Source organism: Janthinobacterium sp. CG3, assembly GCF_000344615.1.
In the GTDB taxonomy this organism is placed as follows: domain Bacteria; phylum Pseudomonadota; class Gammaproteobacteria; order Burkholderiales; family Burkholderiaceae_D; genus Janthinobacterium.
The window spans coordinates 785,401-843,071 of record NZ_KB467824.1 but is presented as its reverse complement, the minus strand read 5'-3'; the positions used below and the strand labels follow the sequence as shown (position 1 = coordinate 843,071).

Here is a 57,671-nt window from a genome sequence, read left to right as displayed (position 1 = left end):
ACAGCCACCTGCCCGACGTGCCCGAGCGCTTTCGCGTACACACCGACTTCGCCGGCACGCTGTGGCTCGAGCCGGACTCCGGCGTCGTCGTCGACTACCAGGAGGAAGGCATCAGCTACCTCGTCGAGCCGGCCGGCGGCGCCCGCCTCGCCGACGTCTACGCCTGGAAGGACCGCTTCACGGCGGCCGCCAAATCGGCGAAAATGCGCGTGGCCGTGGCCGAGCGGCGCCGCGGCCGGGCGCTCGAGGTGTGGGTCCCGGCGGCCCTGCTGCTGGCCGGCGCGGCGGCGGTGCTGCACGGGCTGCGGCACCGCCGGGGAACGGCCGCGCGCGCGGCGCGGGTGCGCGCATGACGCCGCGCTTCGGCGTGACGCTGCGCATTACGCTGGTGTTCGTCGCCTTCGCCGCGGCGCTGCTGGCGGTGGTCGGCACGCTGTCGTTTGGCAGCGGGCGCGACGCGCTGGAGGGCGCCGCCGTCTCGGAACTGCTGTCCTCGGCGCTGGAAAAGGAGGCGCAGATCGACCGCCTGATCGCGCTCCAGCAAGGCCGCATCGAGCTGATCGCCGCCGCCCCGGCGCTGGCCGCCGCGCTGGCCGCGCGCGGCGCCGCGCGGCCGGCGGCGATGGCGCGCGCCTCGGACGAACTGCTGCCGCACACCCGGCTGCAACCGAGCGAATTCATCATGCTGGCCATCGCCGACCCGGACAGCGGCCGCCTGCTCGCCGCCACCAGCGCCGCCGCCGTCGGCGCCGCCGCCGTCGAGCAGCCGTTTTTCCTCAACGGCAAGCACGGCTATTTTATGCAGCCGCCGCACCTGTCGCGCTTCGTCAACGCCGCCGCCATCGCCGTGAGCGCGCCCATCAAGGCCGCCGACGGCGCCCTGCTGGGGGTGCTGGCCGGCTGGATCGACCTCGACGGCCTGAACCGCATCATGCTCCAGCGCAGCGGCGTGCATTATTCCGACGAGGTTTTCCTGGTCAACCAGGCCGCGCAGTTCGTCACCCAGCCGCGCTTCCTCAAGCAGCCGGGCGCGCTGCGCCTGCAGGCGCGCAGCCGCGCCGTGCAGCTTTGCCTGGCCGGCAACAGCGGCGTGCTGTTCAGCGACGACTACCGCGGCGTGCCGTCGATCACCATCTACCGCTGGCTGCCGCGCCACAAGCTCGGCCTGATCACCAAAATCAGCCAGGCCGAGGCGTCGCTGCCGGTGCGCGACTTCGGCCAGGCCCTGCTGGCGATGGGCGCGCTGATCCTGCTGCTCGGTTCGGCCATCGCGGTCTGGCTGGCGCGCACCATCACGCGCCCGCTGCACACGCTGCGGCGCGCGGTCGCGCATTTCGGCCACGGCGAACGCGACGCCGGGCTGCCGAGCGCCGGCGCCGACGAACTGGGCGAGTTGGCGCGCGAATTCAAGCGCATGGCCGCCGCCGTCGCCGACAAGGAGGCGCAGTTGCTGTCGAACGCGGCGGAACTGGAGCGGCGCGTGCGCGAGCGCACCCAGGAGCTGCAGCGCCAGGCCGACCTGCTCGACCTGGCGCACGACGCCATCATCGTGCTCGACGCGGGCGAGCGCGTCGCCTACTGGAACCACGGCGCCCAGGAAATGTACGGCTGGAGCCGCGAGCATGCGCTCGGGCGCGAACTCGCCGCGCTGCTCGACGCCGGCGCGGCGGCGCCGGCCGGGATCGCCGCGACGCTGCGCCAGCACGGCCGCTGGGAGGGCCGGCTGATCCACGCGCGGCGCGACGGCAGCCGCGCCGTGGTCGCCTCGCGCCAGGCGCGCCACGTCGACGAGCACAGCCAGTCCACCGTGACGCTGATCATCAACAGCGACATTACCGAGCACAGCCAGGCCGAGGAGGAACTCAACAAGTTTTTCGACCTGTCGCTGGACTTGTTGTGCATCGCCTCGGTGGACGGCCACTTCAAGCGCCTCAACCCGGCCTGGGAAAAAACCCTGGGCTACAGCACGGACGAGCTCAGCGCCCGGCCCTACCTGGACTTCATCCACCCCGACGACCGCCCCGCCACCGGCCACGAGGCGCGGGAGCTGGCCGACGGCAAGCGCACCGAGCAGTTTGAAAACCGCTACCGCTGCAAGGACGGCTCCTACCGCAACCTGTCCTGGCAGGCGGTGCCGACCGCCTCCGGCCTGGTGTACGCGGTGGCGCACGACGTCACCGAACGCAACCGCGCCGAGTCGGAGTTGCGCCAGGCCAGGGACGCCGCCGAGGCGGCCAGCCGCGCCAAGAGCGCCTTCCTGGCCAATATGAGCCACGAAATCCGCACGCCGATGAACGGCGTCATCGGCTTGACGGCGCTGGTGCTGAAAACCGACTTGACGGTGCAGCAGCGCGACTACATGCAATTGATCAAAACCTCGGCCGGCTCCCTGCTGCGCCTGCTCAACGACATCCTGGATTTTTCGAAAATGGAGGAAGGCAAGCTCGAGCTCGACGCCATCGCCTTCGAACTGCGCGAATCGCTCGGCGACACCCTCAAGGCGTTCGCCGCCACCGCCAACGACAAGGGCCTGGAGCTGACCTACCAGGTGGCGCCGGACGTGCCGGCCTGGTTCGTCGGCGACCCGGGCCGGCTGGCGCAGATCGTCATCAACCTCGCCGGCAACGCCTTGAAGTTCACCCGCCAGGGCGAGGTGGTGGTCCGGGTCGCCTGCCAGGCCTTGTCCGACGGCGTCGCGCAACTGCGCTTTTGCGTCTCCGACACCGGCATCGGCATCGCCCCCGAACAGCAGCAAAACATCTTCCGCGCGTTCGCCCAGGCCGACAGTTCGACCACGCGCGAGTATGGCGGCACCGGCCTCGGCCTGACCATCGTGTCGCAACTGGTCGGGCTGATGGGCGGCAAAATCTGGGTCGACAGCGCACCGGGGCGCGGCACCGACTTCCACTTCACGCTGCGCCTGGCGCTGGCGGCCGAGGCGCCGCCGCCCGCCCAGCAGGCCGGCGCGCTCGACAACATGGCGGTGCTGGTGGTCGACGACAACCAGACCAACCGCCTGATCCTCGGCCAGACGCTGACCAACTGGAACATGCGCCCGACGCTGGCCAGCGACGCCGGGCAGGCGCTGGCGGCGCTGCGCCTGGCGAGCGCGGCCGGCACCTCCTTCCCGCTGGCCCTGCTGGACGCGCGCATGCCCGACGCCGACGGCTTCGAGCTGGCCGAGGCGATCCGCCAACTGCCCGGCGTCGACAACACCGTCATCATGATGCTCTCGTCGAGCGACGCGGCCGGCGAGGTGGCGCGCTGCGAGCAACTGGGCATCCAGCGCTTCCTGCGCAAGCCCGTCAAACAGTCGGAGCTGTTCGACGCCATCATGATGGCCGCCGGCATCGCCTCGCGCGAAGCGGCGCGCATCGCCGGCGGCGTGCTGGCGATGCCGGCCGGGCCGGCGCGCGTGCTGCGCGTGCTGGTCGCCGAGGACCACCCGATCAACCAGACGCTGGTGACGGAAATCCTGCGCGCGCGCGGCCACCTGTTCGCGCTGGCCAACAACGGCCGCGAGGCGCTCGAGCTGCTCGAGGGCGGCGCCTTCGACGCCGTGCTGATGGACGGGCAAATGCCGGAGATGGACGGCTACCAGGCCACCCGCGAGATCCGCCGGCGCGAGCGCGAACGCGGCGGCGCCGGGCGCCTGCGCATCATCGCGCTGACCGCCAACGCGATGCGCGAAGACCGCGAGTTGTGCCTGGCCGCCGGCATGGACGACTACGTCTCCAAGCCGATCGACCCGGACCAGTTGCTGGAACGGCTGGAGGCGGACTCCGGCGGCGCCGCCCCGGCGCGCGCGCCCGAGCCGGCGCCGCAGCCACAGCGGCAACGCGGCGCGGCGCGCTTCGCCACCTTCGACCTGGACGCCGCCCGCCAGCGCGCGCGCGGCAAGGAGGCGCTGCTCAAGAGCATGGCGCAGGCCTTCCTGCAGGCGCTGCCGGCGTCGCTGGCGGCGCTGGAGGACGCCGTCGGCGCGCTCGACGCGGCCGGCGTCGAGCGCGCCGCGCACCGCATCAAGGGCGCCGCCGCCACGCTCAGCGCGCAGGCGCTGGCGCAGGCGGCCGACACGCTGGAACTGCAGGCGCGCCGGCGCGAACCGGCGGCCATGCCGGCGGCGCTGGCCCTGCTGGCCGCCGAGGCGGCCGCGCTGGCCGCCGAACTGGTGTCTTATTGTGGAGATGGACTATGAAGATCTTGATCGCCGACGACGATCCGGTGTCGCTGCTGTACCTGCAGGACGCGCTGCAAGACTGGGGCTACGAGGTCGTCGCCGTGCCGGACGGGCGCAGCGCGCAGGCGATCCTGAGCGGCGCCGACGCGCCGATGCTGGCCATCCTCGACTGGATGATGCCGGGCATGGACGGCATCGACCTGTGCCGCATGATCCGCGGCAACGGCAACGACAGCTACACCTACGTGATCATGCTGACCTCGCGCACCGAAACGGCGTTTATCGTCGAGGCCATGACGGCCGGCGCGGACGACTTCGTCAGCAAGCCCTTCCACGTCGAGGAACTCGAAGTGCGGGTGCGCGCCGGCAAGCGCATCTGCGAGCTGGAGCAGCAACTGCGCCTGCGCGCCAGCCACGACGCGCTCACCGGCATCTACAACCGCGGCGCCATCATCGACCTGCTGCAAAAGGCGCTGGCGCGGCAACGGCGCGAGCGCGCCGGCATCGCCCTGGTGTTCGCCGACCTCGACCACTTCAAGCGCATCAACGACGAACACGGCCACCTGGCCGGCGACGCCGTGCTGTGCGAGGTGAGCCGGCGCATGGCGCGCATGCTGCGCCCGTACGACTCGCTGGGCCGCTACGGCGGCGAAGAGTTGATGGTGGTGCTGCCGGCCTGCGGCGACGACGGCGCGCTCGAAGTGGCCGAGCGCATCCGCAAAGCCGTCTGCGGCGCGCCCGTCGCGACCGACTTCGGCGCGCTGCCGGTATCGGTCAGCATCGGCGTGGCCGTGCTGGCGCCAGGCGCCGACGCCACCCTGAACCAGCTGATCCAGTGCGCCGACCAGGCGCTGTACGCGGCCAAGAACGGCGGGCGCAACCGGGTTGTGCTGGCGCCGTGAATCGCCCCCTGGCGGCGGCCGCGCATGCGCTCCGGTCAGCGGGCCGGCAACGCCGCAACCAAGCCGCGGCAAGGAAGCCGGGTCCGGCCCCCGCGGTCCGGCCCCGGGCTTACGCCCCGGGTTTTAAATAATTCGACGTCGAAGCCGTCCAATTGAACGGCACGGCGCCGCCGCCGATGGCGCGCAGGCACCCCTTGTCGTTTATAATTTCGGCATATCGCAGGCCGGCGCCGACTCTGAGGCGCCGATCAGCCCGCCCACCGATTCATTACGCTTTTGCTGAATGCGACCCATTATGTCCACTATCCGTATCAACACCCCCGAAGACATCGAAGGCATGCGCGTGGCCGGCAAACTCGGCGCCGAAGTGCTCGACTACATCACCCCCTTCGTCAAGGTCGGCGTCACCACGGGCGAACTGGACCGCCTGTGCCACGAGTACATGGTCAACGTCCAGGGCACCATCCCGGCGCCGCTGAACTACTGCCCGCCCGGCTACACCCCCTACCCGAAGGCGATCTGCACCTCGGTCAACGACGTCATCTGCCACGGCATCCCGGGCGACAAGGTCTTGAAGAACGGCGACGTCGTCAACCTCGACATCACCGTCATCAAGGACGGCTACCACGGCGACAACAGCCGCATGTACTTCATCGGCACGCCGTCGATCCTGGCCAAGCGCCTGTCGGAAATCACCTTCGAGTGCATGTGGCTGGGCATCGCCAAGATCAAGCCGGGCGCCCACCTGGGCGACATCGGCCACGCCATCCAGCAGCACGCCGAAAAGGCCGGCTACTCGGTGGTGCGCGAATTTTGCGGGCACGGCATCGGCAAGGTCTTCCACGAGGAGCCGCAGGTCTTGCATTACGGGCGCCCCGGCACGCTAGAGCGCCTCGAAGCGGGCATGATCTTCACGGTCGAGCCGATGATTAACGCCGGCCGCCGCGACATCCGCGAAATGGGCGACGGCTGGACCATCAAAACCAAGGACCGCAGCCTGTCGGCGCAGTGGGAACACACCGTGCTGGTCACAGAGACCGGCTACGAGGTGCTGACGGTGTCGCCGCTGATGCCGGCGCCGCCGGCGATCATCGCCGCGCCGGCCGCCGGCGACGCCGCCGCCTAAGCCGCGGATGCCCGCCGCCGCGATGAAGCAGCAACTGCGCGAACAGCTCAAGCGCCAGTTGAAAGCCGAGCGCCAACTGGTCGTCGCCGGCTTCGCCGAGGACGGCAAGCCGGAGAAGCTGCTGCGCCGGCTGCGCCAGAGCGTCGACGCGGTGCTGGCCAGCGCCTGGCACGAGGCCGGCCTGCCGGCCGACACCGCGCTGGTCGGGGTCGGCGGCTACGGCCGCGGCGAGCTGTTCCCGTATTCCGACGTCGACCTGCTGATCCTGCTGGCGCACGCGCCCGACGCCGCCGTCCAGGAGCGCCTGGAGGGCCTGGTGCAACTGCTGTGGGACCTGGGCCTGGAAATCGGCCACAGCATCCGCACCGTCGACGAGTGCATGAGCGAGTCGCGCGCCGACATCACCGTCCAGACCAGCCTGCTGGAGGCGCGCCTGGTGTGCGGCGACGCCAGCCTGTTCGCTGAAATGCAGCGGCGCTACCAGGACGCGCTCGACCCGCAGGCGTTTTTCCACGCCAAGACGGCCGAGATGCGCCAGCGCCACGCCAAGTACGAGGACACCGCCTTCAGCCTGGAGCCGAACTGCAAGGAAAGCCCGGGCGGCCTGCGCGACCTGCAGGTGATCCTGTGGGTGGCCAAGGCGGCCGGGCTGGCCAGTTCGTGGCGCACGCTGGCCACCGGCGGCCTGATCACCCAGACCGAGGCGCGCCAGTTGATGGAGAAGGAGCGCGCCTTCAAGGACATCCGCGTGCGCCTGCACCTGCACGCCGGCCGGCGCGAGGACCGCCTGGTGTTCGACGTCCAGACCGCCATCGCCGAGTCGGTCGGCCTGCAAGCCACCGGCAGCGGCGCGCACATGCGCCGCGCCAGCGAGTACCTGATGCAGCGCTACTACTGGGCCGCCAAGACGGTGACCCAGCTCAACACCATCCTGCTGCAAAACATCGAGAGCCGCCTGTTCGACCAGGGCGGCGAGGCGGTCGCCATCAACCCGCGCTTCAACGAGGTCAACGGCCTGATCGACATCGCCGCCGACGACACCTTCGTGCACAACCCGTCGGCGATGCTGGAAATCTTCCTGTTGATGACCGAGCACCCGGAACTCAAGGGCATGACCGCGCGCGCCACCCGCGCGCTGTGGCACGAGCGCTTCAAGATCGACACCGCGTTCCGCCAGAACCCGGCCAACCGCGCGCTGTTCCTGCGCATCCTGCAGGCGCCGGTGGGCATCATCCACGCGCTGCGGCGCATGAACGACCTGAGCGTGCTGGGACGCTACCTGCCGAACTTCCGCCGCATCGTCGGCCAGATGCAGCACGACCTGTTCCACGTGTACACGGTGGACCAGCACATCCTGATGGTGGTACGCAACATGCGCCGCTTCACGATGCCCGAGCACGCCCACGAATACCCGTTTTGCAGCCAGCTGATGGCCAATTTCGCCCAACCCTGGCTGCTGTACGTCGGCGCGCTGTTCCACGACATCGCCAAGGGCCGCGGCGGCGACCACTCCAAGCTCGGCACCGTCGACGCCGCCCAGTTCTGCCAGGAGCACGGCATCGACGCCGAAGACAGCGAACTGGTGGTGTTCCTGGTCGAGAACCACCTGGCCATGTCGCACGTGGCGCAAAAGCAGGACCTGTCCGACCCCGACGTCATCGCCGCCTTCGCCAAGAGCGTGCGCGACGAGCGCCACCTGACGGCGCTGTACCTGCTGACGGTGGCCGACATCCGCGGCACCAGCCCGAAGGTGTGGAACGCCTGGAAGGGCAAGCTGCTCGAAGACCTGTACCGCATCACCCTGCGCGTGCTGGGCGGCGAGCCGCACTCGGCCGACCGCGAGCTGAAGAACCGCCAGCAGGAGGCGCTGGCCACGCTGCGCCTGTACGGGCTGCCGCCGGACGCCCACGAGGCGCTGTGGCGCCAGCTCGACGTCGCCTACTTCCTGCGCCACGACGCCTCCGACATCGCCTGGCAGACGCGTTCGCTGTACGACCGCCTGAACAGCGGCAAGCCGGTCGTCAAATGCCGCCTGGCGCCGATCGGCGAGGGTTTGCAGGTGGCCGTCTACACGGCCGACCGGCCCGACCTGTTCGCGCGCATCTGCAGCTATTTCGACCGCAAGAACTTCAGCATCCTCGACGCCAAAATCCACACCACCCGGCACGGCTACGCGCTCGACACCTTCCTAGTCACCGAGCAGAGCTTCGCCAAGAGCTACCGCGACATCATCAGCCTGATCGAGCACGAGCTGGGCGAACTGCTGCAGTCGCAGGCGCCGCTGCCGCCGCCCGGCAAGGGCCGCCTGTCGCGCCTGTCGCGCACCTTCCCGATCCAACCGACGGTCGACCTGCGCCCGGACGAACGCGGCCAGTACTACCTGCTGTCGGTGGCGGCCAACGACCGCACCGGCCTGCTGTACGCGATCGCCAACGTGCTCACCAAGTACCGCATCAACCTGCACACGGCGAAGATCATGACGCTGGGCGAGCGCGTCGAGGACGTCTTCCTGGTCGACGGCGCCACGCTGAACAACGCCCGCAACCAGATTTTGCTGGAAACCGATTTACTCGACGCGCTCAAGGTTTGAGCCGCCCCGCCCTTTGCCCTATTGACTGAACTGAAACAGAACCATGACCGAAGAATTATTACGCCTCTCCAAACGCATGTCCGAACTGGGCTTGTCCTCGCGCCGCGAAGCCGACGAATGGATCGCCCGCGGCTGGGTACGGGTCGACGGCAAGGTGGTCTCCGAGCTCGGTAGCAAGGTCTACCCGAGCCAGCGCGTCACCGTCGAACGCCAGGCCGCGGCCGAGCAATCGAAGCGCGTCACCGTGTTGATCAACAAGCCGATGGGCTATGTCAGCGGCCAGGCCGAGGACGGCTACACGCCGGCCATCGCCCTGATCAACGCCGAGAACCGCTGGGCCGAATGCAAGGCCGCCGAGCAGTTCCACCCGACCCAGTTGCGCAGCCTGGTGGCCGCCGGCCGCCTCGACATCGACTCGGTCGGCCTGTTGGTGCTGACCCAGGACGGGCGCGTGGCCAAGCAATTGATCGGCCACGACACCGACATCGACAAGGAGTACCTGGTGCGGGTCGAATATCCGAAGGGCGGGCGCCTGCCCGACGCCGACCTGAAGCGCCTGAACCATGGCCTGTGGCTCGACGGCAAGGCGCTGCTGCCGGCCAAGGTGCGCTGGCAAAACGACGACCAGCTCAGCTTCACGCTGCGCGAAGGCAAGAAGCGGCAGATCCGCCGCATGTGCGAAGCGGTCGGGCTGAAGGTGGTCGGCTTGAAACGGGTGCGCATCGGCCGCGTCAAGCTGGGCGACCTGCCCACCGGCCAATGGCGCTACCTCGGCGCCGACGAGCAGTTTTAAGGGCTTATTCGCGCCGGGTTTGCGCCGCCCCCTGCCGGGACCGGCCCGGCCCGGCTTTGCCGCTGTACAATTTGACGGTTCTGCCGCATGATGTCGTACAGTTTCAAATTGCCGTACAGCAAGGAAAAAGCGCGTGTCGCCCGCACCGAAGTCTGGAATGATTAAAGAGATAAGCTGTCGTGAACGATTTAACCCCGAATCCCCTGCGCAAGGGTCCGCCGAGCCTGTCGGACGCCATCGAACCCATCGCGCCCGGCGCCAAGCCGCACCACATGACCGACCCCTGGGATATCGGCGAGACGCTGACGCGGCTGGCCGAAAGCGGCGATGCGGTGACGATCTACCCGAACGACAGCAGCGTGGCGCTGATGGCGCGCATCCTGTCGGTCGACGAGGAATTGCCGCATTTCGTGATCGAACTCAACGACGGCGCCTGCCTGCCGCCGGGCGCGGCCGTCTTTGTCGCCCTGACCCAGAGCGCCAAGCTGCAGTTCACGCTCAGCTCCGGCTGGGTCAGTCTGGCGGACCAGCCGACGCTGCTGCCGGCCGATTTCCCCGAACAATGCCTGGTGTTGGAGCGGCGCGAGTCGCCCCGGCTGGAGGCGCCGCTGGGCGCCTACCACCTGGCCGCGTTCGTGCTGGAGGGCCGGCCCTATGAATTGCAGGTGTACGACTTCTCGGTCGGCGGCGTTGGCATGCGCGCGCGCAAGCGCGACACCATCGGCCTGTACGTCGGGCGCAAGCTGTCGCGCGTGCGCCTGGAACTGGGACCGGAAAAGGTCATGATCGCCGACCTGGAAATCCGCCTGTCGCGCGGCTTCCGCTCCTTCCTGCTGGGCGAGCAGGTGCAGATCGGCTGCCGCTTCCTGAACCTGTCGGCGGCGATGCAGGACGAGCTGGCGCAGTTGCTGATCCACCTGGGCAGCGGCCGCAAGCGCGGCTAAGGCGACGCCGGCGGACCGTCAGGTCACAGCGGCGCACCCCGCGCGCGCCGTGCCGGATTGAGCATAATCAAACCTGAGCGGCCCAAGCTGGGTAATATCAAAGCAGCACCTCAGCGACAGCCGGCGGGCGCCATCCGCACCAAGGCGCTTTTCTCCATCAGGTTCAGCCCCCTCCCCTTCATGAAAACCCATTTACTCGCCTTTGCGGTTGCGGCCACGCTATCCCTCGTCGGCTTCAACGCCCGTGGCGCCGGGTTCGCACTGGCCGCAACAGGTTTCACCAGAAGTATTCCCATGCCGCGCGACAGCGCCGCCAGCAACTCCGACAACCGCCTCTACTCGCTCTACGTTCCCAGCAGTTACCGTGCGGGCGCCCGCGTGCCGCTCGTCGTCAGCCTGCACGGCTGCCGCCAGTCCGACCTGGCGATGCTGGAAAAAAGCCGCATGCATGAAGTGGCCGAGGCCGAAGGCTTCATCGTGCTGTACCCGTTCGTCAATACCAACGCCGACGGCACCGGCCCGAACGACGATGACCTGCGCAACCCGAATTGCTGGGGCTACTGGATGGCGCGCGAGCGCCAGCGCGGCAATGGCGAGGTCCACGACATCAAGCGCATGGTCGACAAGGTCGCGCGGGAATTCAGCATCGATCCCGGGCGCGTGCACATCACCGGCGTTTCCTCCGGCGCCGCGATGGCGAACATCGCGCAGGTGGCTTACCCGGACGTGTTCGCCTCCGCCGTTTTCGTCGAGGGCATTGCGTTCAATGAAACGACCCAGACTTATACCGGCCAGCAAGACTGCGCAACCGTGTTGCGCAGTCCGCAAACGTCGTGGAACCGCGACGCCGCCGCGATCGTCGCCGAGATGCGCCGGGAAATGGGCAAAAGCGTGCTGCGCCAGGCGCCGGTGATGGTGGTGCACAATGCCAAGGATTGCACCGTGCCCATCAGCGTCGGCATGAACCTGGTCAAGACCTGGGCCAATTTGCTGGCCGCCGACGGCAAGGCGATCGACACCAGCGCGCCGAACGAGGCGCCGCTGGCCTCGAACACCGACGGCTTGGCGTGGACGCACAGCAAATACGGCCGGGGCGCGAACAATCTCAGCCTGCTGGAAACCTTCCTCATCGACGCCACCAGCGAGCAGGTCGCCGCCGCCGGCGTGGTGGCGTTGGCGCACGACCCGTATGCGCCGGACAGCGACGTCGCGCTGCGGGAAGAGCGCCTGCGCGGCCACTGGTGGGCAGGCGGAGAACGCGGCCCCTGGATCATCGACAAAGGCCCGAACCTGGCGCGCGTGGCGTGGACCTTCTTCAAGACGCACCCGATGCAAGGCCAGTCCATCCCCGCCAGCGGCAGCTGGCGCCAGATCACCGACCCAAGCCTGCTAGGGATACTCACCGACACCTGGCTCTACGTGCCGACGAATGCGCCGCTCAACGCCGGCAAGCCCGCCGGCAGGCGCGCGTTGATGCTGGCCCTGCCCGGCTGCGGCCAGAGCGCGTCGGGCCACGTGATCAACAAAGGATTCAACTGGGAGGCCACGGCCGAAAAGTATGGCATGGTGGTGGTCGCGGCAACCAAGCCGAACACCCCGCGCAGCGGCAGCGGGAAGATCAGTGGGAGCGCCTGCTTCGACTGGTTCGACGAAGCGCCGCACAGCCGCGGCAACCGCGACGCCGGGCCGTTGCTGAACCTGGTCGACAAGCTGAAACAGATGCCGGAACTGGCGATCGATCCGCGCCAGGTGTATGTCAGCGGCCTGTCCGCCGGCGGCGGCGAGGCGCAATTGCTCGCCTGCCTGGCGCCGGACGTCTTCTCCGGCGTCGGTTTGGGCGAAGCGCCAACGCTGGGTTCGCCGGCAAGCCTGGCCGTGCGCACCCCGCGGCAAGTGCGCGAGCTGTGCGGTCGGCACGCGGCCTCGTTCGCCGGCGCCCTCGACAAACAGGTGGTGTCGCTGGCCTGCGGCGACAGCAGTATCCTCGTGCCCCACTGCGCCAGTACGCTGGAGGCCTACCTGCTGATGTGGAACGCCAACACGGCCGATCCAACGGTCGACGTAGCCGGCGGCGCCGGCGGCAACGGCAGGTTCACCGCCTTCCGGGATGCGGCGCACAAGGTACGCATCGGCGACCTGCGGGTGCCGGGCATGAAGCACGCGTGGCCGGCCGGCCCGGGCGGTTCCAAGCATGGCGATGCAGGCACGTGGATCGATAACACCCGCGTCAACTTCCCCGAGCATCTGACCAAGTTCCTGTTCGACAACAACCAGTGGTATATAGATACAGGCGCCCCCGGCGCGCCCACGGTCGCCTGCGCCAAGCCGGTCGCCACCGCGCTCAGTTCGCCCGTCCGGGTGGAATGCACCGGCAGCGACAACGGCAGCGTGGTATCGCTGCGGCTTGTTATCGCGAACGCGGCGGGCGGCGAAGCGGTGAACCAGCGCGTCAACGGCGCCAGCGTCGGCGCCGACTACCCCTTGGCCGACGGCGCCTATACCATCCGCGTCGACGCGACCGACAACGAAGGGCTGACGTCGGCGCCGTTCAGCAAAACGATCCAGGTCGGCGCGCTCGCCAGCGTGGAATGCAAGACCGACCGGAACAAGGACCACGTGCTCGCGGCGCGCGCCAACAACTACCTCGGCGCGGTGTTCGCGGCAGGCAGCGGCGGCTACCTGGGTTGGTACTTCAGCACCACGCCGGCGAGCTTGCAAAAAACCGCGTCCGGCGATTGGATCAAGGTGGCGACCTGTCCCGCGCCCTGACGCCGTTGCCGGGCGCCCGCCGCTCAGTTCGCACGCTTAGGCGGGACCTTCCACGCGAATGTCCCGGAAATCAACCAGAACTTCCTCGGTCCCGTTCATGTAAAGACGTTTTTTCTGGCGCGGATAGTCGCACACATCTTGCTCCAGATTGACGCGCGCGCACAGAAAAACCAAGGGATCGTCGCCATTGTTCAATATGGTGTGGGCCACGCCATTTTTCGGAAAGCCGAGAAAGTCCCCGGCGCCGAGGGCGTATGCTTTCTCATCGATTATCGCCTCGCCGCGACCGGACAGGATGTAAAAGCATTGCTCTTCGTAGAGGTGGCGATGGTATTCCGCGTATTCCCGGCCCGGCATCACGGTCATCATCTGGACACCGAGATCGGTCAGGCCGGTGGCCCCGCCCAGTGACTTGGAAACACGCACGGCGTCGGGGTTGAGCAGATGCGCTTTGGATCTGCCTGGCATGTCGGCGATGTCCGCGGCTTTCAACAGTTCGATCGGATTGTTCATGGTTTCCTTGGCATTGCGTGAGCGGGTCGCAGGTCGCAGGTCGCGGGTCGCAGGTCGCAGGTCGCAGGTTCGATTAGCATAGCGATCCTGAGGCGCACGCGCTCGGCGACCTGCGACCTTACCATGTTTAGCATGTCTTCTTTTTCTTGCTGCGACAATACATGGGAAGGTAATGACGAGTTTCGCTCCTTACCCAGGCTGATCCACATCCATGCGCGCTCGTAGTCGCGCAGCTTGTCCGGTCCGAACGTATAAATCCAGGCGAGATCAGCTTCGTGCCGCTCGCCTCTGCGGTATCCTTCGCCCCAGTCCCGGATCAACCGCGCGTAGTCGGCTTGCACGCCGGTCCCTCGGAAATGGCGCGTTTCATATTCCAGCTCGCAGGACTGTTTTCCTTCGGCCAGCCATGTGCCCGCGCACGCGCGCTGGTATGCCACTGGCTGGCGACTTCCCGCCCCCGCCGCGGCAACGCCTCAATCGTCGTCGTTCGGGTCCATCTCCGGGAACATCACCTCGGTGAAACCGAACTGGGTGAAGTCGACGATGCGCATCGGGTACAGGATGCCGTGCAGGTGGTCGACCTCGTGCTGCACCACGCGGGCGTGGAAGCCGTCGACGTCGCGGCTGATCGGGTTGCCGAACTGGTCGACGCCCTCATAACGCAAATCGGCCCAGCGCGGCACGCTGCCGCGCAAGCCCGGCACCGACAGGCAGCCTTCGAAGCCGGCTTCCTTGCGGTCCGACAGCGGCGTCAGCAGCGGGTTGATCAGCACCGTTTCCGGCACCTGCGGCGCGTCCGGGTAGCGGGTGTTTTGCTTGAAGCCGTAGATCACCACTTGCAGGTTGACGCCGATCTGCGGCGCCGCCAGGCCGGCGCCGTTGGCAGCGTACATCGTGTCGAACAGGTCGACGATCAGCGCGTCCAGTTCGGCGGTGCCGAATTCGCTCACCGGCTCGGCCATCCGCAATAAGCGCGGATCGCCCATCTTCAAAATTTCACGTACCGTCATGCCGTCCCCAATTCAATGTGTACCTGGCGCAGGAATTCGCGATAGGCCGCGCCCGTCTCCGGGTGCTTCAAGCCGATTGCCGTCATGGCCTTCAAATAGCCCAGTTTCGAGCCGCAGTCGTAGCGCTGGCCGGCGTAGCGGTAGGCCAGCACGCGCTCGGCCTGCATCAGCGCGGCGATGCCGTCGGTCAATTGGATTTCGCCGCCGGCGCCGCTGCCGAGGTGCTCCAGGTAATTGAAGATGCGGTTCGACAGCACGTAGCGGCCGACCACGGCCAAGGTCGACGGCGCCAGCCCGGGGGCCGGCTTTTCAACGATGCCGCGGACCAGCTCCAGCCCCGGCTGGTAGGCGCTGGCGCTGACGATGCCGTATTGCCCGGTCTGCGCGCGCGGCACGTCCTGCACCGCCAGCACGCTGCACTGCTCGCGCAGATACACCTCGGTCATCTGCGCCAACACCGGCCGCACGCCATCGCCGGCGTCCATGAAGTCGTCGGCCAGCATGACGGCGAACGGTTCCTCGCCGACCACCGGCCGCGCGCACAGCACCGCGTGGCCCAGGCCCAGCGGGGCCGACTGGCGGATGTAGATGCAACTGATGTGTTTCGGGATGACGTTCTGTACGATTTCCAGCAACTGCTTCTTGCCGGCCGCCTCCAGCTCCGTTTCGAGCTCGTAGGCCTTGTCGAAATGGTCTTCGATGGCGCGCTTGTTGCGCCCGGTGATGAAGATCATTTCGGTGATGCCGGCGGCGACCGCCTCCTCGACGGCGTACTGGATCAGCGGCTTGTCGACGATGGGCAGCATTTCTTTCGGCTGCGCCTTGGTCGCCGGCAAAAACCGGCTGCCCAGGCCCGCGACGGGAAATACCGCTTTTTTGATTTTTACCATGTTCTATTTTTCTTGTGTTGGGATTGAAACGGCGACCAGCAGCTCCAGCAGCGCGACCTCGTCGAGTATCGTCACGCCCAACTCCTGCGCCTTGAGCAGTTTGCTGCCGGCGTCGGCGCCGGCCACGACGTAGCCGGTTTTCTTCGACACCGAGCCGGACACCTTGCCGCCGGCAGCCTCGATCAGCGCGGCGGCCTGGTCGCGGCCCAGGGTCGGCAGCGTGCCGGTCAGCACGAAGGTCTTGCCGCTCAAGCCGCCTTCGACCTCGACCACTTCGGGCACCAGCGCCAGCAGCTCCTCGCGCAGCGCGTGCAGGCGCCGCAGCGAGGCGCGGTTGGCGGCGTCGCCCAGCCACGCGGCCAGCGCCTCGGCCACCGCCGCCGGCAGGCCGGCGTGGTAGGACGCGCCCTGCCCGGCCAGTTGCGCCAGCGTGACGCCGCGCTCGACCAGTTGCTTGCTGCGCGGTTCGGTCAGCTTGGGGATGCCGAGCGCGGCCAGCAGCTTGACCTGCTCCAGTTGACCGCGCAGTTTCGGGCTCGGCGCGTGCTCGTCGCGCGGCGCCACGCCGGCCGCCAACAAGGCGTCCAGCGCCTGCTGGTTCTTTTCTTCGGCGAAGAAGTCGGCGATCGAGTCGGCCACCGTGCCGCCGATGTCGGGCAGCACGCGCAGCAACGCCGCCGGCGCGCGCCGCACCCGGTCGAGCGTGCCGAGCCACTCGGCCAGGGTTTTCGCGGTGGACTCGCCGACGTGGCGGATGCCCAGCGCGAACAGCAGGCGTTCGAGCGGCGGCGCCTTGCTGGCGGCGATGCCGGCGAGCAAGTTTTCGGCCCACTTGGTCGGCACCTTGGCCGCCGCGGCGGCCGGCGCGGCGCTGTGCGGCGCCGCTTGCTCGGCGCCGGCGTCAAGCTCGTCGGCGTCGGCGCGCACCTTCATTTCCAGCAAATTGTCCAGGCTCAGCTTGTACAGGTCGGCGACGCCGTGCACGTAGCCCAGTTCCACCAGCGTGTCGCAGTAGCGCTCGCCCAGGCCCTCGATATCCATGGTGCGGCGGCCGGCGAAGTGGCGGATCGCCTCCTTGCGCTGGGCCGAGCAGAACAGGCCGCCGGAGCAGCGCGCGATGACCTCGCCCTCCTCGCGCACCACGTGCGAGCCGCACACCGGGCAATGGCCCGGCATGGCGAACTGCGCCGGCTCCGGCGCCGGGCGCTTCTCCAGCAACACCGCCAGCACCTCGGGAATGACGTCGCCGGCGCGGCGCACGATGACGGTGTCGCCGACGCGCACATCCTTGCGCCGCGCCTCCGACTCGTTGTGCAGGGTGGCGTTGGTGACGGTGACGCCGCCCACCGACACCGGCGCCAGCCGCGCCACCGGCGTCAACGCGCCGGTGCGCCCGACCTGGATCTCGATGTCGAGCACCAGCGTCAGCGCCTCTTCGGCGGGGAATTTGTGCGCCAGCGCGAAGCGCGGCGCGCGCGACACGAAGCCCAGCTGTCGCTGGTCTTCCAGCAGGTTGACCTTGTAGACGACGCCGTCGATGTCATACGGCAGCGTCGGCCGGCTCAGGCCGATTTGCCTGAAATAGGCCAGCAGGCCGGCGGCGTCGGCCACCACCGCGCGCTCGTTCGACACCGGCACCCCCAGCTGCTGGTACCAGTCGAGCAAGGCCGAGTGCGAGCGCGGCATCGGCGCGCCTTCCAGCGCGCCGATGCCGTAGGCGTAAAAGCGCAGCGTGCGCTGCGCCGTGACGCGCGAATCGAGTTGGCGCAGGCTGCCGGCGGCGGCGTTGCGCGGGTTGGCGAATTCCTTCAGGCCGGCGTCGCGCTGGCGCGCGTTCAGGCGGGCGAAGTCGGCCTTGAACATCATCACCTCGCCGCGCACGTCGAGCAGCGCCGGCGCGTTGGCGCCGTGCAGGCGCAGCGGAATGCCGGCGATGGTGCGGATGTTGGCGGTGACGTCCTCGCCGGTGGCGCCGTCGCCGCGGGTGGCGGCCTGCACGAACAGGCCGTGCTCGTAGCGCAGGTTGATGGCCAGGCCGTCGAACTTGACCTCGGCGGCGTATTCGACGTGGACCGCGTCGAGGCCCTCGCGCACGCGGCGGTCGAAATTGTCGACGTCCTCGTCGCAAAAGCCGTTGTTGAGCGAGAGCATCGGCAGCGTGTGCGTGACCTGGTCGAATTGCGGCAGCGGCGCCGCGCCGACGCGCAAGCTCGGCGAGTCGGGCGCCACCAGCGCCGGGTTGGCCGCCTCCAGCGCCTGCAGTTCGAGGAACAGCCGGTCGTACTCGGCGTCCGGGATGGTCGGCGCGTCCAGCACGTGGTAGGCGTGCAGGTGGCGGTTCAGTTCAACGGTCAGCTCGGCGATGCGCGCCGGCTCGGTGGTATCGGTCATCTGCTACGGAACTCAGCTAAATAAACGCAGTGCGCGGGTCGAACCGGCCGGAATGTCGGCCGCTTCCATCTCTTGGTAAAACTCCAGCACCTGGCCGGCAATTTCCGCCAGGGCCGCGTCCGACAGGGCCTGGTTGCTGTCGTCGACGATGGTGGCGTCGAGCCGGCCCACCAGCGAGCGGGCGCAGGCGACCATCGCGCCGAAGCCGTCGCGCGCCGGCGCCACGCACGGCACGTCCAGCAGCAAGGTCAGGCGGGCCGTGGTTTCCTCGGCCAGCGTGACGTTGGTCGACAGCGAGAACAGGAAGGCGCCGTCGCCGTCGGGCATCACGTAGCGGCCGTCCGGGCGCAGGTCGAAGCCCTGCTTTTCCAGCGCGCCGATGAGCGTGCTGATGGCCCACGGCGCGCCGTTGGTGTGCAGGTTCACGCCCAGCTGGGCGTCGTGGCCGGCGACGAAACGGTGCAGCGTGCGCGCCTCGGCCATGACCTCGATCATGTCCGGGATCGCCGGCTCGGCGCCGATGTCGTCGGCCACGCCGCGCAGGCGCGTCACCAGTTCCGAATACTCCAGTTCGTTCAGCGCCGTGGTGCGGCTGGCCATCTGCACGCCGCCCTGCAACTGGGTATAGACGCCGCCGTGGGTGATCGGTTCCCAGTCGCCGTTGACGTGCAGGCCGATGTAGTGCACCGGCTTGTTGCCGACCAGGCGCAGCGTTTGCAGCACCGGCAGGATCTTGTCGCCGCGCACAGGCGCCTCCAGCGCCAGCGGCAGCAGGCAGTCGATCAGCGGGTCGACCAGGCTGGTGGCCAGCTCGGCCGCCGGGCTGGCCATGTCGGCGCTGCGCGCCGGCGCGTCGAGCGGATCGGCGCACGGCTGCGCCGCCGCGCCGGCGCCAGCGCCGGCCGACGCGCCGTCGCCGGCGGCGCCGGCCTCAAAGCTCGGCTCGTGCCGCGCCGCGGCCGGCGCCGCCGGCGCGCTGGCGCCGGCGCCGGCGCCGGAGCGCATCAGCACGTCGTCGTGGTCGTTGGAAAACGCCCGTTCGACGCTTTTCTTGGCCTTGTGCTCCTGCCATTTGTTGTAGGAGAAAACGCCGGCGATGAATACGCCGCCGGCCCCGAACAGTGTCATTTGTAAGTCTGTCATGCTGCTTGCGCCTCGGATGCGAAGTTTGCGGCGGATTCCATATCCACCGCCACGATGCGCGACACGCCTTGTTCCTGCATCGTCACACCGATCAATTGATGGGCCATTTCCATCGCAATTTTATTATGCGAGATGAAAAGGAATTGGGTCTGGTCGGACATCCGTTTGACCATTCTACAAAAACGTTCCGTGTTGGCGTCGTCCAGCGGCGCGTCGACCTCGTCGAGCAGGCAGAACGGCGCCGGGTTCAGGCGGAACATCGAAAACACCAGCGCCGTCGCCGTCAGCGCCTTTTCGCCGCCGGAGAGCAGGTGGATGGTGGCGTTCTTCTTGCCCGGCGGCTGGGCCATGACTTGCACGCCGGAATCGAGGATTTCGTCGCCGGTCATCGTCAGCCTGGCCTGGCCGCCGCCGAACAGGATGGGGAACAGCTCGGAAAAGTGGAAATTGACCTTGTCGAAGGTGTCCTGCAACAACTCGCGGGTTTCCTTGTCGATGCGGGCGATCGCGTCCTCGAGCGTGTCGATGGCCTCGACCAGGTCGGCGTTCTGGGCGTCGAGGAAGTTCTTCCGCTCCGACGCCTGCGCCAGCTCGTCGAGCGCGGCCAGGTTGACCGCGCCCAGCAAGGCGATGGCGTTGCCCAGGCGCGTCACTTCGCCCTGCAGATAGGACGGGCGCATGTCCGGGTGCAGCTTGCCGCTCAAAGCCGCCTCGTCGGCGCCGCATTCCAGCAACTGCTGGGCGAACTGCTCCTGGTTCAGGCGCGCGGCCTGCTCCTTGAGCTGCATTTCCATGATCTTGTCGCGCTGCGGCTGCAGGCTGCGCTCGGACTGGGTGCGGGCGTCCTCGGACAGGCGCAGCTGCTGGGTGATCTGGTCGAGTTCGTGGCGGGCGTCGGCCAGCGCGCGCTCCTGCGTGGTGCGGCGCTCCAGCAAGTCCTGCAAGCCGTCGGCGGCGGCGCCGGACTCCAGGTTGGCCAGCTCGCGCTGGCCGGCCTGCAGGCTGACCGTCACCTGGGCCGCCTGGGTGGTGGCGGTGGCGATGCCGCGGCGCAGCTCCTCGATCTTGGCGCGCTGCGACTTCTCGGCGAACTCGGCCTCCTGCGCCGCCCTTTCCATTTCGCGCAAGCGCTCGCGCGCGTCCGTCAGGCGCTGCTCCTGGTTCAAAAAATCGGTGTGGCCGTCCTCGTGCGCCTGCTGCAGGTCGCCGAGGTCGCAGTCGAGCTGCTCGAACTTTTCCTCCGACTCCATCTTCACCTGCATCTGCTCGGCCTCCTGCGCGCCGATCTCGGCCAGGTCGGCCTGGATCTGCCCGCTGCGCTGGTTGAAGCGCGCCTCGACCTCGGAGAGCTTGACGACGTCGAGCTGCAAGGTGTGCACCGACTGCGTCAGCGACTGCACCCGCTGGCGCAGCTCGGCCAGCTGGCGCGTCAGGTTGGCGACGCCGGCGTCGGCCCGCACCGAGCGGGCGCGCGCCTCGTCGGCCAGCAACTGCTGGGCGCGCAACTGCTTGTCGAGGTTGTCGATTTCCTGCTGGCGCCCGAGCATGCCCTCCTGCTCCGAATCGGCGGCGTAGAAGCGCACGCTCGACTGGCCGATCACATGGCCCTGGCGCGTGACGAAATAGCCGCCGGCCGGCAATGTGGCGCGCTCGCGCAGCGCCTCGGCGGCGTCGTCGCTGGCGAAGGCGTTGTGCAACCAGTCCTGCAGCAGGCCGCGCAGGCCGGGGTCGTTGAGCTTCAGCACATTCAGCAGCGGCTTCAGGCCGGCCAGCTCCGGCGCCGGCGCGGCCGGCGCCGGCGCGAACAACGCCAGCTTGGCCGGCGGCGCGTCGCCGAAGAAGGCCTTGGCCCAGTCGATGTTCGACACTTGCAGCGCGCCGGTGCGCTCGCGCAGCACCGACTCGATCGCGCTTTCCCAGCCCTGCTCGATCTGCAGCTTTTGCCACAGCCGCGGCAAGGCGTCGAGTTCGTGGCGCTTCAGCCAAGGCTGCACCTTGCCCTGGGTTTGCACCCGCTCCTGCAACTGGCGCAGCGCGTTCAGGCGCGCCTCCAGCTGGGCGTTGGCGGCCGTTTCGGCGTTGACCTGGGTTTGCGCCTGCTGGCGCTCGCGCTCCAGCTTCGGCTGCTGCTCGAGCGCCTCCTCCAGATAAAAGCCCTGCTCCTCCAGCGCCTGCTGCTTTTCCTCCAGCTGCATCTTCATGTTCGCCAGATGGCTGCCGTCGGGCAGGTTCAAACCGTTCTTTTCCTGCTGCAGCCGCTCGCGCCGCGACAGCAGGCCGGCCAGGATGTTGGCGGCGTTGCGCTGGTGCGCCGACTCCAGCTCCAACTGCTGCTGCGCCTGCATGATCTTGGCGCGCGACTCGGTGCTTTTGCGCTGCGCCTCGCGCCAGGCCAGGTCGAGCGCCGGCAACTGCTCGTTCTTTTGCTCGGCCGCCATCTGCGACTGCTCGACGCGCGCGGCCAGCTCTTCGAGGCGGAAATCGGCTTCCTCGATCTGCTCCTGCTGCTCCTGGGCCTGGGCTTGCCATTGGTCGCGCTGCGCCGTCAAGGTCGCCAGCTGCGCCTGCAGGCGCGCGCGCGACTCGATGACGAACTTGATCTGCGCCTCCAGGCTGCCGATCTCGGCGTTGGTCTGGTACAGGTGGCCCTGGGCCGTGTGCAAGCGGTCGCCGATGGCGAAATGGGCCTGCCGCATCTGCTCCAGCGTCAGCTCGACGTGGCGCAGCTTGGCGGTCTGCTCCTCCAGGTCGGTCTGGGCCTGCTCGACCTCGCGGAAAAAACGCGTCTGCTCCTGTTGCGCCTCGTTCTTGCGCAGCAGCCAGAGCAGTTTTTGCTTCTCTTCCTGGTCGCCTTGCAGCATGTGGAATTTGTTAGCGACGACGGCCTGCGCCTCGAGCTTTTCCAGGTTGGCGTTGAGCTCGCGCAAGATATCGTCGACGCGCAGCAGGTTCTCGCGCGTGTCGTGCAAGCGGTTTTCGGTCTCGCGGCGGCGCTCCTTGTACTTCGAGACGCCGGCGGCCTCCTCGAGGAACACGCGCAACTCCTCCGGGCGCGACTCGATAATGCGCGAAATCATGCCCTGGCCGATGATGGCGTAGGCGCGCGGCCCGAGCCCGGTGCCCAGGAAGATGTCCTGGATGTCGCGCCGGCGCACCGGCTGGCCGTTGATGTAGTAGGTCGAGGTGCCGTCGCGCGTCAGCGTGCGCTTGACGGCGATTTCGGCGTACTGGCCCCACTGGCCGGAAGCCTTGCCGTCGTTGTTGTCGAATACCAGTTCGACCGAGGCGCGCCCGGCCGGCTTGCGGTGCGTCGAGCCGTTGAAGATAACGTCCTGCATCGACTCGCCGCGCAATTCCGACGCCTTCGATTCGCCCAGCACCCAGCGCACGGCGTCGATGATGTTCGACTTGCCGCAACCATTGGGACCGACGACGCCGACCAGTTGCCCGGGCACCTGGAAATTGGTGGGATCGACAAAGGACTTGAATCCCGACAATTTAATGGAAGATAGACGCACGTTGTTTCAGATTCCTCGCCTCGACTGGCATTGTTTTCTCACGGGGCAAGGCGGCGCAAGCGCGTCGAGCCCGGCGCGTCGCGGCGACGGCCGCCGATTTGCCCCTGTGAAAAGTAGATCATCATACCATTTTGCGGCGCAAAACTGGCCACAACCGCGCGTGCGGCGCGCCGCGCCGGTCAGCGCAGCAAGGGGTGGCGTTGCGCCAGTTTCCAGTGGCTGCGTTCGAAAGGCCGCTCGTGGCCGGACAAGTGCAGCGCCAACCTGGTCATCCACTGCTCGGTCGGCAGCGGTTCCACGTTCGGCGTCCACAACAGGGCGCACATGCTCAGCGCCACCAACAACCGGCTTACCACCGGCTCGCGCGTGGCGCCGGCTTGGCGGATGAACACGGCCGCGACCAGCAAGCCGAGCACGGTGCCGGTGATCGACTCGGACGCCGAATGGGCGTGCACCTGCACACGCGAAATCGACACCAGCACGGCCAGCAGCACGCCGACGGCGGCGCCGGCGTAACGCGGCACGGGCGCGGCGCCGCTGAGAATGACGAACAGGGCCACCGGCAGCACCGCGCCGGCGCGCATCGCGTGGCCGCTGAAACCGGCGAATTCAATCGCGCTGATGCCGATGCCCCAGCCGATGAACGCCACCTTGCTGGCCACTACCAGCGCCATGCCGGCGCCGAACAACAGGCACCATTGCAGCGCCAGGCGCCAGGAATTTCCGCCCGCCAACCATACGGCAATGGCGATGCCGGCGGGCGCCATCACGGCCATGCTCCCTATTAGACTTAAACCATGCCACCAATTCATATTTCGATAACTTTTCGCTTATTGGAGGACTGCACTATGCCATGATACGACTGAGTGCGCTTGTACGAGGCGCGCGCCGTTCAAGCTGAGGCCCGGGCCAGACCGTCGGCGCCAAGGCGGGAACGCGCGCCCCCAGGGTCGCTCCCCTTGTTTTTTTATCAAGCCAACGTGGTGACGCCGACGTCGTTGACGGCAACCCGCCCCAGCGCCTGCTGCAGGGCGCGCCCGACCATGCCGTCGACGCCGGCCAACTCCACCCGCCCCGCGCGGAACGCGCTGGCCAACGCCTCGCCCGACAGCGAGAACGCTTCGCGCCGGCTGTCGGCGGAAAAGATGTACAGCGTGCGCAGCGGGCTGATCCAGGCTAGTTTGACCTTGCGAGCGGCGCCGTCGGCCTGGGCGAACGTCATCCACATGCCGCGCTGGAGCGCCTCGACCGCCAGCACGGCGTCGTCCGCCGCCGGCACCTCCTCGGCGGCGCGCTCTTGCAACGCCAGGCGCCGCTGCGCATCCTGCTGCGCCACCTCCAGCGCGATTTCCACCTGGCGCTCGGGCGACAGTTCTAACGGCGCCCGCACGATCGAGGCGTGGCACTCGGCCAGCTCGGCGAAAAATTGCAGGCGCTCGGCATCCTGCCACTGAATGATGTCCAGCCACTTGTTGAGCGCCGACAACAACGCCGGCAGCTTGCCGATGAACTGGCGCCGCTCCTCCGTCAGCGGCTTCGGCTTCACGCTCCAGATCAGCTCGTCCATCGTGCGGGTGGCGTTGTTGACGGCGCCGGCGCGCTCCGCCTCGACGCTGTGGGCGATCGTCATGACCGCCACCCACTGGTTTTCCAGGAAGGCGACCACCACCGCCGCGACATCGCCGCCGCCCAGGCGCAGCGCCACCGCGCCCCTGGCCGCGGCGGCCGCCTGCGCCAGGCGTTCCCGCTTGAGCGCCGTGGCGATGGGCGCGGCGATGGCCGTCGCGGCGGCCTTCTCCTCGGCCTGGATCGACGCCTCCAGCTCCGTCACGGCCTGCGCGAACACCGAGACCTCGTGGTCGAATTCGCGCCCGACCCGGTCGACGCTGCGCTGCATGGCCTGGAACAGCGGATCGTCCGGCCCCTTGCGCTGCTCCCAGCCCATGCGCGAAAGCAAGTCGATCATGCGCCGCGCCGGATGGGCTTCCTGGAAAAAGAAGTCCTTGTCGACCAGCGCCGCCTTGAGCACCGGAATTTGCAAGAAACGGATCAGGTCGCGGATTTCCTGCGAGATATTCTTGTCCTGGAACACGGTCTCGAAAATGGCCGACAACAAATCGATGGTGCTTTCGTCGGCGCGGCTCAGGCTGCCCTGCGGGGCGCTTTCCTTGATCTTCGGCAGGTAGATGACGTTATGCGCACGCGCCGGCGCGGCGGCGCCGTCGGGCGCGGGCGCGCCCTGCAGCCGCGACAGGAAGGACAGCAAGGGCTGTTTCGCACCGATCTGGCTGAGCCGGTGCGCCAATTGGTTGTCGACGGCGCCGTGGAAACCCTGCGCGGCGCCCTGCTGCCAGCCGACCGCCGGTGAACCGGCCGCGCCCGCCACGCCCGGCGGATTCGGCAAGTTCGGCAAGTGCGGCAGGGACAACTCGGGCGGCAGCGACAGGCCGACCGGCGTCGGCGCGCGGCCCGCGCCGGCCGGCGCGGCACTTTCCGTCTGGGCGAAGAACTGGCGCAACTGCTGCGCCAGCACGACCTGGCTGGGCGCCTTCGCTTGCTTCGGCGTGGCGTCGTGGCTGTCGGCGCGGCGCGGACGCAGCGCCGCGTCGGCGCCGGGCAGCACGCCCTTGCGCATCAACGCCAGGTTGAGCGCCTCGAACATCGGCCCCAAATCGAGAAACGGCCCCGGCTTGAGGAAGGGCAGAAACAGCTTGCTCGAGTCGGGTTCGGGTTCGAATTCGCACCAGGTTTCTTGCAGGGACATTAGAAAAACGCCGGGACGGAAGGGATTTTGACCGGGACGCAAAATCCCGCGATCGAGCAGGAAGGCCAGGCGCACGTTGAGCGTGGCTAGTTGCTCGGCGTACATCACGTCGAACGGCCGGCTCAGCGCGGCAAACGCGACCTGCGTGTCCATCGCCTCGTACGGCACCAGCGTCATCGCCTGGGCGGGCCTGGTCGCGGCCTTCGGCGCCGGCGCCAGTTGCGCCAGTTCGCGCCGCAGCGCCCGCTCCAACCTGGTCGAGGCCAGGTGCAGGAAGCCATAGCTGTTGTTTTTGAGCAGCTTGCCGGCCTTGAAGCGCTGATGCACCGACTTGGCGTCGCCGGCCTCGGCGCCGTCGAGCAAGGCGGCCGAGACGCGCCCCGCCAGCGCCAGCAACTGCGCATTGACATGTTGGCCGACGATATCGATCAAGCTTTCCAACAACGCATGCCGCGGCGACACTACTTTCTTCGGCGCCGCGCCAATTGTTGTCTGTGAAAGCATGATGTCCCGCTACGGAAAAGGTGACGACGGGAACATTCCGCCGGTATACCACATTCTTGCATATTATTGCCATAAGGCAATGGCCAAATGGAAACAAACAACTGTTCCGGCGCAAATTTTACCCCGTAAAAACATTGTGCTTCGTCACGCGCGCACTTGGCGCTAGTCAACGATCGGCGGCGCCGCTTCGCTACCATGGCAATGCTGGCGCGAGCGCCCGACCGGCCCCGGCGGAAAAGTGTGAAAAAGCGCCTTGAATAATTCATTTAACAAGATAAAGTGGTAGCCGCATCAGTGTTTGTCCTACATGCGGGCGGGAAGGTATCCGATACCGAACACATGATCAGGATCGCATCATTGCGTCACCGGAAACGCATGTGCCAGGGGAAGATTGTCTTTGCCTCCCTCCAGCGCTGATATCCGGAGAGTGACTTTTTCCATTACTTAAAGGAATCATGATGAACTCGAACCAAAAAGGTAGTCAGGGCAACAAACAATCCGGCTCGCAAGGTTCCGGCGGCAGCTCGTCCGGCTCGCGCTCGGGCAACCAGGGCGGCACCCACGAACAGCATGTGGAGGCCGGCAAGCAAAGCCACAAAAACGATGCGAACAAACAGTCGGGGTCCGACACCGGCGGCAGCAAGCAGTCGGGCGGCGGCACGGGCGGCCAGCAGAACCAAACCAGCCGCTCAAGCAATAAAACCGGGCGTTAAGCCGGCGCCGACTCGCGCGGCGCGATTTTGCAAGACAAGGCAGGGCCTGTCAGCGCGACAACGCTGGCGGGCCCTTGTCGATTCATTCATCAAGAAAGCGGGAACGCCCGCCGCCGCGGGCTTCTTTCAGAAAATAGTAGGCGCGGCCGCCGCGGTTATATATTGGTCAGGCGCACGCCCTTGGGCGGCGAGAAGTTGGCCACGCCGTCGACCATGCCGACGGCCAGCGCCTCATGGGCCGTCAGGTGCAGGTCGGAATAAGCGTGCACCAGCCAGTGCTCCTGCGTCAGCGCGACGTGCTTTTTGAGGATTTGCTCGGTGCGCAGGTCGTCGGCGCGCAAGCCGTCGACAATAATTTTCAGCGCGTCCGGGCGCGCCCCCGGCGACGCCGTGGCGTGCGATTTGTGTACCATGAAGCGCGCCGTCTCGCTGGCGTAGCGGCGCCCGCCGGCCAGGAACAGCGTCACCGCGATCGAGGCGACCGCGCCGGCGTTGTAGGTGACGAAGGTGAGCGGCAACTGGCTCAGGAAGTTGTACAGGCAGATGCCGTCGCTGACATAGCCGCCGTTCGACTGGATCAGCACGTGGGCCGTGCTGATCTTGTCTTCGGTCATGTCGGCAACGGCGTCGAAGACGCGCCTGACCATGTCGCTGTTGACGTCCCCCGACAGCGTGAAATAGGCGTGTCCGTCCGTCTTTTCTTGTTCGTCGCTCATGGCATTCACTTTAAAAAGTGGGAATAATTGATTCTAGCAAAGAGGCGCGCGACTGGCCGAGGGCCGGCGTCAAGCGTGCGTGCCATCCAGCGGATTTTACCCGCCGCAAGCACGCCGTCAAGCAGCCGCGACCGGCGCGGCGGGCCGCCGCCGGCGCGCCGAACAGATTGACAGAAAGGCCCCGCTGGCATATATTCTGCACTCTTGATCGGGAGAGGGCAACGCCGGTGTCGCAGACACCCGCGTTGCCGCCGAAGGGGCACTACCCAAAAACTCTCAGGCAAAAGGACCGATCAAGGGACCGTGGCGCGGCCATCCGCCGCGCCACGGCTCAACTCTGGAGAGCGGTCGCGGCGTCACGCCGGCGATCCACCGAAGGTGCGACGGGGCGACATTGCCCCGTAATCTCTCAGGTACCAAGGACAGAGGGGTCAGCGATCACATGCGGAAAATGGCTGCAAAGCGTTTCCTTGTCTGCTCCGTTAACCCCTTTACCAATGGCCCCGAGGATTTCATGACGCTACTTACGACCCCACTTAACAACGCCCACCGTATTGCCGGCGCCCGCATGGTCGATTTCGGCGGCTGGGACATGCCCGTCAACTACGGCTCGCAAATCGAAGAACACCACGCGGTGCGCAGCGACGTCGGCATGTTCGACGTCTCGCACATGTGCGTCGTCGACCTCGAGGGCGAGAACGTGCGCCCCTTCCTGCGCGGCCTGTTGGCCAACAACGTCGACAAGCTGCAGGTGGCCGGCAAGGCGCTGTACTCGTGCCTGCTGAACCCGCAGGGCTTCGTCATCGACGACCTGATCGTCTACTTCATGAACGAGGGCTGGTTCCGCCTGGTCGTCAACGCCGGCACCGCCACCAAGGACATCGCCTGGATCAAGGCGCAGAACGCGGCCAGCAACAGCGGCGTCAGCGTCACCGAGCGGCGCGACGGCGCCGAGCCGATGGCGCTGGTCGCGGTACAAGGTCCGAACGCCCGCGCCAAGGTCTGGCAGGTGCTGCCGGAAACCCTGGCCGCCTCGGAGGGCCTGAAGCCGTTCAACGCCGTCATCGTCAAGGGCAGCGCCTTCGGCGAGGTGATGGTGGCGCGCACCGGCTACACCGGCGAGGACGGCTTTGAAATCGGCGTGCCGGCCAGCCAGGTCGAGGCGCTGTGGAACGCCCTGGCGGCGGCCGGCGTGAAACCGGCCGGCCTGGGCGCGCGCGACACGCTGCGCCTGGAGGCGGGCATGAACCTGTACGGCCAGGACATGGACGAGACGGTCAACCCGCTCGACGCCGGCCTGGCCTGGACCATCGACCTGGTCAGCGAGCGCGACTTCATCGGCAAGGCGGCGCTGCTGGCGATGGGCCAGAACGCCCAGTTCGTCGGCCTGATCCTGCGCGAAAAAGGCGGCGTGCTGCGGGCCCACCAGAAAGTCATCGTCGGCGGCAGCGACAGCGTCGGCGAGATCACCAGCGGCACCTTCAGCCCGACCATGCAGCAGGCGATCGCGCTGGCGCGGGTGCCGAACGGCGTCGCGCTGGGCGACACCGTGCACGTCGAAATCCGCGACAAGAAGCTGGCCGCCACCGTGGTCAAGCTGCCGTTCGTGCGCAACGGTAAAATCCTGGTTGCCTGATCCATCGGCGCCACAGCAATCCATAAAACTATAAAATTTCACCGACATTTATTATCTGGAGCTATACATGAACATTCCCGCAGACCTGAAGTACACCGAATCCCACGAATGGGCGCGCCTGGAAGCTGACGGCACCGTCACCGTCGGCATCACCGAGTACGCCCAGGACGCGCTGGGCGACATCGTCTTCGTCGAACTGCCAACCGTGGGCAAAACCTACGGCGCCGGCGACGACGCCGCCGTGGTCGAATCGGTCAAGGCCGCCAGCGACATCTACGCCCCGCTGGCCGGCGAAGTGGTCGCCGTCAACGACGACGTCGCCAACGCGCCGGAATCGATCAACGCCGACGCCTTCTCGGCCTGGCTGTTCAAGATCAAGCCGGCCGACGCCTCGGCCCTCGACGGCCTGCTCGACGCCGCCGCCTACGGCAAAAACACCGCCGAATAATTCGCGCCGGCGCGCGGGCCGCCTCGGCGGCCCGCGCGCCCCTCCCCGCAGCCCTTCCCCACACCTTGCCGCCAGCCCCGCCGCCGGCGACTCCGTCTCTTATTGGCCCCAACATGACCCGCACCAGCCTGACCCAACTTGAAGCCCGCGACGCCTTCATCGCCCGCCACATCGGCCCTTCCGCCTCCGAGCAGGAAGCCATGCTCACGACCCTCGGCTACGCCAGCCGCGCCGCGCTGATCGACGCGCTGGTGCCGGCCAGCATCCGCAACCAGGGCGCCCTGCCGCTCGGCCAGTATTCGGCGCCGATGTCGGAGCCGGCCGCGCTGGCGCAGTTGAAGTCGCTGGCGTCGAAAAACCAGGTGCTCAAATCCCTGATCGGCCAGGGCTACTACAACAGCCACACCCCGGGCGTGATCCTGCGCAACATCTTTGAAAACCCGGCCTGGTACACCGCCTACACGCCGTACCAGCCGGAGATTTCGCAGGGCCGCCTGGAAGCCATCCTGAACTTCCAGCAAGTGGTCACCGACCTCACCGGCATGGGCATCTCGAACGCCTCGATGCTCGACGAGGGCACCGCCGCGGCCGAGGCGATGACGCTGATCCAGCGCGTCGGCAAGTCCAAGTCGAACGTGCTGTACGTGGCCGACGACGTGCTGCCGCAAACCCTGGAAGTGGTGCAAACGCGCGCCCAGCCGCTCGGCATCGAGGTGCGCACCTTCGCGCCAAACGAGCTGGAAACGCTGGACAGCTGCTTCGGCGCGCTGCTGCAATACCCTGGCGTGAACGGCGTGGTGCGCGACTACCGCGCCGGCGTAGAGCACCTGCACGCCAACGGCGCCATGGTCATCGTCGCCGCCGACCTGCTGGCGCTGACGATGCTGACGCCGCCGGGCGAATGGGGCGCCGACGTCGTCGTCGGCAACAGCCAGCGCTTCGGCGTGCCGCTCGGCTTCGGCGGCCCGCACGCCGGCTACCTGTCGACCCGCGACGAATTCAAGCGCAGCATGTCGGGCCGCCTGGTCGGCGTCACCATCGACGCCCAGGGCAACCAGGCCTACCGCCTGGCGCTGCAAACCCGCGAACAACACATCCGCCGCGAAAAAGCCACCTCCAACATCTGCACCGCGCAGGTGCTGCTGGCCGTGATGGCCTCGATGTACGCGGTCTACCACGGCCCGGCCGGCCTGCTGCAAATCGCCCAGCGCGTGCACCGCTACACCGGCATCCTGGCGGCCAACCTGCGCACGCTCGGCTACGGCATCGCCAACGACACCTTCTTCGACACCCTGACCGTGGCAACCGACCGCGCCGAGCAATTGCACGCGGCGGCGGTGGCGGCCGGCGTCAACCTGCGCAAGGTCGACGCCAACCACGTCGGCGTCTCGCTCGACGAAACCGTCACCCGCGCCGACCTGGCGCTGTTGTGGGACATCTTCGCCAACGGCGTCACGCCGGCGCCGGACTTCGACGCCGTCGAGGCGGGCGTGCAGAACGCCTTCCCGGCCGGGCTGGGCCGCACCAGCGCCTACCTGAGCCACCCGGTCTTCAACCGCTACCACTCCGAGCACGAAATGCTGCGCTACCTGCGCAGCCTGGCCGACAAGGACCTGGCGCTGGACCGCACCATGATTCCGCTGGGCTCCTGCACCATGAAACTCAACGCCACCAGCGAAATGATCCCGGTGACTTGGCCCGAATTCTCCAGCATCCACCCGTTCGCGCCGGACGCGCAAACGGTCGGCTACCGCGAAATGATCTCGCAGCTGGAAGAAATGCTGTGCGCGCTGACCGGCTACGCCGCCGTCTCGCTGCAGCCGAACGCCGGCTCGCAGGGCGAATACGCCGGCCTGCTGGTGATCAAGGCCTACCATGAATCGCGCGGCGAAGGCCACCGCAACATCTGCCTGATCCCGTCGTCGGCGCACGGCACCAACCCGGCCTCGGCCAACATGGTCGGCATGCAGGTGGTCGTCACCGCCTGCGACGCCAGCGGCAACGTCGACCTGGCCGACCTGCAGGCGAAAGCCGAGAAGCACAGCGCCAACCTGGCCTGCGTCATGGTCACCTACCCGTCCACCCACGGCGTGTTCGAGGAAGGCATCCAGCAACTGTGCGAGATCGTCCATTCGCACGGCGGCCAGGTCTACATCGACGGCGCCAACATGAACGCGCTGGTTGGCGTGGCGGCGCCGGGCAGCTTCGGCGGCGACGTCAGCCACCTGAACCTGCACAAAACCTTCTGCATCCCGCACGGCGGCGGCGGCCCGGGCGTCGGCCCGATCGGCGTCGGCGCGCACCTGGCCAAGTTCCTGCCCAACCAGCGTTCCAGCGGCTACCAGCGCGACGCCGCCGGCATCGGCGCGGTCAGCGCGGCGCCGTTCGGCTCGGCCAGCATCCTGCCGATCTCGTGGATGTATATCGCGATGATGGGCGCCGAAGGCCTGACCGCCGCCACCGAAACGGCGATCCTGGCGGCCAACTACATCGCCCGCCGCCTGTCGCCGCACTATCCGGTGCTGTACGCGGGCCACGACGGCCTGGTGGCGCACGAGTGTATCATCGACCTGCGCCCGCTGACCGACGCCACCGGCATCAGCAACGAAGACGTCGCCAAGCGCCTGATGGACTTCGGCTTCCACGCGCCGACCATGAGTTTCCCGGTGCCGGGCACCTTGATGATCGAGCCGACCGAAAGCGAATCGAAGGTTGAAATCGACCGCTTCATCGACGCCATGATCGTCATCCGCTCGGAAATCGCGCAAGTGCAGAACGGCGAATTCGACCGCGAAGACAATCCGCTGAAGGGCGCTCCGCACACTGCGGAAGTGCTGACCGCCGACGTCTGGGCGCACAAGTACAGCCGCGAAGTGGCGGCCTTCCCGGTGCCGGCGCTGCGTAAGCAGAAGTACTGGCCGCCGGTCGGCCGCGCCGACAACGTCTACGGCGACCGCAACCTGTTCTGCGGCTGTGCGCCGATGAGCGACTACGAGTAAGCCAGCCTTGCGCGCGCCCGGGCCACGGTAGCGGGCCGGGCGCGCGTCGACGCCGGAACGCAGGCGGACCAGCAGGTCCGGCCTGCGTTTTTTTATGCGCGTTAGCGGCCAAGCCGACCTGCGAAAATCCTTGACTTAGCGGTACCAGGGTCCGATCCCGCACCCATGATGTTACTCAAGTGACACAAGTGCTACATAAGCATGTAGTTACAACACCATGGCGATCACTCTATATTCAAGGCTGACAGACAGGAGCGTTCAACATGAATATCGTAGCGGTTAAAAGAGGCAGTCTCTTCCTCTCCATCTCTGACGAACGTAATATGTACCGTTTGCGTCACTCCATGTTTCGCGAAAGATTGGGATGGGACGTACACACGCAGGACGGCATGGAGTTTGATGAATACGACCAACTGAATCCCATGTACATGATGGCCAAGGAGGGAGGCACCTTGCACGGTTGCTGGCGCATGTTGCCGACCACGGGGCCGAACATGCTGCGCGACGTATTCTCAATGTTGCTCGACGGCGAGGCGCCCTGCGGCGAGGACATCTGGGAACTGAGCCGCTTTGCGGTGCTCAAGCAGGATTCCACCGCGTTCGGGCTGAGCACGCTACCGATACAGATGATGCTGCATGTCGTGCGCCTGGCCCGCAAGTATGGCGTAAACCACCTGGTGACGGTCACCACGCCGGCAATGGAACGCATGCTCAAGCACGCCAATATCACGCCGCGCCGGCTCGGTCCGGTGGTACAGATGGGCGTGGCGCGCGCGGTAGCGCTGTGGATCGATGCCAACCACGCCACGGAATCGGCCTTGATGAATGCGATTGCGCAGCGCGAGGAACTGCGTGTCGTGCCGGCGCGTCGGCCTGATATGTCGATAACGATTTACGACTGAACCGCGGCCGCGCAAGGCGCATCTATCCATTGGCTTGGAGAGCAGCGTCTGGCGACGCCGCATATTGGGGGGGTAAAAACTATGGGTTCCCGCTATTACGTATTCGGCGCCGGCTACGCAGCCGGGCAATTGTCGTACATTGGCTTGTGCGACTGCCCGCCGGACCAACACAAGGACGACATTTTGGGCCGCTTGGCGCAAGGTGGCAGCGGCGGTTTGGCGGCTTGGATCGCGGAGATGCGGCGCCGCAGCGAATCCGACCTGTTTGTCATCGAGGATTATTCGACCCGCGCCGAAGCCGAGGATGCCGTCGGTTTCTGGCGCCGTTATTACCGCTGGCTGGGTTTTGATTTGCTTGCTGGCGGCGACGCCGCCATTGCCGAATAAACTGACCACGCCGGCGCGCGGCGCCGGCCTTAGCCTTTGACAGGACGATTATGCCGCCCGCCCCAACCGTTTTCATGTTTTCAGGCCAAGGATCGCACTATTTCCACATGGGCAAAAGCCTGTTTGAACACGACGCCACGTTTCGCCGCTGGATGCTGGACATGGATCAGTTCGTGCGCAACCGCAGCGGCCAAGGCGTGCTCGACACCCTTTACGACGAGCGCCGCGGCAAGGGCGAATCCTTCGACCGGACCTTGCTGACCCACCCCGCCATTTTCATGGTTGAATACGCCCTGGCGCAAACCCTGATCGAGCGCGGCGTCGTGCCGGACCTGACCTTGGGCGTGAGCCTGGGCGCGGCGGCGGCGGCGGCGGTCTCGGGATGCATCGGCGTGGAAGACGCGCTGGAGGCGGTCCTGATGCAGGCCAGCGCGCTGGAGGACCATTGCCAGCCGGGAGGCATGATCGCCATCCTGAGCACGCCGGAGCCGCACCTGCTGGCGGGTCTGCGCGAGCAATGCGAGATCGCCTCCTTCAATTTCCCCGGCCATTTCGTGATCGCGGCACAGCGCGACAGCTTGGCGCCGATCCAGGCGGCCTTGCGCGAACGCCATTTGACGTTCCAGACCTTGCCCGTATCTTTTGCCTTTCATTCGCGCTGGATCGATGCGGCCCGGCCCTGTATCGAGCGGAACCTGGCGGCCTTGCCGCGCAAGCCGGCGCTGATACCGATGGTGTGCTGCGCCCGCGCCGGCGTGCTGACCCAGCTGCCGCAGAATTATTTCTGGAACGTGGCCAGGGAACCGATCCGTTTCCAGCAAACCATCGCCGAACTGGAAAAGAGCGCCCCCTACCGCTACCTTGACCTGGGTCCGGCGGGAACCCTGGCGACGTTCCTGAAATATACGCTGCCGCCCGGATCGGCGTCGACCGCGCATGCCGTGCTGTCGCCATTTGGCGGCGAGCTGCTTAAATTGTCCAGCATCGGCGCGTACGCGCTGACACCGGAAGGGGCGTAACATCCGCACGATGCGGTAACTGGTGACGCGGGCGTCGCGGCGCGCCGTCCCGTCGCCTTACACGCGTGGCGCACCGCAACAATGGCATTTCATCTACAATGCTGATGGCGAGCAACGACCAGCAACGACGAGCATACAAGCGCGAGCATACAAGCGCATTAATCCAATGGCGGACAAGCACGTGCTCGATGACATCTGCGCATCCACCTCATTTTGAAGCCGCCGGCGCCTGACTATGCATAGCAATCCTTACCTGCAAGGCAATTTCGCCCCCGTGGCGACCGAATCGAGCGTCACCGAACTGCGTTTGACCGGCCAGTTGCCGGCGGGTCTGTCGGGCACCTTGTGTCGCGTAGGTCCGAATCCGCAGTTCGCCCCCCGCGACGGCGATTACCACTGGTTTGCCGGCGATGGCATGTTGCACGCGTTCGACATCCGCGATGGCCGCGTGGCTTATCGGAATCGCTGGATACGCACGCCGAAATGGCAACTGGAACATGGTGCGGGACAGGCCCTGTTCGGTACCTTCGGCAATCCTGCGACCAGTCATCCCGTGACAGCCGGCCTGTGCAGTGGCACCGCCAATACCAACGTGCTATGGCACGGCGGACGCCTGTTCGCGCTGGAGGAAGCGCACCAGCCGTTCGAGCTCGACCCCGTGACGCTGGCGTCGAAAGGGCACCAGGATTTCGCCGGCCGCCTGCACGCCCCCTTCACCGCCCATCCGCGCACCGATCCGCGCAGCGGCGCGCTGCATTTCTTTGCCTACGCGGCCGAAGGCGCCGGCACGTCCACCATGCTGGCCGGCGTGCTGGATCCCGACTGCCACTTGACGCGGCTGGAATCTTTCAGCGCGCCATATGCGAGCATGGTGCATGATTTCATGCTGACCGAACACTACGCGCTGTACCCCGTCATGCCCCTCACGGCCAGCATCACGCGGGCCATGCACGGCGAGCCGATGTATGCCTGGAGCCCAGGCAAGGGCACGCATGTGGGTGTGATGCGCCGCGACGGCGCTGAGCGCGGCATACGCTGGTTCGAAACGGGTGATTGCCACGCCTTCCATTTCATGAACGCGTGGGAAGAAGGCGCTTGCATCGTCGTGCATGCGATGCAGTCCGAGCGCGCGCCCGGCTGGGCCGACGAGCATGGCCGCATGGGCGATCCGGCGCGGATGGTGGCGCGCCTGTGCCGCTGGCGGATCGATTTGCGCAGCGGCCGGATCCAACGCGATTATATCGACGATTTGCCGGCCGAATTCCCCCGCTTCGACGAGCGCTATACGGGCATGCCCCATCGCTTCGGTTTTTATACCTGCCATGTCGACGCATTGGTGCGCGATCCGCACCACAATTTGCTGTTTGCGTCGCTGGCGCGGCTTGACCTGGTCAGTGGCGAGCGCACGCTCTACACCCTGCCGGACGGCGACGTGATCTCGGAGCCGGTGTTTGCCCCGGCCGCGGTCGACGCGCCGGAAGGCCAGGGTTGGTTGCTGGCGGTGGCTTGGCGCGCGCGCGAGAACCGCAGCGACTTGCTGATTTTTGATGCGCAGGACCTCGCCGCCGGCCCGGTGGCGAGCGCGGCGCTGGCGCGCCGTGTGCCGTTCGGGTTCCACGGCAATTGGCACGCCGATCCACGCCGCTCTGAACAATAGGACAGCAGCGACGCCGTATGAATCAAACACCAATTGCGAGACAGCATGAGTGATACCGCCCACACCGGCAGCGCGTGGCACGCCGCCATCAAACCCCGCGAAACGCTGGGCCGTTTTCGTCCACGCCTGAGTTTGCGTACCCTGAGCCGTGGCGACGGCTTGCTGGGCCTGCGGCCGGGCGGCCTGTTCAGTCCGCGCGGCGGCAACGTGACGGTGGCCCAGATCGACTGGACCTACGTCACGCCCGAAGGGCTGCGCTGGGAAACTCCCGCCCCCACTTCCTTGTACGCCGTCGATGCGGAGTTGACGCAGGAATTGCGCGATGCGCAAGGCGAGTCGCTGCTGATGCGCCGCAACGTCCATGCCGAAACCGACGCGCTGGAACAGATCCGCAACCTCGGCATGCATCCCTTGCATGACGATGCCCTGCAATGGCGCTCCGACGACATGTCGCCGCCGGTACTGGCCTGGTGGTCGCTGGTGCAGGAAGAGTTGTTCGGCGATTTTTGGGCCGACAACCTGCCCAATCTGCAGATGCAAGGGTGGAGCATCGTGGTGCATCCCGGTTTTGCGCACGAAAGTGTGCCGGTCGAAGCCTGGCGCTTGATCGTCGATCCCGACAGCGGCGAAGTAATCGGGCAGGAAGTGGCTGCGCGCCTGCGCGGGCGCAGCGCCGGCCTGGGCGGCGGTAGCGGCCCGGGCAAAGCCGAATGGTGGTTGCTGACCTTGGGTGTGGATATCGACGGCGAGACCTTCGACCTGGCGCCGATGCTGGCCGACCTGCTACGGCGCGACCAGCGCTGGCTGGACCGCAAGCAGATTGCCGCCATCGACCCGCAGGCGCGCATCTCCTTGCGCGCGCCCGGTGGCAAGCGTATTGATGCGCTCGCGGCGCCGCTCAAGGCCATCGTCACCGCCATGCTCGATCTGCTGACCGATCCAAAGCGCAAACCCGGCGCGCTGCGCCTGTCGCCGTGGGATGCCCAGCGCCTCGACGAGCTGGGCCTGGACTTGCTGGAGGCCGACGGCGCTTGCGGCGGCGCGCAAGGCAGCCTGCAATTGCAGGGCGGCGAAGATTTGCGCGCGCTGGCGCAGCGTTTGCGCGGCAGCGGCGAGCCAAAGGCCGTGGCGGCGCCGGCCGGGCTGGGGATAACCCTGCGGCCGTATCAATTGCATGGCTTGGCCTGGCTGCAGTATTTGCGCGAACATCGGCTGGCCGGGATCCTGGCCGACGATATGGGTCTGGGCAAGACGGCGCAGGTGGTGGCCCACCTGCTGGTGGAACAGCAGGCCGGCCGCCTGGACCAACCGGCCCTGGTGGTGCTGCCCACCTCCCTGGTTTTCAATTGGCAAGCTGAAATGCAGCGGATGGCGCCCAGCCTGCGCGTTTTGGCCCTGCAGGGCGCCAAGCGGGCGGAGGACTTTGGCCGCATTGCGCAGCATGACGTTATCCTGACCACCTATCCATTGCTGTGGCGCGACCTCGACGTGCTGGCGCCGCTGCCCTTCCACATGCTGATATTGGACGAAGCACAGACGGTCAAGAACGCGGCCGGACGCAGCGCCAGCGCGGTGCGCCGCATCAAGGCCCGTCATCGCCTATGCATGACCGGCACGCCGATGGAAAACCATCTGGGCGAATTGTGGACCCAGTTTAATTTTCTGATGCCGGGCTTCCTGGGCGACGCGCGCAGTTTCGCGCGCCTGTGGCGCAAGCCTATCGAGGAAAACGGCGAAACCCTGCGCGCGGCCTTGCTGGCGCAGCGCATCCGGCCATTCGTGCTGCGCCGGCGCAAGGAAAGCGTGGCCACCGAATTGCCGCCGAAAACCGAGGTAGTGAAACTACTCCGCCTGGAGGGGCGCCAGCGCGACTTGTATGAAAGCGTGCGGGTGGCGGCCGACAAGCAAGTGCGCAGCGTGCTGCAGCGGCGCGGCTTCACCGGTTCGCAAATCCGTATCATGGACGCGCTGCTCAAATTGCGCCAGGTGTGTTGCGACCCCTTGCTACTCAAGGGCGAGGCGGCGCCGAAGAGTACCGAACGGGCAAAAGTGGAAATGCTGCGCGACATGCTGCCCAACCTGGTCGCCGAAGGTCGGCGCATCCTGCTGTTTTCCCAGTTCACCGAAATGTTGTCACTGATCGAAAAAGAACTCGACGCCTTGCGCCTGCCTTGGCTGTCGCTGACCGGCAAGACGCCGCCCGCCCAGCGCGGCGCACTGGTGGCGCGGTTCCAGAGTAAAACGGTGCCGATCCTGCTGGTTAGCCTGAAGGTGGGCGGGGTTGGCCTGAATCTGACGGCGGCCGATACCGTGATTATGCTCGATCCGTGGTGGAATCCCGCGGTGGAAGAGCAAGCCATCGCGCGCGCTTACCGCATCGGCCAGGACCAGCCCGTGTTTGTGTACAAACTGGTCATCGAAGGCAGTATTGAGGAACGCATTCTGGAGTTACAGGCGCGCAAATCGGCGCTGACCGAGGGCATTCTCGGCAGCGATGCCGCGCTGGCACCGAAATTCGACGCGGCCGAATTGAATGCGCTACTGGCGCCGCTGGGTTCCAGTCTGGCCGGGATCGCTTGAACGGGCGGCGGCCGCACCCGCCGCCGCCCGGCCCGACCCGACCCAAGCTTATATCAAACCGCTGGACAGCGCTTTCAGCACGGCTTGGTGGCGACTGGTGACATCGAATTTGTGCAGCAGGTTGCGCACATGATGAATCACCCCGTGTTCTGAAATACACAGTACCCTGGAAATTTCCCACGTGCTTTTGCCGGCCGCAATCCACTGCAGCACGTCGTTTTCCCGTTTGGTGAGCCGGGGGCCGGCCGCCTCGCGACCATTCTTGAGGCCGTTCTTGACGATCTTGCTCATCGCCTCGTGCGCCAGGGTGGCCAGCAACGGCCCCCACATCAGCATTTCCCGGATATGGCCGCGCGCTTCGCTGCCCTTGCTTGACATCGCCAGGCTGAGCATGGCGACCCCGCCCTCCTTGTTTTGAATCGGGAAGGTGACACCGGTGAGCAAACCGTAATGATGCGCCTCTTCGCGGAAAGCCTGCTGGCTGACGTTGCCATACATCTGATCCGACCAGATAAATGGCACCAGCGAAACGAGCGAATGGGCCACGGTGGGGTCGATGCTCGCATATTCCAGCTTGTCGTATTCCCTGCGCCAGTCGGCGTCGTAGTTTGACTCGATTTTTTCAACCTTGGCGCTACCGGTCCCGCGAAAACGTCCACCATATAAAAAGGAATCGAAACCCAGTACCCGGCTCAGGTGCTGTAGTTCGGCGTGTAGTTCGGCGCTGGTGGTGCAATCGTTAAGCCGCATGACGTTCGACAGGAATTTCGAGCTGTCGAGCGGGCTGGCGTGCAGCTCACGGTGGATCGCTTCATCGCTCAATTTCATCATTTGCTGACTATAAGGAAATGTGGAAAATATCAACCAGAGAGCGCAGGACTGACCACGCCGGCGCAAGACCGCCATGCCAATCGTCTAATGTTGCTTGTATTTTAACAGCATGTTCCCGCTTTGTACGCACAAATGAATTAAACGCAAGGCGTCCCGTCCCAAATTGCTTTAGGCCGGGGCCAGCGTCGGCGGGGCGCCGAACAGCGTGCGTCGCAATAGGCCAGGGCGCGCCTGTGCGCAAGGACGATGGCCTTTCCAACGCTTGTAGTGTTTGCGGCGTGCGCGCCGCTTGGCGCAAGCAGGCTAGTCGAAGCAAGCCGCTGCGATCCGTCCATGCCTAGCTGGCGCCCGCCGGCGACCGTCGAAGGCCGCCGGCGGGCGCGCCGCGCCTACGCGGTTGCCGGCTGGCCGCTCGCCACGTGCTTCCCGGGTGCGCCCGCCAGCCGATAAAACGCCTGCATGGCGTCCGGCTGTTCCTGCAACAAATAGCCGGTCAGTTTGGCGATCGACGGGAAGCCAAAAAACACGATCGGCGTAATATCGACACCATAGTGCGTGCTCAGCAGCTTGGCGAAGGTGGCCAGGCTGATCGAATCGAAGCCGAATTCGACCAGATGCTGGTCGACGTCCAGTTGCTCAAGGGGGAAAGCGAGCAGTTGGTTGACGCATTGCTTCAGGTCGTACTCGATGCACTGCGCCAGGCCCAGGCCGAGCAGCGCCGCGCCGCGGCCGGCGGGCGCCGCCTGCGTCGCCGCGCGCGGCGCCGCCATGGTCGCCGCCGCCGGCGGCGCCGAATGCGCCAGTCCCAGGGAAGGATAGACCCGGTCGCTGCGGCCCACCATCACCATTTGCTGGGCCGTCGGCTGGGCCAGTAAACGCTCGAACATGGCGACGCCCTCCTCGTTGCCCAGCGCCCGCTGGCCGCCCAGCATCAGGAACATCTTGGTCGCGTCGCCATACGCCTGTCCCATGCCGCCATCCTTCCAGAACGGCCAGTTGATGACAATGGCGCGGCCGTGCCGCAGCCCCGCTTGGCACTGGCGGTTGCGATGGTCGGCGTACGCCATCTGGAAGCGGTTGGCGATCGCATAGTCGCAGGTGCCGATGTCGCCCATGATGGCGGACACGGTCGAGAAATAGCAGACGAAGTCGAGCGGCTCATCGCGCAGCACCTCGTCCAGCACCAGCGTGCCGTCGATTTTCGGATCGAGCACCGCCTGGAAGCCGGCCATATCCTGATGCACGATGGTTTGAACGCTGACAATGCCCGCCGAGTGAATCACGCCGTCGATCGATGAAAACTGGTCACGGGCACGCTGCACACCGGCGCGCATCGCGTCGAGATCGCAGACGTCGGCCTGGATATACAGCACTTTCGCGCCGAGCCGCTCCAGCGCCTCGATGCGCCCGCGCTTCTCCCCGTCGAGCGGGGCGCGGCCGGTCAGCACGATATTCGCCGCCTGCGTCTTGATCAAGTGCTCGGCGAAGACATAGCCAAGCCCGCCCAGGCCGCCGGTGATCAGGTAGGTGGCGCCGGACTTGAGTAGGCTCGGTTGCGGCTGTAGCACGGTCGGACCGATCTTGCACACATGGCGCCGGCCCGCCTCATAGCGCACGCTCTTCATTTTGTCGGCTTGCAGTTCGTTCCACAGCAGCGGCAGACACTCGTGCATGGCCGTGACGGGGCCGGCCAGGTCCAGGCAAACGGCGGCCACCTGGGTATGCGGCAAGACGATGCCGATGGAGCGTTCGAAACCGATCCACGATTCGGCGTAGCAGCGGTCCAGCGGCTCATATTCGCAGCCGGCCAGCAGCAGTCGCCCCACCTCCAGCTTGGTCGAGGCGATGGACTGCAAAATGTAGACGATATGCCGGTAGTCGCGCAGGCAGTCCACATCTTCCAAGCCCCACAGATACAGCATGGCGCCGATCTTGCCATGCGCGTCGCGGATGGCGGCCAATGCCAGCGCGTAGCTGGCCGGATCAGCGGCGTCGATCCAATAGTGTTCGCCCTCCTGCCCGGCCGCCGCGCCTTCGCGCTGCGCCGCGCGCCCGACAAAGACCACGCGCGCTTCAGGATCGAGCGCCTGCACCGCGGCGCCGATGGCGTGCCGGTCCGCCGCTGGCGACGCAAAGCAGACCAGCGTGCCGATCGGGCCGGCGCTGGACGGCGTCGAAGGCTGCTCGTGCCAGAGCTCCTCGAATGTCATCATCTCGTTCCAGTCCGGCACGGCCGGACGCGGCACGTCGACCTCGGCCGGCGGCGCCGGCGCCACCCAATAGCGCTCCCGGGCAAACGGGTACGCGGGCAGGCTGATACGCCGCGGCCGCGTAGCACCGAACAGGCAATTCCAATGCAGCACATAACCGCGGCAATACAAGTCGGCCAGCGCCATCAGCCGGTCCTGGTACTGACCGGACTGGGCCTGGATCTCCGTGGCGTGCCGCGTCAGCTCGTCCGCGTACTGCTGCAACATGGTTTGCGGCGTAAAGTCGCGCGCCACCGTGCCCACGAAGACATGGGGCAATTTTTCGCCGGCCAGCGCGCGCTCCAGCACCTGCGCCGCGTCGCCGCGATCGGCAACCACCAGCGCGCAGCGCTGCATGAAATGCTGGCGCCCCTCCAGCAGGGTATGCCCGACCTCGGCCAGGGTACGGTCGGCGTTCGCGTCGTCGCGCAAGTAGGCCAGCAAATCGGCCAGCCTGCCGCGCAAGGCGCTTTCCGTCTTGGCCGACAACACCAGCAGATGATACGGCGCCGCTGGCGCGCCGGCCGGCGCCGCCGCCTCGTGGCTTTGCACCAGCACATGGGCGTTGGTGCCGCTCATGCCGAACGCGCTGACCGCGCCCATGCGCGCCAGGCGATCGCGCGCCGGCCACGGCTTGTTGATCTTGTTGACGTAGAAAGGACTCTGGTCCCAGCGGATGTAGTTGTTCTCCTGGACGCAGTGTAGGCTGGCCGGAATGGTTTGATGACGCATCGCCTGGATCAAACTGATCAGGCTGACCAGCCCCGACGCGGCCAGCGTATGGCCGAGGTTGGGCTTGACCGACGTCAGCGCGCAAAAGCCGGTCTTGGCCGTGAAGGACTTGAACGTGTCGTACAGCGCGTTCACTTCCACCGGGTCGCCCAGGCGGGTGGCGGTACCGTGCGTGACGACATAGTCGATGGTTTCCGGGTTAACGCCGCTGCGTTCGTACACCGACCGCAGCAGCGCCGCCTGCGCCGCGCCGCTAGGGGCGGTAATGCCATTGGTCTTGCCGTCATAATTGACGCCGCTGGCGCGAATCACCGCATGAATCGGATCGCCGTCGGCCTGCGCCTGCGACAGGCGCTTGAGCACGACCACCGCCACCGCCTCGCCTGGCACCATGCCGTCGGCGCGCTCGTCGAAGGCATAGCAGCGATTGTCGGCCGACAGCATGCCCGCCTGCGCCATCCTCGCATGGCCGGCATCGGTCAGCATCAGGCTCACGCCCGCGGCCAGCGCCGCGTCGCACTCGCCGGCGCGCAAGCTCAGACATGCCTGATGCAGCGCTACCAGGCCGGACGAACAGGCGGTATTGATAGCCATCGCCGGTCCGCTGGCATTGGTAAAATACGCCAGCCGCGCCGCCAGGATGCCGTTGTGGTTCGAGGTGATACTCGCACCGTCCTGCGCCAGCAACTGATAGTCGCCCTCTTCCACGCCGACAAAACTGCCCAGCCGGCCGCTGCTCATCTGCTGCGCGCCGAAGCCGGCATCCTCCAGCGCGTTCCAGGCCTCCTGCAACAGCAGGCGCTGGCGCGGATCCATGCCCTGCGCTTCCTTGGGTGAAATTTCAAAGAAGAGCGGATCGAATTCGCTCACGCCGGGCACGAATCCACATGACTGGCCGCCGCCATCCTTCCAGCCGCCCGGGCGGTCGTCCGGCACGCCGCGCAATACGTCGGTGCCGTCGGCCAGAATGCGCCACAGCTCGTCGACGTTGCGCGCGCTCGGAAACCGGCCGCTCATGCCGATGACCGCAATCGGCTCGTCCGCGGCCGCCTTCCGTTCCGGGCGGTAGCCCTGGCGCCGGACGGTTTGCGGCGCCGGCGCGCGCGCCGGCGTTGCGGGCGCGCGGACGGGCGTCGCGCGCGCCGTGGCGTCGGATTCCGCATACAGCAGCGCCAGCGCCGGCGCATGCTCCTGCGCCAGGTGGGCGGCCAGTTTGTCCAGGGTCGGATAGGCGAAAAACGCCGACGGCAGCAACTCGACGCCGAAATAAGCGCTCAGCGCGGCAGCATAGCGCGCCAGGCTGACCGAGTCGAAACCGAAATCGGCCAGATTTTGCTGCCCCCCCATACGCTCGCTGGCGATTTGCAGCAATTCGCCCGCCAGCCGTTTCAGGTCAATCGCCAGGCACTGCAAGGTAGTCAGGCCGCGCATGCCGCCACGCCGGCCAGTTGCGCTGCGATCCCCGGCGCCAGCCGCCGCCGGGGTTGGCGTCGCAGTCGCCGCGGTCGCCGGGGCTGCCTTCGGCGCCGGCGCAAAGAAGCGCTGCAGCCGATCCGGCCGGCCAAACAGCACCAAATGCTGGCACGCCCGCTGCGCCAGCAGGCGCTCGAACAGCGCGATGCCGTCCGCCGTCTCCAGCGCGCGCTGGCCGCTCGATTTCAAGTACAGCTCGGCCGCGCCGTCGGCGCCGCCCATGCCGCCGTCCCTCCATATAGGCCAGTTGATGACGATGGTCTTGCCAGGCGCGCCACGGCGTTCCTGCCAGGCCGCGTGCGCCATCTGGAAGCGGTTGCCCACGGCATAGTCGCATGAGCCGAAATCGCCCAGGATCGCCGCGGCGGACGAGAAGTAGCACAGGAAGTCCGGCGCGTCGTCTTGCAGGATATCGCTGAGCACGAGCGTGCCCGCCACCTTCGGCGCCAGCACCTGTTCGAACCGCGCCAGCGTATTGTCCGGCAAGCTTGTCTTGCCCTCCAGCCCGGCGGCATGGATGGCGCCGTCGATCCGGCCAAAACGCGCCCTCGCATGCGCCAGGCCCTGTTGCATCTGCGTCAGGTCGGCCACATCCGCCTGGACATACACGACCTGCGCCCCCAGCGCCTCCAGTGCCGCCAGGCGGACTTGCAGGCGCGCGTCCGGCGCCGAGCGCCCGCTGAGGATCAGCTTGGCGCCAAACGTGGCTGCCAGATGCTGTGCCAGCAGGTAGCCCAGGCCGCCGGCGCCGCCGGTGATCAGGTAAGTGCCGCTTTTTTTCAGCGGCGTCGGCGCGGCGTCGAGACGCGCCAAGCCTACCTGCGGCACATGCCGCACGCCGTCCCGGTACTCGACGCAGTCATCGCCGCCGCCCGCCAGCTCGGCCCATAGGCGCTGGCACCACGCGGCAGCGTCGAAGGGTTCCTCGCCCAGCTGGCCGACAACGCCCAGCCGGGTCTGCGGCAACACGGCGCCAAGCGAGCGCGCATAGCCGATCCAGGATTCGGCGTAGCAGCGCTCCAGCCCATCCGGGTACGCGGCGGCCAGCAGCACGCGCCGGCAACCCAGCCTGGAACTGGCGAGCGCCTGCAAGGCGTGCACGATGGGAGAGTGCTCGCGGATGCATGCGCTATCTTCCAGCGGCCACAGATACAGCAGCGCGTCGACCGCGCCGTAGGTGTCGCGGACGGCCGCGAAAGCCGCTTCGTAACTGGCCCGTTCGCCGGCGCTCACCGCATAGGCGTCCGCGCCCGCGCCTTCCGCGGTCCGCGATACAAACACCACGCGGGTGCGCGGGTCGAGCCGGCGCACCGCTTCCCTGACGGCGCGCTGATGCGCCGGCACCGAGGCAAAGCACAGCAGCACGCCGATATCGGCGCCACCGTCCGTAGCCAGCGCCCGCGGCTGCCAGCTTTCCGCGAAGGTCATGATTTCACATGCGTCCTGCGGCGCATGGACGGCCAGCGCGACCGTCGGCTCGCTCTGCTCGTTCTGCTCGGCCTGGTGGTCCTGCATCACCAGACCGACCAGACGCACGCACAGCTTGCCGTCCGGGTCGCACAGGTCGATATCGAGCCTGCGCACGCGCTCGCCCGGCTGCGCGCCAGGGCTGGTGCGCACCAGCGCCCACATGCTGGTACTGCATTCGCCCAGGATATCGATGCGCTCCAGGCCGAACGGAAGCGGCGCCTTGGCGTCGGCAAGGCCCAGCGACAGCCCGATCGGCGCCTGCAGCGCCGCGTCCAGCAGGCTCGGATGCAGCAGGTAGCGGTGCGCCTGCGCCGCCTGCGCCGCCGGCAGTTCCAGCCGCGCCAGTACCTGCCCCTCGCCCACGTACACCGCGGCCAGCGCCCGCTGGGCCGCGCCGTATTCAAGGCCCAGTTCGCCGAGCATCGCGTAGCACTGCGCCGCCGACAGTTCGGCCACGCCGCACGCCGCGCGCGCACCGGCCAGATCGCAATACTGCGCCGCCGCCGGCGCGCCGGGCACGCCCGTGGCCGCGCTGTGCAGCACCGTTTCGCCGTCGGCCTCGCTGTAGATTTCGATGCCTATCGTGCCGTCCGCTTCCGGGAACAAGGCCAGGTGCAGCTCGGCCGACGCCCCCTCGCGCAGCGCCAGCGGGCGCGACCAGCTGACATCGCGCAATTGCCAGCCATGCTCGGCCCCGCCCGCCTGCGCCAGCCCGGCGCGCGCCATTTCCAGGTAGGCCACCGCCGGCATCACGCGCCGGCCCTGGATCACGTGGTCGGCCAGGAAGAATTCCTCGCCGCTGAAACGGCTGCTAAAGCGCGGCCCCGTCACATCCGACGTGTTGCGCTGCAATAGCGGATGCAACCATCCCGCGTCCAGCCCCGGCGCCGCGGCCACGGGCGCAACCGGCGCGCAAGGCGCGATCCAGTAACGCTCGCGCGCAAACGGATAGCCGGGCAGGCTGACCCGGCGCGGGCGCTGCGCCCCGTACAGCGTGCGCCAGTCGAAGGCCAGACCCTTCACCCACCAATCGAGCAGCTTGCCGTGCTTGCCCTTGGCCACCCAGGCATGCACCGCCCGCCCCATGTCTTCGTCGGCCGTGAACGCCGCCACGTCCTCGCCGCCGCGCGCCTGGCCGACATGGCAGCCGGCGGCCTCGCCGCCGCCCGCCAGGAAGGCCTGCAGCCGCTGCCGCAATTCCGCCATGTCGGCGACGCTGAACGCCAGCCGCTCCTGCATCGCTTCGCGCCCTAGTTGCAGGGTATAGGCGATATCGGCCACGGCGACGCCCTCCTCTTCCAGCCGCGCCAGCGCGGCCAGCAATTGCGTGGCCTGCGCCTGCAGCCGCTCGGCGCTGCGCGCCGACAGCACGATCAGCGCCGGCACCGGGTCGGCGCCGTCCATCGCCGGCCGCGCCGCCGCCACATACTCCTGCAGCACCACGTGGGCGTTGGCGCCGCCGGCGCCGAACGAGGAAACGCCGGCGATGCGCGGATACTCGCGCAGTACGCCGTCGATGTTCACGCTCGGACGCGTCCAGTCGGCCAGCTCCTGCTGCACCACGAACGGCGTCGCCGAAAAATTGATATTCGGATTGAGCGCGCGCGCATGCAGCGACGGCGCCAACTGGCCATGGCGCATTTGCAGCAGCACCTTGGTCAGGCCGGCGATGCCGGCCGCGCTTTCGCAATGGCCGATGTTCGACTTGGCCGAGCCGATCGCGCAAAACTGGCGCTCCTGCGTATCCCGTCCAAACGCCTGCGCCAGCCCGCGGATCTCGATCGGATCGCCCAGCGCGGTGCCGGTGCCGTGCGCCTCGATATAACTGACGCTGCGCGCATCAATTCCGGCTTTGTCGAGCGCGTCGCGGATCACCTCGGCCTGCACTTGTGGATTGGGCACCATGTAACCATTGGTTTTGCCGCCGTGATTGATGCTGCTGGCGCGGATCACGCCGTAGATATGGTCCTGGTCCGCTTCGGCCGCCGACAAACGCTTGAGCAAGACCGCGCCCACGCCTTCGCCGGGCACGAAGCCATTGCCGTTCGCGCCGAAGCTTTTGCACTGGCCGTCTTCCGACAGCATGCGCTGCGAGCACAGGGCCGTGTAATTGGACGGGTGCAGATACAGGTTCACGCCGCCGGCGATGGCCATGTCGCACTCGCCGCGGTGAATATGCTCGCATGCCTCGTGGATCGCGGTCAGGGACGACGAACACATGGTGTCAATCGGCATGCTCGGCCCCTTCAGGTCGAGCAGGTAGGACACCCGGTTCGCCACCGAGGCGAACGAGGTGCGCGGCAGAACCTGGCTGCCCGGCTGCGCCCCGTACAGCTCGAATCCGGTTTTCGTCACGCCGGCGAACACACCGACCCGGCTGCCATATTGCTGCAACAGTTGTTCCCTGGTGTAGCCGGCGTCTTCCAACACGGACCAGCAGGTTTCGACGAACAAACGCTCCTGCGGATCCATGCCGAGCGCTTCAAGCGGCGATATGCGGAAAAATAAGGGGTCGAACTCGGCGAAGCCGTCGACAAAACCGCCCCATTTGCTGTAACTGGCGCCCGCTCCGGGCGTGCTGTCGAAAAAGCCGTCCAGCGCCCAGCGCTCGGCCGGGATCTCGCTGATGCAATCCCGGCCTGCCCGCAGATTGGCCCAGAATTCATCGATGTTGCGGGCCTGCGGATAACGGCCGCTGACGCCGATAATGGCGATCGCCTCGCGCTCGGCGCGCTGCAATGGCGCCGCCGCGCCGACCCGGCCAGGGCCGGCGGAGCGGGCAAGCGCCTTCCTGGCGCGGCGCGGCGCAACCGCGCCCGCCGCGAGGTCGGTTGCGCCGGGCGCCGCCGCCGCGGGCAGGGCCTCGCCCGGCGACTGCACGCCGCTCCATTGCAGGCAGGCGGGCCGGTGCCGCGCCAGCAAATAGGCGCCTAGCGCGCGCAAGCTGGCGCACTCGTAAAACAGCGTCTTGGGCAAGGCGCCGAACACCTCTTCCAGGCGCGCGTTGAGCTGCGTGACCAGGACCGAATCGACGCCATAGTACTCAAAACCTTGATCCAGGTCGATCTTCTCCACCGACAGTTTGAGGACGCTGCCGAACATTTTCTTCAACTGCTGGCCCAGCGCCGCTGTCAGCGCCGGTTGCTGCGGCTCCGGCGCGGACACGGCCGGCGCCGGCGCCGCCGCGCCAAGGCGGCCGAGGCGCGCCAGATCCCCATGCAGCACCAGCAGTTGTTGCTGGCCCGCGGCCAGCGCCTGGTACAGCGCGGCCACGCCATCGGACGTCTCCAGCAGCGCCATGCCGGTCGAGCGCAGCATGGCCTGCTCCGTCACGGCGTCGAGCCGCATGCCGCCGTCGCGCCACAGCGGCCAGTTGACCGACAGGGTATGCCCGTGGCGCCGCTTCAACGCCACCAGGCCGTTGCGGTAGACGGCATAGGCGTCCATGAAGGCATTGGCTGCCGCGTAATCGGCCTGGCCGGCATTGCCGTAGGCGCCGGCCAGCGAGGAAAAACAAACCAGATAGTCGAGCTTGATGTCTCGGGTGGCGTAATCGAGATTGACCAGCCCGTCCACTTTCGGCGCCAGTACCGCCTGCAGGTCCTGCGCTGTTTTCCTCAGAATGAAGCCGTCGCGCGTCACGCCGGCGCTGTGCAATATGCCGTTAATGCGGCCGTATTCGCGCACCACGCCGTCCACCAGCGCGCTCGCCGAGGCGGCATCGGCGATATCGCTGCGCTGGTACACGACGCGCGCGCCCATCGCTTCCAATTCGGCCAGTTGCTGCCCGCGCTGCGCGTCAAGCGCCGAGCGCCCGGTCAGGATCAGGGTCGGGGCGTGCGCCTGGCGCGCGATGTCGCGCGCAAAGATCATGCCCAGCCCGCTTGCCCCGCCCGTAATCAGGTAGACGCCGCCCGCCTTCCATGGATGTCCCGCGACCGGCGCCGTCGCCAAGGGCACCCACCGCGCCACCTCGCGCGCAGTGCCCACATGGCGGATGCGGCGCTCGCTTGGACGCAGGCTGTTGTCGCGCAGTTGCCCGACAAGGCGCGCGGCGTCGTCCACCGCGTCCAGCGATATCAATTGGCCGATGAAGCCCGGGTTTTCCAATTGCGCGCTGTCGAGCAGCCCGGCCAGTCCCGCCAGCGCCTGCCCCTCGCCGTGCCCCGGCACGACGACCTGCAGCAGTTGCGCCCCGCCCGCCGCGGCCTCCAGCATGGCGCGAACCTGGCCGAAAACGGCCTGCGCGCACTGATTGAACGCGCCGGCGGCGCCGGCACCGGCATGCGGCAGCACCAGGCACTGCGCCCCAAGCTCGCTGGACAGGCGCTGCTGGTTGAGGCCATCGACGCCATCGACGCCATCGAAGCCGCACAGCATCACCACATGCCGCGCATAGACGGGAGGTGCGGCCGCGGCGTCGGTGTGCGCCTGCCACTGCGCCTGCAGCAGCAGGGTAGCGGCGACCGTGCCGGCGTCGGCGTCGGCTTCGCGCAGCGCCAGTCCTGTCATGCGCACGCACAGCGCGCCCGTGTCGTCGAGCAAATCGATATCGAGCAGCGTGCCCGCGTGCGCCGCGTCGGCCACGGCGCCGGGCCGGGCCAGCGCCCACATGGCGGGCGTGCAGCCGCGCAGGATGTCGATGCGCCGCAGCGCCGCCGGCAGCAGCAGTTGGCGGCAATCGGCCGCGCCGAAGGCGAAACTGGCCGCTGCCTGCAACGCCGCCTCCAGCAGCAGCGGATGCAATTGCTGCTGCGCCGCGTCCGCCAACGCCTCGACCGGCAGAGCCAGTTGCGCCAGCATCAGCTGCTCGCCCAAGTACACGGCGCCGATCGCCCGCTGCGATGGCGCATAGCTCAGGCCGATGTCCTGAAGCCACTCATAACACTGTTGCGACGACAGCCGGGTATTGCCGCACTGGCTGCGCAGCGCTTCCAGGTCGGCGGTTTCCGGCGCCGCGCGCGGCACCATGCTGGCGCGGCCTTCGCAATACAGCAGTTGCTCGCCTTCCGCGGCCCCGTTGAACACTTCAAAGGCGACCTCGCCCGACTCTTCCTGGTACAGGGAAAGGTCGAGCTGAAGCAGGCTCGCCGTCTGTACCAGGCAGTGCGGCCAGCTCACGCCCGACAATCGCAGCATCGCGCTGTCCCGCTCCTGGTCGCCCGCAGCCAGGCCGTAGCCGGCGCGCGCCATTTCAAGGCAGACCGCGCCGCTCACGGCCTGGCGCTGCCGTATGCGGCGTTGCGCGGTATGGGCGGGGACAATGGTGCTGAAGCGCGGCCCGGTCCAGTCGGAGACATTGCGGTGCAGCAGCGGATGCAGCTGCGAGGCGGAGACGGCCGGTTTTTCCGCCTGCGCTGCCACCTGGGGGATCCAATAGCGTTCGCGCGCGAACGGGTAGGTGGGCAGGCTGATGCGGCGCGCCGGCGCGGCGCCCTGCAAACGCGCCCAATCGACTTCCTTGCCGCCAACCCAGGCATCGAGCACTCCCGCCGCCTCCGCGCGGAGCGTCCACGCGTCGGCCAGAACCTCCATCTGCGCCGGCGTGAGCGGCTCGGCACGGTGCTGTCCATGACTGACCACGCCGCGGTGTACGCCCGCAATCGCTTGCGCGTCTTCCTGCGCGTCCAGCCAAGCCTTCAACTTGCCGGCCAGGCCGGCGTGGGAATCGGCCGCCACGGCCAGCCGTTCAGCCATCGCCTCGCGTCCCAGTTGCAGGGTGCAGGCGATATCGGCCAGATCGGCCCCGGCGCAGCAACCGCCCAGGGCTTCGTGCAGCAGGCGCACGACCTCGCGCAAGCCCCGCGCATCTTTCGCCGACAGGACAATCAGCGCGGCGCGCGGCGCGCCGGCTACCGCGTCGGCTACCGCGGCGGCGCGCGGCGCCTCCTCGATCACCAAGTGGGCATTCGAACCACCCGCGCCGAACGATGAAATGCCGGCGATGCGCGGCACCTCGGTCAGCGCGCCGGCCACGTCGATCCGCGGGCGCGGCCAATCCGCCAGGCTTTGCTGCACGACGAACGGACTGGCGGCGAAATCGATGTGCGGATTGGGAATGGCCGAATGCAGCGACGGCGCCAGCTGCCCGTGCCGCATCTGCAACAGCACCTTGGTCAACGCGGCAATGCCGGCGGCGCTCTCGCAGTGGCCAATATTCGACTTGGCCGAACCGATCGCACAGAACTGGCGGTCCTGCGTGTGGCGGCGGAATACCCGACTCAAGCCGGCGATTTCGATCGGATCGCCCAGCGAGGTGCCGGTGCCATGCGCTTCGACGTAGCTGATGCTGCGCGCGTCGATTCCGGCCTGGCGGATGGCGCGTTCAATCACATCGGCCTGGGAACCCGGATTGGGTACCGTGTAACCATTTGCCTTGCCACCGTGGTTGACGGCCGTGCCCTTGATCACGCCATAGATCTGGTCGCCGTCGGCGATGGCCTTCGACAGCGGCTTGAGGAGCACCGCGCCCACGCCCTCGGCCGGCACGTAGCCGTCGCCGCCCTCGCCGAAACTCTCGCAACGGCCGCTGCTGGAGACGAATTTCCCCTGTCCCAGCAGCAGATACTTATTCGGATGCAGCGACAGGTTGACGCCACCGGCCAAGGCCAGCTCGCATTCGCCGTGCTGCAGGCTCTGGCAGGCCAGATGGATCGCCGTCAGCGACGACGAGCACATGGTGTTGATCGCCATGCTAGGGCCGTTGAAATTGCAGAAATACGAGACCCGGTTGGCAATAGACGAAGAGTTCGACGACAGTGCGACAGGCCGTCCGTGCGCCTGCTCCTGCGCGCCGTACAATTGGTATTCCTCGTACATCACGCCGACGAAGACGCCGACATTGCCGCCCGCCTGGCGCGCCAGCGACTCGCGCGTATGGCCTGCGTCTTCCAGCGTCTCGTAGGCGCACTGTAGGAACAGGCGTTCCTGCGGGTCGATGTATTCGGCGTGCAGCGGTGGAATACTGAAGAACAGCGGGTCGAACTGGTCGACGCCATCGATGAAGCCGCCCCACTTGCTCGACGTTTTTCCGGGTGCGGACTTGTCAGCGTCGAAATACTGGCTGTGGTCCCAGCGGTCCTCGGGAATCTCGCTGATGCAATCGAGGCCGTCTTTCAGGTTTTGCCAGAATTCGCGCACGTTGCGCGCCTTCGGATAGCGTCCGGCCAGGCCGATGATGGCGACCGCTTCCAGTGCCAATCCGGCCTCCCCGGGGCGCGGCGCGGCCGCCGGCTGGGGCGCGGGAGCGGCCGCCGGCCGGGGCGCGGACGCCACCGGCTGCCAGGCATGATGAGCGCTCAGATACTGCGCCGTTTCGTCGATGTTCGGGTATTCGAACAGCAGGGTGGGCGCCAGCGCGCCGCCGACGTGGTCGTTGATGGCCCGCACCAGCTCCAGCATGTCGGCGGAACCGAGTCCCAGTTCATAATATCCGCTGCCGGTTGGAATGGCGTCGGCCGCGCGCTGCAGGCGGGCGCCGATCAAACCTTGCAGGAAGCCGGCAATGGCCGCCGCGTCGGCGGCGACGGGCGCGTCATTGGCGGCGACAGCGGTAGCGGCGGTGGCGGCGGGCGCAAGCTGCTCCGGCGCGCGGCGGGCGGGATCGATCAGGCCTGGCGAGCGGATAATCTTGTTGGCGCAGCCGCGCAAATGCGCAAGCTGGCGCCCGTCGGCGTCGTAAAATTCCATATCGATGCAGAGCAGTTCGCCCTTGTGATGCATGGAGGCGGCGGGAATGCGGGCCGTGCAGGCCGATTGCAGCAGGCCGCAAGCGCGGAAAGACTCGTAAAACAGCGGGATGCGCAGATTCGGCTCGGCTTGCTGGAACCCCGTCGTGGCGACGGCGCTGGCGTCCAGCAGCACCGGATGGAACATGGCGCCGCTGGCGCCGGGCGCCGCCTCGGCACCCAGCGCCACGTCGATCAGCAGCGCGTCGAGCGTCTGATGCGCGACGCCCGCCGCCTGCATGAAGTCAAGATGCACCAGCTCGCGCTGCCGGCACTGCGCGTAGATATCGCGCATATCGATGCTGCGGACGGCATCGCGGCGAGCCGCGGCGATATCCGGCGCGGCGCCAAAAACGACGGGCGCGCACGCATGCATCTCGGCAGTGGCATAACGCAGCGCGGCGCCCGGCCCCTCCGGCTGTCGCTCTATCGAAATGCTCCAATGGGCGTCGCTGCGCATGACGCAGTCGATGACCAGCAAGACCGTCTCGTCCGGCTGGACAATCAGCGGCTGGTAGATCGACAGGTTGCGCAGTTCCAGCTGGGTGTAATCGTAACCGTGTTCACGGAATAACTGGTACAGCATGTCGATATAGGCCAGACCCGGCAACAAATGCTGGCCATGCACCAGATGGCCTTGGATCACCGGACGCTGCAAACTCATGGAGAACGTTGATTTCACATCTAACCTCATTGATAACGTGATAAGTGCGCGCCCGAGGGCGCGCCGGATAGTTTTCCCAGTGTCCTGAACCACGCAGTATCAGCTCGATTCTCGTCATATTTAATCCAGAGATCGATGACTCAGGACGCTAGCCTGCCGCTCAACGGCCCCATAAACTTTCCACCGGCGCCGCCGGCTGCTCGCCCGCGGCCGGCGGGCGGTGCAGGACCGGCGCCGGCGCGCCGGCGGCCGCGCCGAATGGGCGGATGTCGATGCGGCGCAGCGCCGGCGGGACCAGCGGGCGCCGGCCCGGCGCGCCCTCTTCGGCCGCAGCGGCCGCCGGCCAAGCCTCCAGGATCGCGTGGACATTGGTGCCGCCGTCGGCAAAGCTGTTGATGGCCGCGCTGCGCACGCCGGCGCCGCGCCAGGCGCTGGCGCTGCGGTTGAAATGGAACGGCGACGCCTGCATGTCGTAATGCCGCATCGGCTGCTGGCCCGACAGGAACGGCACGTCCAGCCCGTGATGCAGCATCAGCACCACCTTGATGAAGCTGGCGATGCCTTCCGCGCACAGCGGATGGCCGATGTTCGGCTTGATCGAACCGAGGCTGCACGGCGCGCCGTCCGCCGCGCGGTAGATCGCCTCGATCGCCTTCAGCTCCAGCAGGTCCGTCACTTCCGAACCCGAACCGTTGACCTCGACATGGTCGATCTGCCCCGCGCGCTTGCCGCTGCGCTCCAGCGCCGCCTGCATCACCGCCTTTTGCGCCTGGAAACTCGGCGCCACCGGCCCCGCCGTGCGGCCGTCGTTGTTCACCGCCACCGCCTTGATGGTGGCGTAGATGCGGTCGCCGTCGCGCTGCGCCTGGTCGACGGTTTTCAGCAGCACCATGCCGACGCCCTCGCCCAGCACGGCGCCGCTGGCGCGGGCGTCGAAGATATGGAACTCGCGGCTCAGGATGTCGCGCTGTTCGAACACCTGGAACGGGCCGTCGGTATTCAGCAGGTTCACGCCGCCCACCACGGCGGACGTGATGTCGCCCGCGCGCAGCGCCTGGATGGCCATGTTCATGCCGACGAGGGCCGACGAGCAGGCGCTGTCGAGTACCAGGCTGGGGCCCTGCAGGTCGAAGAACTGCGAGACATTCGCCGCCAGGTAATTCTGCCCCACCGCCATCACGGGATTATTCGCCTTGCTGAACGCCTGGTCGTCGGGACGGTGCTGGCTGCGCCCGCCAAGATAGACGCCAATCGGTTGCCCCTTGATTTCTTGCAGGCTGTAGCCGGCATGGCAAAATAGATTGAGCGTTTCCTCCAGCACCAGCAGCGCCTGCTGGTCCATCGCCCGCACGTCCGCTTCCGACATCAAGAAGAAATCCGCATCGAAATGGGTCACGCTGGGCAGCAATCCGGCGTAGAACTCGCTCTCGTAGCCCCAGCGTTCCTTCGGCACCGGCGCGATCGCCGAGCGCCCCTCCACCAGCAAGCGCCAATACTGCTCCAGATTGTCCGCCCCCGGAAAACGGCACGACAAGCCGATCACCGCGATGTCGAGCGGCGCCACGCCGGCCGGCCGCGGCGGCGCCGCGGCCGGCAGCGGCTCCACTGCCGCCACTGGCTCCGGCTGCGGCTGCGGCTGCGGCTGCGGCAGCGGCAGCGGCAGCGGCAGCGGCACCGAAGGTGCGGCGGGCAGCGCCTGGAACGCGGCGGACAGCGCCTCGCCGTGCTTGTTCAGCAGCCATTTGGCAAAGCCCGCAATGGTCGGATACTCGAACAGGATGGATGGATCGAGCTCGCCGCCCGTGCGCTGCGCCACTTGGCGTATCAGTTGCAGCAACAGCACCGAGTCCGCCCCGTATTCGAGGAAGGTGTTGCCGGCGTCGATGTGGACGGCGTCCATCTTCAGCGTCTCGGCCAGCAGGGCGATCAGCCACGCCTGTACCTGCGCCAATAGCGGCGACCCGGACCCGGACGGGCTGGCCGGCGCCGCCGCCGGCACGCCATGGCTACCCGCGACGGCGGCACGCTGGTGCAGCAGCAGCCCGCGCGGCTGCCACACTTCAGGATTGACGATGGCCGGAATGAGCACCCGTTCCGGGCGGCTGCGCAGCACATGGTCCAGCAGCGCCAGTCCCTCCGCGTCCGTGTGCGACAGCAGGCCGCTGCGCGCATACGCCGCGCTGCCAATTTCGCCGAAACCGGTCTCCTTCCAGCTCGGCCACTGGATGCTCACCAATGGGAAGCCCGCCGTTTGCGCCTCGGCCACATAATCCATGTACGCGTTGGCCATCGCATAATCGCTCTGCCCCGCCGCCAGCGCCGGCAGCAGCGCCGACACCGACGAAAACAGCACGCAGAACTGCGGCGCGTCCTGCGCCAGGCAGGCCAGCAGCACGTCCAGCCCCGCCACCTTCGGCTCAAGCACCCGCGCCACCGCCGCCAGCGACTTGCGCGCAAACACCGGTGTATCCGACTCGCCCAGGCCCGCCGCATGCAGCACCCCGGCGATCGGCCCCAGGCGCGCGCGCACCCCTTCCAGGCAGGCGCGCACCGCCGCCTCGTCCGACAGCGCCAGGGCCACCACCTCCACCTGCACGCCCTGCGCGCGCAATCCCTCTATGGCGCGCATCTTGGCGGCCAGCGGACCGTTTTCGCGCTGGTGCTCAGCCCACTGCGCGGGGGCGGGAAACACATCGCGCCCGCTCAGCACCAGCCGCCGCACGCCGTAATGGCGCACCGCATGCTGCGCGCACAGGTAGCCGATGCCGCGCGTGCCGCCCGTCACCAGCAACACCTGGCCGGCGTCGAAACGCGGCAGTTCCTCCAGCGCGGCCGACGGCGCCGGCGCTTCGCCGCGCAGCAGCGCGCGGTAGCGCTGCGCGCCCCGATAACACACTTCCGACTCCAGGTCGTCGATCTCCAGCTCGGCGCAGATCTGGTCGACCAGCTCGGCCTCGTCGGCGCCCGGTTCCAGGTCGACATGGCGCGACACCAGCCTGCCATATTCGCTTTGCAGCATGCGGTACAGGCCCACGCGCGGCGCGCCGGCCAGGTTCACGCCCGACTGGCGATAGCGTTCCAGGCCCTGCGTCACGCACAGCGCCACGCCGTGCTCCTGGCGCCGCGCCTCGACCCACTGCTGCAGCGGGGCGATCCAGTCCAGCGCCGCCGGCGNCGGCGCCTGGCCGGCGCAGCCGCCCAGNTCGATCCAGCCGTCGTACTGCCGCCAGTCGCGCGCGGCGTACATCTCATCGNTGNTGCCACCGTCGAGCACCAGGCTGCCGGCGAANCGCCGCGCCAGTTGCGCCGCCAACGCGGCCGTCTCCGCCCCGGCGAGTATCGCCAGGCGTCGCCCGGCGCGCGGCCGCAGCGGCGCGTCGGCCGCTTCCCATGCCTTGCTCAGCAGCAGCGCCTGGCGCGCCGTGGCGGCC

At 67.3% G+C, this 57,671-nt stretch carries 30 protein-coding genes and 2 riboswitches (1 of these 32 running past the window's edge); of the genes, 17 read left to right on the top strand and 13 right to left on the bottom strand.

Translation table 11 applies throughout. The features are described 5' to 3' along the window. The 8 genes from JANGC3_RS0103735 to JANGC3_RS0103700 all read left to right on the top strand — a co-directional run. On the top strand, positions 1 to 353 hold the 3' end of the coding sequence (locus JANGC3_RS0103735; protein ID WP_081611750.1) for a porin PorA family protein. It extends 523 nt beyond the left edge of the window; 353 of the gene's 876 nt are visible here — the last part of the coding sequence; the start codon falls outside the window, past its left edge; it ends in the stop codon at positions 351 to 353. Beyond that, complete coding sequence (locus JANGC3_RS30585; protein ID WP_017875144.1) at positions 350 to 4,198, top strand: response regulator; 3,849 nt, start codon at positions 350 to 352, stop codon at positions 4,196 to 4,198. Before JANGC3_RS0103735 ends, JANGC3_RS30585 begins: the two co-directional genes overlap by 4 nt. Then, complete coding sequence (locus tag JANGC3_RS0103725) at positions 4,195 to 5,082, top strand: GGDEF domain-containing protein (RefSeq protein WP_017875143.1); 888 nt, start codon at positions 4,195 to 4,197, stop codon at positions 5,080 to 5,082. The genes JANGC3_RS30585 and JANGC3_RS0103725 overlap by 4 nt, the downstream gene beginning before the upstream one ends. Positions 5,083 to 5,377: 295 nt before the next feature. Next, positions 5,378 to 6,208: a type I methionyl aminopeptidase gene (map, locus tag JANGC3_RS0103720; RefSeq protein WP_017875142.1), complete on the top strand. Its 831-nt coding sequence runs from the start codon at positions 5,378 to 5,380 to the stop codon at positions 6,206 to 6,208. A gap of 22 nt (positions 6,209 to 6,230) precedes the next feature. Further along, a complete protein-coding gene (locus JANGC3_RS0103715; RefSeq protein ID WP_017875141.1) occupies positions 6,231 to 8,798 on the top strand; it encodes a [protein-PII] uridylyltransferase in 2,568 nt (855 codons plus the stop codon). A gap of 43 nt (positions 8,799 to 8,841) precedes the next feature. After that, a complete protein-coding gene (locus JANGC3_RS0103710) occupies positions 8,842 to 9,591 on the top strand; it encodes a pseudouridine synthase (protein ID WP_026132501.1) in 750 nt (249 codons plus the stop codon). A gap of 179 nt (positions 9,592 to 9,770) precedes the next feature. Next, the gene (locus tag JANGC3_RS0103705) at positions 9,771 to 10,535 is read left to right on the top strand and encodes a flagellar brake protein (RefSeq protein WP_017875139.1); all 765 of its coding nucleotides are present in this window, start codon (positions 9,771 to 9,773) and stop codon (positions 10,533 to 10,535) included. Positions 10,536 to 10,829: 294 nt separating this feature from the next. Next, positions 10,830 to 13,304 carry an extracellular catalytic domain type 1 short-chain-length polyhydroxyalkanoate depolymerase gene (locus JANGC3_RS0103700; RefSeq protein ID WP_017875138.1) on the top strand — a complete coding sequence of 825 codons (2,475 nt, stop codon included), beginning with the start codon at positions 10,830 to 10,832 and terminating at the stop codon, positions 13,302 to 13,304. A 36-nt stretch (positions 13,305 to 13,340) separates the two neighbouring features. Here JANGC3_RS0103700 and JANGC3_RS0103695 read toward each other — a convergent pair whose 3' ends face one another. From JANGC3_RS0103695 to JANGC3_RS0103655, 9 genes are all read right to left on the bottom strand, one after another. Continuing rightward, positions 13,341 to 13,817, bottom strand: coding sequence for a cupin domain-containing protein (locus JANGC3_RS0103695; RefSeq protein ID WP_017875137.1), 477 nt, complete (start codon positions 13,815 to 13,817; stop codon positions 13,341 to 13,343). After that, the gene (locus JANGC3_RS0103690) at positions 13,814 to 14,254 is read right to left on the bottom strand and encodes a hypothetical protein (protein WP_157406434.1); all 441 of its coding nucleotides are present in this window, start codon (positions 14,252 to 14,254) and stop codon (positions 13,814 to 13,816) included. Before JANGC3_RS0103690 ends, JANGC3_RS0103695 begins: the two co-directional genes overlap by 4 nt. A gap of 36 nt (positions 14,255 to 14,290) precedes the next feature. After that, positions 14,291 to 14,827, bottom strand: coding sequence for a peptide deformylase (gene def / locus JANGC3_RS0103685; RefSeq protein ID WP_017875135.1), 537 nt, complete (start codon positions 14,825 to 14,827; stop codon positions 14,291 to 14,293). Then, positions 14,824 to 15,717 carry a UTP--glucose-1-phosphate uridylyltransferase GalU gene (gene galU, locus JANGC3_RS0103680; RefSeq protein ID WP_017875134.1) on the bottom strand — a complete coding sequence of 298 codons (894 nt, stop codon included), beginning with the start codon at positions 15,715 to 15,717 and terminating at the stop codon, positions 14,824 to 14,826. The genes def and galU overlap by 4 nt, the downstream gene beginning before the upstream one ends. 3 nt (positions 15,718 to 15,720) lie before the next feature. Further along, complete coding sequence (ligA, locus tag JANGC3_RS0103675) at positions 15,721 to 18,108, bottom strand: NAD-dependent DNA ligase LigA (RefSeq protein WP_017875133.1); 2,388 nt, start codon at positions 18,106 to 18,108, stop codon at positions 15,721 to 15,723. 12 nt (positions 18,109 to 18,120) lie between these two features. Next, complete coding sequence (locus tag JANGC3_RS0103670) at positions 18,121 to 19,251, bottom strand: cell division protein ZipA C-terminal FtsZ-binding domain-containing protein (protein WP_026132500.1); 1,131 nt, start codon at positions 19,249 to 19,251, stop codon at positions 18,121 to 18,123. Beyond that, positions 19,248 to 22,769, bottom strand: coding sequence for a chromosome segregation protein SMC (smc, locus tag JANGC3_RS0103665; protein WP_026132499.1), 3,522 nt, complete (start codon positions 22,767 to 22,769; stop codon positions 19,248 to 19,250). The genes JANGC3_RS0103670 and smc overlap by 4 nt, the downstream gene beginning before the upstream one ends. A gap of 179 nt (positions 22,770 to 22,948) precedes the next feature. Then, a complete protein-coding gene (locus tag JANGC3_RS0103660) occupies positions 22,949 to 23,536 on the bottom strand; it encodes a phosphatase PAP2 family protein (protein WP_232429769.1) in 588 nt (195 codons plus the stop codon). Positions 23,537 to 23,739: 203 nt separating this feature from the next. After that, positions 23,740 to 26,037 (bottom strand): DUF1631 family protein, encoded by a 2,298-nt coding sequence (locus tag JANGC3_RS0103655; RefSeq protein ID WP_026132497.1) that lies wholly within the window; start codon positions 26,035 to 26,037, stop codon positions 23,740 to 23,742. Positions 26,038 to 26,492: 455 nt separating this feature from the next. Here JANGC3_RS0103655 and JANGC3_RS0103650 point away from each other — a divergent pair, with 455 nt between their 5' ends. Continuing rightward, entirely contained in the window at positions 26,493 to 26,750 is a 258-nt protein-coding gene (locus tag JANGC3_RS0103650; RefSeq protein WP_017875128.1) for a hypothetical protein, read from the top strand. A 155-nt stretch (positions 26,751 to 26,905) separates the two neighbouring features. Here the strand turns inward: JANGC3_RS0103650 and JANGC3_RS0103645 are convergent, their stop codons facing one another. After that, positions 26,906 to 27,466 carry an ATP-dependent Clp protease proteolytic subunit gene (locus JANGC3_RS0103645; protein WP_017875127.1) on the bottom strand — a complete coding sequence of 187 codons (561 nt, stop codon included), beginning with the start codon at positions 27,464 to 27,466 and terminating at the stop codon, positions 26,906 to 26,908. 199 nt (positions 27,467 to 27,665) lie between these two features. Beyond that, positions 27,666 to 27,768: riboswitch (glycine riboswitch) on the top strand. 25 nt (positions 27,769 to 27,793) lie between these two features. Then, positions 27,794 to 27,902, top strand: a riboswitch (glycine riboswitch). Positions 27,903 to 27,980: 78 nt separating this feature from the next. Here JANGC3_RS0103645 and gcvT point away from each other — a divergent pair. The 8 genes from gcvT to JANGC3_RS0103605 all read left to right on the top strand — a co-directional run bounded on the left by gcvT (position 27,981) and on the right by JANGC3_RS0103605 (position 39,094). Beyond that, positions 27,981 to 29,102 (top strand): glycine cleavage system aminomethyltransferase GcvT, encoded by a 1,122-nt coding sequence (gcvT, locus tag JANGC3_RS0103640; protein WP_026132496.1) that lies wholly within the window; start codon positions 27,981 to 27,983, stop codon positions 29,100 to 29,102. A gap of 67 nt (positions 29,103 to 29,169) precedes the next feature. Further along, positions 29,170 to 29,550, top strand: a complete 381-nt coding sequence (gene gcvH, locus JANGC3_RS0103635; protein ID WP_017875125.1) for a glycine cleavage system protein GcvH — start codon at positions 29,170 to 29,172, stop codon at positions 29,548 to 29,550. A gap of 113 nt (positions 29,551 to 29,663) precedes the next feature. Continuing rightward, positions 29,664 to 32,549 (top strand): aminomethyl-transferring glycine dehydrogenase, encoded by a 2,886-nt coding sequence (gene gcvP, locus JANGC3_RS0103630; protein WP_017875124.1) that lies wholly within the window; start codon positions 29,664 to 29,666, stop codon positions 32,547 to 32,549. A gap of 263 nt (positions 32,550 to 32,812) precedes the next feature. Beyond that, on the top strand, positions 32,813 to 33,451 hold the full coding sequence (locus JANGC3_RS0103625; RefSeq protein WP_017875123.1) for an acyl-homoserine-lactone synthase: 639 nt from the start codon (positions 32,813 to 32,815) through the stop codon (positions 33,449 to 33,451). 183 nt (positions 33,452 to 33,634) lie between these two features. Next, on the top strand, positions 33,635 to 33,838 hold the full coding sequence (locus JANGC3_RS0103620; protein WP_157406433.1) for a hypothetical protein: 204 nt from the start codon (positions 33,635 to 33,637) through the stop codon (positions 33,836 to 33,838). 74 nt (positions 33,839 to 33,912) lie between these two features. Then, positions 33,913 to 34,857 carry an acyltransferase domain-containing protein gene (locus tag JANGC3_RS0103615; protein WP_026132495.1) on the top strand — a complete coding sequence of 315 codons (945 nt, stop codon included), beginning with the start codon at positions 33,913 to 33,915 and terminating at the stop codon, positions 34,855 to 34,857. A gap of 235 nt (positions 34,858 to 35,092) precedes the next feature. After that, positions 35,093 to 36,514, top strand: coding sequence for a carotenoid oxygenase family protein (locus tag JANGC3_RS0103610; RefSeq protein ID WP_017875120.1), 1,422 nt, complete (start codon positions 35,093 to 35,095; stop codon positions 36,512 to 36,514). A gap of 45 nt (positions 36,515 to 36,559) precedes the next feature. Then, positions 36,560 to 39,094 carry a DEAD/DEAH box helicase gene (locus JANGC3_RS0103605; RefSeq protein WP_017875119.1) on the top strand — a complete coding sequence of 845 codons (2,535 nt, stop codon included), beginning with the start codon at positions 36,560 to 36,562 and terminating at the stop codon, positions 39,092 to 39,094. Between the two features lie 48 nt (positions 39,095 to 39,142). Here the strand turns inward: JANGC3_RS0103605 and JANGC3_RS0103600 are convergent, their stop codons facing one another. The 3 genes from JANGC3_RS0103600 to JANGC3_RS28295 all read right to left on the bottom strand — a co-directional run bounded on the left by JANGC3_RS0103600 (position 39,143) and on the right by JANGC3_RS28295 (position 57,259). Then, the gene (locus JANGC3_RS0103600; RefSeq protein ID WP_017875118.1) at positions 39,143 to 39,925 is read right to left on the bottom strand and encodes a helix-turn-helix transcriptional regulator; all 783 of its coding nucleotides are present in this window, start codon (positions 39,923 to 39,925) and stop codon (positions 39,143 to 39,145) included. A gap of 389 nt (positions 39,926 to 40,314) precedes the next feature. Beyond that, positions 40,315 to 54,258: an SDR family NAD(P)-dependent oxidoreductase gene (locus JANGC3_RS32280; RefSeq protein WP_198291984.1), complete on the bottom strand. Its 13,944-nt coding sequence runs from the start codon at positions 54,256 to 54,258 to the stop codon at positions 40,315 to 40,317. Positions 54,259 to 54,400: 142 nt separating this feature from the next. Next, the gene (locus JANGC3_RS28295) at positions 54,401 to 57,259 is read right to left on the bottom strand and encodes a type I polyketide synthase (protein WP_442905266.1); all 2,859 of its coding nucleotides are present in this window, start codon (positions 57,257 to 57,259) and stop codon (positions 54,401 to 54,403) included. Positions 57,260 to 57,671: the final 412 nt, after the last annotated feature.

What these genes read in the sequence shown, in the direction of transcription:
- JANGC3_RS0103660 (WP_232429769.1), bottom strand. Translation starts at nt 23,536, where the DNA reads ATGGCGCCCGCCGGCATCGCCATTGCCGTATGGTTGGCGGGCGGAAAT.
- JANGC3_RS0103645 (WP_017875127.1), bottom strand. Translation starts at nt 27,466, where the DNA reads ATGAGCGACGAACAAGAAAAGACGGACGGACACGCCTATTTCACGCTG.
- gcvT (WP_026132496.1), top strand. Translation starts at nt 27,981, where the DNA reads ATGACGCTACTTACGACCCCACTTAACAACGCCCACCGTATTGCCGGC.
- galU (WP_017875134.1), bottom strand. Translation starts at nt 15,717, where the DNA reads ATGGTAAAAATCAAAAAAGCGGTATTTCCCGTCGCGGGCCTGGGCAGC.
- JANGC3_RS0103600 (WP_017875118.1), bottom strand. Translation starts at nt 39,925, where the DNA reads ATGATGAAATTGAGCGATGAAGCGATCCACCGTGAGCTGCACGCCAGC.
- JANGC3_RS0103615 (WP_026132495.1), top strand. Translation starts at nt 33,913, where the DNA reads ATGTTTTCAGGCCAAGGATCGCACTATTTCCACATGGGCAAAAGCCTG.
- JANGC3_RS0103710 (WP_026132501.1), top strand. Translation starts at nt 8,842, where the DNA reads ATGACCGAAGAATTATTACGCCTCTCCAAACGCATGTCCGAACTGGGC.
- JANGC3_RS0103610 (WP_017875120.1), top strand. Translation starts at nt 35,093, where the DNA reads ATGCATAGCAATCCTTACCTGCAAGGCAATTTCGCCCCCGTGGCGACC.
- gcvP (WP_017875124.1), top strand. Translation starts at nt 29,664, where the DNA reads ATGACCCGCACCAGCCTGACCCAACTTGAAGCCCGCGACGCCTTCATC.
- JANGC3_RS30585 (WP_017875144.1), top strand. Translation starts at nt 350, where the DNA reads ATGACGCCGCGCTTCGGCGTGACGCTGCGCATTACGCTGGTGTTCGTC.
- JANGC3_RS0103655 (WP_026132497.1), bottom strand. Translation starts at nt 26,037, where the DNA reads ATGCTTTCACAGACAACAATTGGCGCGGCGCCGAAGAAAGTAGTGTCG.
- JANGC3_RS0103725 (WP_017875143.1), top strand. Translation starts at nt 4,195, where the DNA reads ATGAAGATCTTGATCGCCGACGACGATCCGGTGTCGCTGCTGTACCTG.
- JANGC3_RS0103670 (WP_026132500.1), bottom strand. Translation starts at nt 19,251, where the DNA reads ATGACAGACTTACAAATGACACTGTTCGGGGCCGGCGGCGTATTCATC.
- JANGC3_RS0103605 (WP_017875119.1), top strand. Translation starts at nt 36,560, where the DNA reads ATGAGTGATACCGCCCACACCGGCAGCGCGTGGCACGCCGCCATCAAA.
- JANGC3_RS0103695 (WP_017875137.1), bottom strand. Translation starts at nt 13,817, where the DNA reads ATGAACAATCCGATCGAACTGTTGAAAGCCGCGGACATCGCCGACATG.
- gcvH (WP_017875125.1), top strand. Translation starts at nt 29,170, where the DNA reads ATGAACATTCCCGCAGACCTGAAGTACACCGAATCCCACGAATGGGCG.
- def (WP_017875135.1), bottom strand. Translation starts at nt 14,827, where the DNA reads ATGACGGTACGTGAAATTTTGAAGATGGGCGATCCGCGCTTATTGCGG.
- JANGC3_RS0103700 (WP_017875138.1), top strand. Translation starts at nt 10,830, where the DNA reads ATGCCGCGCGACAGCGCCGCCAGCAACTCCGACAACCGCCTCTACTCG.
- JANGC3_RS28295 (WP_442905266.1), bottom strand. Translation starts at nt 57,259, where the DNA reads ATGCTGCAAAGCGAATATGGCAGGCTGGTGTCGCGCCATGTCGACCTG.
- map (WP_017875142.1), top strand. Translation starts at nt 5,378, where the DNA reads ATGTCCACTATCCGTATCAACACCCCCGAAGACATCGAAGGCATGCGC.
- ligA (WP_017875133.1), bottom strand. Translation starts at nt 18,108, where the DNA reads ATGACCGATACCACCGAGCCGGCGCGCATCGCCGAGCTGACCGTTGAA.
- JANGC3_RS0103625 (WP_017875123.1), top strand. Translation starts at nt 32,813, where the DNA reads ATGAATATCGTAGCGGTTAAAAGAGGCAGTCTCTTCCTCTCCATCTCT.
- JANGC3_RS0103715 (WP_017875141.1), top strand. Translation starts at nt 6,231, where the DNA reads ATGAAGCAGCAACTGCGCGAACAGCTCAAGCGCCAGTTGAAAGCCGAG.
- JANGC3_RS0103650 (WP_017875128.1), top strand. Translation starts at nt 26,493, where the DNA reads ATGATGAACTCGAACCAAAAAGGTAGTCAGGGCAACAAACAATCCGGC.